Origin of the sequence: Streptomyces malaysiense, from assembly GCF_000980885.2 — a bacterium.
Taxonomy (GTDB): Bacteria; Actinomycetota; Actinomycetes; order Streptomycetales; family Streptomycetaceae; genus Streptomyces; species Streptomyces malaysiense.
Genome location: NZ_LBDA02000013.1, coordinates 1 through 40,890 on the forward strand (window position 1 = coordinate 1; position 40,890 = coordinate 40,890).

Below are 40,890 nucleotides of genomic sequence, written 5' to 3' on the forward strand. Positions count from 1 at the left end.
GCACGTCCTGGACGCGCGACTGCGGCCCGTCCTCCCGGGCACGGTCGGCGAACTGTACGTCGCCGGTCACGGCCTGGCCCGCGGCTACACCGGCGAACCGGCCCTGACCGCGGCCCGTTTCGTCGCCGACCCCGCCGGCGGCGGGCGGCGCCTCTACCGGACCGGCGACCTGGTGCGGTGGAACGCCCGGGGCGAACTGGACTACATCGGCCGGGCCGACGACCAGGTCAAGGTGCGCGGCTTCCGGATCGAGCCGGGCGAGGTGGAGGCGGCGCTGGCCGCCCACCCGCAGGTCGGCAGCGCCGCCGTCCTCGCCCGCGAGACCCCCTCAGGAGGCACGCGTCTGGTCGGCTACGTCGTCCCCGCCGATCCGGCCACGGCCCCCGAACCCGTCGCCGTCCGGGAGTTCGTGGCCGAGCGGCTGCCCGACTACATGGTCCCCGCGGGCGTCGTCGTCCTGGACGCGTTCCCGCTGAACACCAGCGGCAAGCTCGACCGCGAGGCCCTGCCCGAGCCGGAGTTCGCCGCGGGTTCCGCCTTCCGCGCGCCGCGCACCGCGCTCGAGGAGACCCTCCGCGCGGCCTTCGCCGACGTCCTCGGCCTCGCGGCCGGCACGATCGGTGTCGACGACTCCTTCTTCGACCTCGGCGGCCACTCGCTGCTCGCCACCAAGCTCGTCGCGAGGATCCGCACCGGATTCGGTGCCGAGCTCGGCGTCCGTGCCGTGTTCGAGGCGCCCACGGTGGCCACCCTGGCGACCCGGCTGGTCGTCGCGGACCGGGCCCGGCCGGCGCTGGAGGCCCAGGACCGGCCGGAGCGGCTGCCGTTGTCGTACGCCCAGCGGCGCCTGTGGTTCCTCGACCAGTTCGCGGGCCCGAGCGCCACCTACAACATCCCCGTCGTACTGCGGCTGACCGGCGCCCTGGACGTGGCCGCGCTGCGGGCCGCGACGCGGGACGTGGTGGCCCGGCACGAGAGCCTGCGCACGACCGTGTCCGCGGACGCCGCGGGCGTCCCCTTCCAGCGGGTGCTCGCGGAGGGGGAGTTCGCGCTGGACATGCCGGTGGCGCGGATCGCGCCCGAGGAGGTGTCCGGGCGCGTCGCGCGGGCCGCCGCCCACGCCTTCGACCTGGCCGGGGAGATCCCCCTGCGGGCCTCGCTGTTCGAGGTCGCCGAGGACGAGCACGTGCTGGTCCTCGTGGTGCACCACATCGCCGGTGACGGTGAGTCGATGGCGCCCCTGTCGAAGGACCTGGTGGCCGCCTACCGGGCCCGCCTCGCGGGCGAGGCGCCGCGGTGGCAGCCGCTCGCCGTGCAATACGTGGACTACGCGCTGTGGCAGGAGAAGCTGCTCGGTGACGAGAACGACCCCACCAGCCGTGCCTTCGAACAGTACGGCTACTGGAAGGCCGAGCTGGCGGGCGTTCCGCAGCCGCTGCAGCTGCCGACGGACCGGCCGCGGCCGCCCGTGGCGAGCCACCGCGGCGACCGCGTGGCCTTCGCCGTGGAGCCGGAACTCCTCAGCCGAGTCGAGGAACTGGCCGTCCGCGAGGGCGCGACCGTGTCCATGGTGCTGCAGTCCGCCCTGGCGGTGCTGCTCCGGCAGCTCGGCGCCGGCGACGACATCACCATCGGCTCGCCGATCGCCGGCCGCACGGACGAGGCCCTCGCCGGTCTCGTCGGGTTCTTCGCCAACACCTGGGTGCTGCGCGCCGACCTGTCCGGCGGCCCGTCGTTCACCGACGTGCTCTCCCGGGTGCGGGAGAAGGCGCTGACGGCGTACGACAACCAGGACGTGCCGTTCGAGCGGCTGGTGGAACTGCTCAACCCCGAGCGCTCCACCGCCTACCACCCCCTCTTCCAGGTGATGCTGGCCTGGCAGAACATCAGCCGGCCCGACTTCGAACTCGACGGCCTGCGGCTCGGCTACGAGCCGGTGGACGCCGACTCCGCCAAGTTCGACCTGTTCTTCGGCCTGACCGAGTACGACACCGGAGCCGGGCGCGGCGTCCACGGCAGCCTGGAGTACGCGGCGGACCTCTTCGACCGCAGCACGGCGACCACCCTCGCCGAGCGTTTCGTGCGCGTGCTGCGGCAGGTCACCGCCGCTCCCGGGGACCGGGTGGACGGAGTCGATCTCCTCTCGGACAGCGAACGCGAACAGGTGGTCGTCCGGTGGAACGACACCTCGGCCCCGCTGCCCGCTCAGACGATCCCCGGACTGTTCGAGGAGCAGGCCGCCCGTACCCCGGACGCCGTCGCCGTGGCCGGCGGCGGGGTCTCCTGGACGTACCGCGAGCTGGACGAGCGCGCCAACCGGCTCGCGCGGGAACTCATCCGGGCGGGCCAGGGCCCGGAGTCCATCGTCGGCCTCGCCCTGCCCCGCGACGCGGAACTCGTGGTCGGCATGCTGGGCATCCTCAAGTCGGGCGCCGCCTACCTGCCGATCGACCCGCGCTATCCCAGCACGCGCCTGGACTTCGTCCTCGCCGACGCCCGCCCCGACGTGATCGTCACGGACACCCGGACCGCGGACGTCCTGCCCGCGAACGACGCCGTCTGCCTGCACCTCGACCGGCTCGACCTCGCCTCCGGGGACGGCTCCGCGCTCCACCCGGGCGAACGCCCCGCCTCCTGGGGGCCGGACAGCCTGGCGTACGTGATGTACACGTCCGGCTCCACCGGGAACCCGAAGGGCGTCGCCATCCACCACGCCAACCTCGTCAACGGCGTGCTGCGCCTCGCCGACGTCGTCGACGTGCGGGCGGGCTCGCGCATGCTGGGCGCCACCTCGGTCAACTTCGACGTCTCGGCCTTCGAGGTGTTCACCGCGCTCAGCCGCGGCGCATGCGTCGAGGTCGTCCGGGACGTCCTGGAGCTGGCCGAGCGTGACGGCTGGCAGGGCGGTTCGCTGCAGGCCGTGCCCTCGGTGTTCTCGGAGATCCTCGACACCGTCGCCGGGAAGATGGACGTGGACACGGTGGTCCTGGGCGGTGACAGCCTGCCCGCCGCGCTCCTGGACAAGGTGCGCAGCGCCATCCCCCGGGCCCGGCTCGTGCAGGCCTACGGGCAGACCGAGGACTTCTACGCCACCACCTTCGAGATTCCCGACGGCTGGAGCGGCACCGGCAACGTGCCCATCGGTGCCCCGCTCGGCAATATGCGCACCTACGTCCTCGGCCCGGGACTCGTGCCCGTACCGGTCGGGGTGACGGGCGAGCTGTACGTCGCCGGAGCGGTGGGCCGCGGCTACCACAACCGGCCCGGCATCACCGCCGAACGCTTCGTCGCGGACCCCTTCGGGCCCGTGGGGGAGCGCATGTACCGCACCGGTGACCTGGTGCGGTGGACCCCGGACGGACAGCTGGAGTACCTGGGCCGCGGCGACACCCAGATGAAGATCCGCGGATTCCGGATCGAGCCCGGTGAGATCGAGGCCGCGCTCGTCGCGCACCCCGAGGTGCGCCGGGCCGTGGTCCAGATGCGGCAACTGCGCGCCGAGGGGGGCGGCCGGCAGCTGGTGGGCTACGTCGTCCCGGCGGGCGAGCGGTCCGGGAACGGGCCGGACGTCGAGGAACTGCGCCGATTCGTCGCCGGCCGGCTCCCGGAGTTCATGGTGCCGTCGGCCTTCGTGGTCCTGGACCGCTTCCCCCTGGATCCCAACGGCAAGCTCGACCGGCGGGCGCTGCCCGCGCCCGTCCTCGGCGACACGGACTTCCGCGCGCCCGCAACCGCGCGCGAGCGGGCGCTGTGCGAGATCTTCGCCGCGGTGCTCGGTGCGGACCGGGTCGGTGTCGACGACGACTTCTTCACCGTCGGCGGCGACAGCATCCGCTCCATCCAGGTCGTCGCGCAGGCCCGCGCCCGGGGCATCGAGGTCAGCCCCCGCGACGTGTTCGAGCACCGTACGGTCGCCCGGCTCGCCGAGGTGGCCCGCGATCTGGGAGCGCGGAGCGAGGCCGCGGTCCTGACCGAGCTGGAGGGCGGCGGCACCGGCTGGTCCCCGTTGCCGCCGGCCGGCCGCTACATGCTCGAACTCGGCGGCGGCTACGACAGGTTCCAGCAGTCGATGGTGCTCACCCTGCCCCAGGAGGCCGACGACGCCACTCTGGCGGCGACCGTGCAGGCCGTCCTCGACACCCATGACGTGCTGCGCGCCCGCCTGGTCACCGGCGGGGGAGCCGGGGAAGAGGAAGCCGGGCTCGTGGTCGACGCGCCGGGCTCGGCCGTCGCGGCCGAACTGATCCGCCGGGTGCCCTGCACGGGGCAGTGGCGGACGGAGTCCTGGCGCGCGCAGTTGGCCGCGGAGCTGGACGCCGCCACGGGCCGGCTCGACCCGGCGGCCGGCCGGATGGCACAACTCGTCTGGTTCGACCCGGAGGACGGCGACGCGGGCCGGCTCCTCGTGGTCCTGCACCACCTGGTCGTCGACGGCGTGTCCTGGCGCATCCTGCTGCCCGACCTGGCCGCGGCCTGGGAGCAGGCGCACGCCGGCCGCGCCCCGGTCCTCGCCCCGGTGGGGACGTCCGCGCGCCGGTGGACGCACGCCCTCGCCGAGGAGGCGGCCCGTCCCGGACGCACCGCCGAACTCCCGCTCTGGCGCGCCATGCTGGACGGCCCCGATCCGCTGCTCGGCGAACGGCGCATCGACCCGACGGTGGACACCATGGCCACCGTGGAACGGCTCCAGGTCTCCGTGCCGGCCGACGTCACCGAGACGGTGCTGACCGCGTTGCCTGCCGCCTTCCACGGCGGCCCGAACGACGGCCTGCTCACGGCGCTCGCCCTGGCGCTGGCGACGTGGCGGTCGCGGCGCGGTGTCACCGAGACGTCGGCCCTGCTGCGCATGGAGGGCCATGGACGCGAGGAGGACGTGGTGCCGGGCGCGGACCTCTCGCGTACCGTCGGCTGGTTCACCAGCATGTTCCCGATGCGCCTGGACGTCGCGGGCTGCGACCTCGCCGAGGCGCTGGCCGGGGGTGACGCCGCGGGCCGGGCCGTCAAGGCGGTCAAGGAGCAGCTGCGGGCGATCCCGGACAAGGGCATGGGCTTCGGCCTGCTGCGCCACCTCAACGAGCGGACGGCCCGCGAACTGTCCGCCTTCCCGGAAGGGCAGATCGGCTTCAACTACCTGGGCCGGTTCTCCGCCACGGACATGCCCGAGGAGCTGCGGGGCCTCGGCTGGACCCAGGCACCCGAGGGCGGCGTGATGGCCGATCTCGACGCCGACATGCCCGCGATGTCGGTCCTGGACGTCACCGCCGTCGCCTCCGAGACCGACGAAGGCCCCCTGCTGGGTGCGGTCTTCAGCTTCCCGGCCACGATCCTGCGCGCGGCCGACGTCCGGGAGCTCGCCGACCTGTGGGTCGAGGCGCTCACGGCGCTCGCCCACCATGTGCGCAGCGACCCCCGGGCGGGTGGCCTCACGCCGTCCGACCTGCCGCTGGTCCAGGTCGGCCAGATGGAACTCGACGTGTGGCGCAAGGCCTATCCGGGCCTGTCCGACGTGTGGCCGCTGACGCCGCTGCAGTCCGGGCTGCTCTTCCACGCGCAGCTCGCCGACGCCGCCTTCGACGCCTACAACATGCAGCTGGCCTTCGAGCTCACCGGCCCGGTCGACCCCGGCCGGCTGCGCGCGGCCGGACAGGCGCTCCTGGACCGGTACCCCAACCTCAGGGCCGCCTTCGTCCCCGACACCGGTGGCGGACACGTCCAGCTCGTCGTCGACGGCGTCGAACTGCCATGGCGGGAAGCCGACTTCCGTCCCCTCGCGGACCGGGCGGCGCGCGAGGACGCGTACGACGAACTCCTCGCCCAGGACCTGCGCACCAACTTCGACCCGGCACGTCCGCCGCTGCTGCGCATGACCCTCGTGCGGACGGCCGACACGGTCAGCCACCTCGTCCTGACCGCCCACCACACGCTGTTCGACGGCTGGTCGCTGCCCGTCCTGCTGCAGGACCTGCTGCGGCTGTACGCCGGTCACGGCGACGCGACGGCGCTGCCCCAGGTCCGTGGCTTCCGGGACTTCCTGGTCTGGCTCGCCGCGCAGGAGCCGGCCGCCGCGGCCCAGGCATGGGCGAGCGAACTGGAGGGAGTCGAGGAGCCCACCCTGCTCGCCGAGTCCCGTCAGCGGCGCGACCAGGACGGCATCGGCATGCTCGACGTCCCCCTGCCGGCCGGCGACGCCGAGACGCTGGCACGCCGGGCGGCCGAACTCGGCGTCACCGTCAACACCCTGGTACAGGGCAGCTGGGCGCTGGTCCTCGCGGGCCTGACGGGCCGTCAGGACGTGGTCTTCGGCGCCACCGTCTCGGGGCGGCCGGCGACCCTGCCCGGAGCCGACTCCATGGTCGGCCTGTTCATCAACACCCTTCCGGTGCGCGTCACCTGCGCCCCCGAGCAGAGCCTCGCCGAGGTGTTCACCGGGCTGCAGAGCCGGCAGGCCGCGCTCCTCGACCACCACCACTACGGGCTGACCGCCCTGCACCGCGACACCGGCCTGAGCGTCCTGTTCGACACCATGATCGCGTTCGAGTCGTACCCGGTGGACCAGGCGGGCCTCGGCGCCGCGGGGGCGAGCAGTGAGCTGGCGGTCACCGGCATCCGCCCGTTCTCGGGCACCCACTACCCGGTGACGGTCATCGCGGTGACCGAGCCCCATCTGCGCCTGACCCTCCACTACCAGCGGGGCCTCTTCGAGGAGTCCGAGGCCGAGGGCATCGCCGAACGCTTCGCGCGGGTCCTCTGCCAGGCGGCCGCCGACCCCGGCACCCGGACCGGTCGCCTGGAGCTTCTCGCCCCCGCGGAGCGGCAGCTGCTGCTCGACCGGTGGAACGGGGCGGCGCCCGGACCCGCCCCGGCCACGATCCCGGAGGCCTTCGCCCGGCAGGTGGCCGCGACCCCGGACGCGGTCGCGCTGGTCTGCGACGGTACGGCACTGACGTACCGGGAACTCGACGCGATGGCGGACCGGGTGGCGCACGCCCTCGTGCGCAGGGGCGTGCGGCCCGAGACGGTGGTGGCCGTCGCCCTGCCCCGCACCCCGCGCCTGGTGGCCGCGCTGCTCGGCGTGCTCAAGGCGGGCGGCGCCTACCTGCCCATCGATCCGGCCTATCCCAGCGGCAGGCTGGCCTACGTCCTGTCCCACGCACGGCCCCGGTGGGTCCTGACGGACGCCGCGACCGAGGCGGTGCTCCCGGCCGGCGACGTCCCGCGCCTGCACGTCGGCACCCTCCTCGACGAGGAGAGCGACGGGACACCCGCCGCCGCGGTGCTGCGCCCGGACAACGCGGCCTACGTGATGTACACCTCCGGCTCGACCGGTACCCCGAAGGGTGTCGCGATCACCCACGGCAACGTGACCAACGGCGTCGCACAGCTCGCCGGATCGCTGAAGGTCGGCCCCGGCCTGCGCATGCTGGCCGGGACCTCCGTCAATTTCGACGTCTCCGTGTTCGAGATGTTCACCGCGCTGACCACCGGCGCCGGCGTCGAACTGGTCCGTGACGCCCTGGTGCTCGCCGAGGGCGCGGGCCGCGGCGCGGACATCGTCAGCACCGTTCCCTCCGTCTTCGCGGAACTGCTGGAACTGGGGGCCGACATCGACGCCCGCACCCTCGTCTTCGCCGGCGAGGCGCTCCCGGACACCCTCGTGGAACGGATCGCGCGGCGAATGCCGGACGCCCGTGTCGTCAACGCGTACGGGCAGAGCGAGTCGTTCTACGCGACGCTCTGGTCCGCCGGTTCGGGACCCGGGACGGGGGCGAGCGCCCCCGTCGGAGCCCCGCTCGGAGGCGTGCGCACCTACGTCCTCAACGCGGGCCTCGAACCCGTTCCGGTGGGCGTCGTCGGCGAGTTGTACGTGGCGGGAGCGTGCCTGGGACGCGGCTACCACGGCCGCGGCGCGCTCACCGGCGAACGGTTCGTCGCCGATCCCCACGGCGCGCCGGGCACCCGGATGTACCGCACCGGCGACCTGGCCCGCTGGAACGCCGACGGGCAACTGGAGTACGCGGGGCGCAGCGACCACCAGGTCAAGATCCGGGGTATGCGCATCGAGCCCGGAGAGGTGGAGGCGGCCCTGACGGCCTGCGCCCCGGTCGCCCAGGCCGTGGTCGTCGCACGCGAGAACCACGGCACGGGGCGGTACCTGGCCGCCTACGTCACCGCGCACGGTCCGCGCGAGGAGGTCACCGCGGACCGGCTCCGCGAGGAGCTGGCCGGGCGCCTGCCCGACTACATGGTGCCGAGCGCGTTCGTGGTCCTGGAGCGCATGCCGCTCACCCCCAACGGCAAGCTCGACCGCGCGGCGCTTCCGGAACCGGCTCTCGGAACGGGCGCCTACCGGGCCCCGCGCACCCCGCAGGAGGAAGTGCTGTGCGGCCTGTTCGCCGAGACGCTCGGTGTCCGGCGGGTCGGGGTCGACGACTCCTTCTTCGACCTCGGTGGTCACTCGCTGCTCGTCACGAGGCTGACCAACAGGATCCTGATGCTGCTGGGCGTGCGCCTGCCGCTGCGCGCGGTCTTCGAGACCCCGACGGCGGCGGGGCTGGCGCGGCGGCTGGCTTCCGGTGCCGACGCCGGCCAGTCCGCCGATCCGTACGCGGTGGTGCTGCCGCTCAAGGCGGGCGGCGAGCGGCCGCCGGTGTGGTGGTTCCACCCCGGCGGCGGTCTGAGCTGGTGCTACATGGGCTTCGCCCCGCACCTGCCGGCCGACCGGCCGAGCTACGGCATCCAGGCCCGGGGACTGGACGGGACCGACCCGCTGCCCCGGTCGATCGAGGAGATGGTCGCGGACTACGTGGCGCAGCTGCTCGCCGTCCAGCCCGAGGGGCCCTTCCACCTCGCCGGCTGGTCCTTCGGTGGCACCCTGGCCCACGCGGTCGCCGGTGAACTGGAGCGGCGCGGACACCAGGTCGCCCTGCTGGCGCTGCTGGACTGTGCGCCGAGCACGTTCTTCGCGGCCGGCAAGGACGCCCCCGAGGCCGAGGTGCGCGGCATGTTCGAGGCCTACGTCGCGATGGCCGACCACGAGGCGCTCGTGGACCGCATGACCGGCATCCAGATCGAGCACCTCGCGCTGATGCGCCGGTTCACCTCGCCGGTCTTCAGCGGCAAGGCGCTGTTCTTCAGCGCCACGGTGGACTCGCCCGAGGCCATCGCGGAGCACTGGAAGCCGTACGTCCTCGGCGGGATCGAGGAGCACGAGATCGAGTGCAGCCACCACGCGATGCACCTTCCGGAGCCCGCCGCGGCGATCGCGGCGGTCATCGGACGGGCGCTGGACGAGGACTGAGCCCCGTCACGGGCCGAGGCCCCCTAGAAACCGCCACGGCGGTTTCTAGGGGGCCTCGGCCGCCGCGGCGCGCGGCCTCACGACCCGCTGGGCGCGGGAGCGTGCGGAACCTCCCACACCACGGAGACGACGCAGTCCGACGAAGGCTCCGCTTCGACGTAGCGCACCAGGTACTCCACGCGGCCGTCACGAGGCCGCACGCACCGGCCCCGGGAGACGGAGCCCCGCTGTGCCCTGAGCCGGGCCGGCCTGCGGGCCCGGCCGGGGTGGTCCGCGTCCTCGACGGCGAGCCCGAGCCCGACGGGGAAGGGGCTCACGGCGTACACGACCAGCCGCGTGTGCCGTACCACGGCGAAGTAGGTCCGCCGACCCGTGGGAGACGTCGCCACCAGGGCGTGGTGCCGGGCACAGTACGGACACGGCCCGTCGTCGACGACGAGGTCACCGGGCGCGGCGGCCGACGACGTCCCCAGGAGCGAGAGCAGCCCCGCGCGTATCGCGCGGGGCTCGTCCTCCTCCTGGCCGGACAACACCAAGGAGCGCAGTGTGACGGGAGCCGAGTCCTCGTCACACCGCGCTCCGGCGGCGTCGAGCGGTGGCGCGGGCAGGCGGGGGCGCCGGGCTCCCCAGCCGCCGTCGGGATGGGTCGCGGGCCGGCTGTGCGGCGTCGGGTCCGGGAAGAGCACGGCTTGCTGCGCCTTTCGCCCGGCCGCGGACCACCCTCAGGGCCGGGCCTCGCCGATCTGTTCCATCAGAGCGTAGAACTTCTGCATGTCGGAGTCGAAGCGGGGCGAGGCCATGAAGTCACCGGTGTCGTTGATGCTGTTCAGCCCGCCGATGTAGCCCGTACCGGTGTCGTAGTCGTAGTCCAGGAGCCAGGGACCGCCACTGGAACCCGGCGTCATGTCGGGGCACTCCACCTGCCACATGTTCAGGGGCGGGACCGTGGGCTCCACCAGATCCTGGCAGAACTCCTGGTGGTCGCCGTCGTAGGGCGGACCCGAGTAGCCGATGAGGGAGACCTGCTCCCCGGTGCGCATGTCCGGCACGATCTGGTAGCCGCCGGCGGCCTCCAGAGGGGTCTGGCCGCTCGCGTTGTCGTTGACGGCGATCATGCCGTAGTCGTGCTCGTAGTCGGGCTTGTCGCCGCTGCTCCAGAAGGGGGAGGTGGCTGTGTTCCACGCGGTGAACCCGCCGTAGGGCGCGGTGCCGTCGTGGAAGGCAGGATAGAAGACCTGGTTCTTGGTCCAGGTGCCGCCGGGACCGTCGTGCAGGCAGTGCGCCGCCGTCAGGACCAGGACCTCGGACTCGCTGTTCACGACGGTGCCGGTGCAGGCGTCGGGCTTCCCGTCGGCGTGTTCGAAGACGAGTTTGCCCACCGCGGTGGAACGCGGCCCCTCGGCCGCGGCCTGCCGGGCCCGGGGCAGCGCACCCGCCTCGGTGCCGGCCTCGTTCGCCAGGGCCCTGGCGATGCGTCCGGGTGTCCAGTGGGTGAGCAGGGCGCTCCGGCGCGCCTGTTCGGACCGGGCGCCGGCGCCGGGCACGTCCACGATCGCGCGATGCACGTTCGCCGCGCGCGGGGCGGCGTCGGCCGGCCCGGTGGAGCCGACCGCGGTGACGGCGGCGAGGCACAGGGCGAGCAGCCCGGCTCGCAGATGCCGCAGCCGGCGCAGGGGGCCGCGGGCCGATGGTCGAGAGGGCATGACGAAGAACTCCGTTCGATGGCTGGTCGGCCGGATCAGCCGGCCCGCGCGAGCCGGTCCGTGAACTCGCGTTGGCGTTCGGCCTCGGCCGGGGTGGTGGCGATGCGGCTCGTGGTGTGACGCAGGACGGGCGGGGCCATGACCGAGGTCACGACGGCGACGAGCACGATCACGGTGTACGAGGCGGTGTTCAGGACGCCGAGGCTCAGCCCCACCGAGGCCAGCACGATCTCCACCAGTCCGCGTGCGTTGAGTCCGGCCCCGATGGCGACGGACTCCGTGTGGCCGAGGCGTCCCGCACGGGCCCCCAGATAGCCCCCGGCGAACTTGGCTCCGACGGCCACGGCCAGCGTGACCACCGCGGCGAGCAGCACCGGGGGGCGGGCCAGCGTGGTCAGATCCACCTGGAGCCCGGACGCCGCGAGGAAGAGCGGAGCCAGCGTCGCCATGACGAAGGTCCGTAGGGAGTCGAGGGACCGGCGGCCGGCCCCGCCGAGGGAACCCACCACGATGCCGCACAGGAAGGCTCCGAGCACGGGCTCCATGCCCAGCGCGTGGGTCCCCGCGGCCGACAGCAGGATCAGCACGACGACGGCGGAGAGTCCGAGGCCGGGCTGTGCGTGTTCCAGCGGGCGCAGCACCCGGGCGGCCAGCGGACGCAGGACGAGGACGGTGGCGGCCAGTACGAGCAGGAGGCAGCCGGCGGACTCGGCGAGCACACCCGCGCGCAGGCCGTGCGTCGCCATCGCCGAGACGACCGAGAGCAGCAGCCATCCGACGATGTCGCTGACGGCGGCCGAGCCGACGATCATCTGGCCCACGTCGCGGTGCAGGAGACCCATGTCGAGCAGCGTCTTGGCGATCACCGGAAGGGCGCTCACCGCCACGGCCACGCCGATGAACAGGGCGAAGGTCACCTCACCACCCGCACCGCCCGCCATCGAGACCGGCAGCAGCAGGCCCAGGGCGAACCCGAGAGCCAGCGGCAGCAGCACGCTCCCGACGCTGACCAGGCCGACGGTACGGCGCTCGCGCCGCAGCAGCCCCAGATCGATGTGGGCACCGGTGATGGCCACCAGCAGCAGCACCCCCAGCTGGGAGACCGCGTTCAGCAGATGCGTCTGTTCCGGATCGCGCGGCAGCAGCCATGCGGACAGCCCCGGAGCCACATTGCCGAACAGGGAGGGCCCGAGGACCACCCCGCAGGCCAGCTCGCCCACCACGGGTGGCATGTTCAGGCGCGCGGCCACCCTGCCCAGCAGGGTGGCCGCGGTGATGAGCAGACTCAACTGCAGCAGGAAGAGCAGCATCTGGTGGTCCGACAGGCCGGGCACGGGAGCGGTGGAGAGCGTCACGGCGTCTGACTCCAAGAGGTGGGTGGCCGGGGCGGACCTGGCGACTCATCGCCCGGACAGGACGGACAGCAGTACATTGGCGACGCCGGAGGGATTGCCCTCGGACAGCAGGTGGCCGCCGGGCAGCAGCTCGAACGCACAGTGGCCCGTCGTGTGCCGGGCCCACCCGGAGAGCCCGGACAGTGAGCGGTCGTCCGTGCCGGCCACCACCGTCAGGTCCCCCGGCACCGTCGTCGCGCCGGCGGTCTCGACGAAGGAGCGGGACAGCAGCAGATCGGCCCGGATCATCGGGTAGGCCCCCACGAGCAGCTCCGGATCGCCCAGCACCTCGTCGGGGATCACGCCTCCCATGGCGGTCAGGGTCGCGACCGCCGCCCGCGGCGTCGCGACGTCCTCGTCGGCCACGACGCGCCGGCCGGCCGGCGGCACGTTGGAGGCGACGACCAGGCGGGGCCCTCGCCCTTCGCCCAGCGCCGCCACCAGGGCCAGCCCGACGTAGGCGCCGAGGCTCTCGCCGTAGACGACGTCGACCCGGCCGCCGAGCTGCGCGAGCGCGTCCGCCACGACGGCCCGCGCGTCCGTCGCGAAGTCCTGCGCGTACCGGCGCCCGTGCCCGGGAAGTTCCAGAGCCCTGACGTCGATCCCGGCCGGCAGGGCGCGGCGCAGCCTCCGGAAGTAGCCCGCTCCGCAGCACGACGGCGGGACGAGGGCGATCACGGGTCTGCCCGGCTCGGTCCCCATCGGGTCCGCACCACCGGTCCCGGCCCGGTGCGAGGCCGTCAGCGGGCCGCCACCGTACGGATCGGCGTCCCGCGGAGCGTCTCGGTGACGATCCTGTTGTGGCCGTGGTCGTCGGCCCCCCGGGCGAGGACGGCGCCCCACCTGTCCAGCGAGATGCTGCCCCCGTACTCCTCGATGTGGTCCGTGTCCGGGTACACCCGCACCTTGGTGGGGACGTAGCGCGTGGCGAAGCCCATGCGGTAGTCCTTGCCCGTGCTGACGTTGGGGAGGGAGGCGTGCATGAGCGTCGACCAGAAGATGACGCACTGGCCGCGCTTCATGACCAGGGAGTACGCGTCCTCCTCGTTCGGCTTCCAGCCGGGGTCGACCTGGAGCTGGCGGTAGTCGTAGCCGAAGAATCCGCGTGGGACGCCGTCCTTGATCTCCGCGTTGATTCGCCCCTCGTCGAACTCCATCTGCTTGGTCTCGTCGTAGTTCATCTTGTTCTGCGTGCCCGGGATGATCTGCAGGCAGCCGTTCTCGCGGGTGGAGTCCGTGAACGCCGTCCACACGGTGATGGTGCCGGCGCCGAAGTCGTTCTCCGACTCGCCGGGCCACAGCAGCTGGGGCTTGCCGCTGGCATTGGCGAAGGTGTCCGCCTGGTGCCAGTCGGTGCCCTCGTCGCCGGGATACTTGGGGAAGAACTCCGAGCGCCAGCAGAGCAGATCGGGACCGAGGATCGACGCCACGCGGTCCACGATCTTCTGATTGCAGACGTGCTCCGCGAGCAGATCGATGTCGAGGTGCCGGTCGTAGTTGAAGATGTTCGGCGCGCCGACGCTCGCGTCGACCTCCGGATACGCGGCGTGGCCGCGGTCCAGCGTCTCCCGGTGGACCTGCTTCCACAGCTGGTCCATCTCCTCGGGGGTGTAGACGGTGATCGGACCGATGTAGCCGTTCTTGTGGAAGAACGCGAGTTCGTCGTCGGACAGGGACAGGGTCCGCTGCTCGATGCTGGTTGCCATGCTGTGCCTTCCTTGCTTCGGCTATGCGTGCGACTGGACCGGTTGCGCCTTGGCCACGGCCGTGGAGAGGGGCTCGTCGTAGGCGACCTTCATATCGAGGTTCACCGCGAACGAATCGGCGAGGAACCTGTTGAGCCGGGCGAATGCGAGTGAATGTCCGCCGATGTCAAGGAAGTTGTCCGACGCGGAGATCTCGGGATCTTCCAGCTCTGTGCGGAGCCAATCGATCGTGGCGCGTTCCAGTTCGGCCGCGTCGAGGGGCCGGGTCGTGTCGTGATTCGTGGAAGACGGCATGGGACCATCCTTCTGCGATTTCTGATGGGTAGCGCCTATTGCCTGGCGTCGAACCGACGTCGAACATACCTGTGGGCAGGGAGATTTGAACAAGGTGTGTCCTGTTGCCGGGACACCGGACGGCCCGGCGACAGCCGCGATCTACCCCTTGCCGACTTTCCCTCCTATAGTTCGGTGCAGCACCCGACCCCCTTTCAGGAGAAGGGGCGGGGTATTCCGATTGCTTCCGCGGCGGCCGCCGGAAATATGGCGTGCAGGGGTGCTGCGATGAAGTGAGAGCCGCCCGCTCCGGCAAGCGATCCGAGACGGAGTACTGGGCAGTCGGAATACCTCGGAACGCTGGAGCCTTTCGCTCCCGGAGTATCAAGTCGTTGCCAACAGTGCGGATTTTGTGAGGGAGATTCATATGACCGAGGTACTCCCAGAGGCGATCTGGCTGCCCAGCGAACGGGCCGGCGGCTGCCCCTACAACCCGCCCGAGCAGCTGGCCGAGATCCGGGAGAAGACGCCCCTGAGCCGGATCCACTACTCGGGCGACGTGGACGGCTGGCTGGTCACCAGCCACGCGCTGACCCGGCAGATCCTCGCCGACCCCCGCTTCAGCAGCGGCAGCAACCACCACCGCGCGCCCATCCCCGGCGCCCCGTCGATGGAGAACCCGCCGCCCGCGCCGCGCGGCTTCCTCGCCCTGATGGACCCCCCGGACCACACCCGCTACCGGCGCCAGCTCACCGGTCAGTTCACCGTCCGCCGGATGCGGCAGCTGACCGACCGCATCGAGGAGATCACCACCGAGTGCCTCGACGCCATGGAGCAGCGGGAGGGGACCGTCGACCTGGTCGACGCGTTCACCCGCCGCATCCCCGGGGTCGTCATCGCCGAGCTGCTCGGCCTCAGCTACGACGACCGGCAGGCGTTCACCGACCTCGTCGACCACATGCACTCCCTGGGGCGCGAGAAGGCGTCCATCGAGGAGCAGACCAAGGCGTTCCTGGCGGTACGCGGGTTCATGAGCGAGCTGATGCTCGCCAAGCGTGAGAACCCCACCGACGACCTGTTCAGCGGGCTCGCCACCAGCGAGTTCAGCGACGACGAGATCATCAACCTCGGCCTCACCCTGCTCGGCGCGGGCCTGGACACGGTCGCGGGCACCCTCGCCCTCGGCGTCCTCGCGCTGCTGAACAACCCCGAGCAGTACGCACTGCTCGGCAAGGCCGAGGACGACGAGACGGTCGCGCGCGCCGTGGAGGAACTGCTCCGCTTCACCACGGTGCTTCCGTTCCTGCAGCGCAGCGCGCTCGAGGACGTGGAGATCGACGGCCACGTCGTCAAGGCCGGGGAGATGGTCACCCTGTCCACGGCCGCCGCCAACCGCGACGCCGACAAGTTCGGCGCGCCCGACGAACTCGACATCACCCGCTCCGCGCGCGGACACGTGTCCTTCGGCCACGGCATCCACCAGTGCGTCGCGCAGCAGCTCGCCCGGGTCGAGCTCCAGGTGGCCTTCCCCGCCCTGGCCCGCCGCTTCCCGACGCTGCGCCTGGCCGTCGCGCCCGAGGACGTGCCGGTGCGCGACGAGGTCGCCTTCTACGGGCTGTGGAGCCTGCCGGTCACCTGGGACCGGGGATAACACTCCGCCGCCCGCCACGGCGGACCGCGCGGGAGCGAACATCCCCCGTCAGTTCCCGGCGGTCCCACGAGCGGCCCCGCGGATCGTCACCCGACGATCCGCGGGGCCGCTCGCATGCCCCCGAGGACCCGGGCGCGCCCGCCCGCGGTCGACACCGACGAAGGGACACGGAACATGGCCACTGCCCGCACCCGGCGGGAGCGCACCGCCGAGCAGATCACCGCGGACGACCGCGCGCACGTCTTCCACCCCTGGGCGGCCCAGGACCTCATCGCCCCGCTCGCGGTGGCCGGCGCCCAGGGCTCGTACTTCTGGGACCACGACGCCAACCGCTACCTCGACTTCAGCAGCGGCCTCGTCTTCACCAACCTCGGCTACCAGCACCCGGCCGTCGTCGCGGCCGTCCAGGAACAGGCCGCCCGGCTGGCGACCTTCGCGCCGGGGTTCGCCGTCGAGGCACGGTCGCAGGCAGCGCGGCTGATCGCCGAGCGCACACCGGGCGAGCTGAACCGGATCCTGTTCACCAACGGCGGCGCCGAGGCGGTGGAGAACGCCGTCCGGCTCGCCCGGCTGCACACCGGGCGGCACAAGGTGCTCTCCGCCTACCGCTCCTACCACGGCGCGACCGGTACCGCGATCAATCTGACCGGTGACCCGCGGCGCTGGCCGAGCGACCAGGGAACGGCGGGCGCCGTCCGCTTCTGGGCACCGTTCCCCTACCGCTCGCCGTTCCACAGCGACAGCGCCGAGCAGGAGTGCGAGCGGGCCCTCCAGCACCTGGACGACACCCTCGCCTTCGAAGGGCCGTCCACCATCGCGGCGCTGATCCTGGAGACGATCCCGGGCACCGCCGGCATCATGGTGCCGCCGGCCGGCTATCTCGCGGGAGTCCGCGAACTGTGCGACCGCCACGGCATCGTGTTCATCCTCGACGAAGTCATGACCGGCTTCGGCCGCACCGGCGCCTGGTTCGCCGCCGACCACTTCGGTGTCGTACCCGATCTCCTGACCTTCGCCAAGGGCGTCAACTCCGGGTACGTGCCCCTCGGTGGCGTCGCGATCAGCGAGGAGATCGCGGCCACCTTCGGCCGCCGCCCCTATCCCGGGGGCCTGACCTACTCCGGGCACCCCCTCGCCTGCGCAGCCGCCGTCGCGACCATCGAGGTGATGTCCGCGCAGGACGTGGTGGGGCGTGCCCGGCGCATCGGCGCCGAGGTGATCGGCCCGGGACTGCGCGCGCTGGCCGAGCGGCACCCCAGCGTCGGCGAGGTGCGCGGTCTCGGCGCCTTCTGGGCGGTCGAACTGGTGCGTGACCGGGCGAGCCGCGATCCCCTCGTCCCCTACAACGCCACCGGTACGGCCGCGGCCCCCATGGCGCGGTTCACGTCCGCCTGCCGCGAGCGCGGCCTGTGGCCCTTCGTGCACATGAACCGCACGCACGTCGTCCCGCCCTGCACGGTCACCGAGGCCGAGGTGAAGGAAGGGCTGGCGGTCCTCGACGAGGCCCTGGCCGTCACCGACGCGTACGTGGTGTGACCGTCCCCGTCGTCACCGCACCGCACGAGAGCCACCCTGCCCCGGTCCGGCGGCGCAGGGTGGCTCTCGTACGGTGCGGTGGCAGCGGTCAGCGTCCTCGCGCGTGAAACGCGGCGCGGGCCCAGACGAAGCCGACCACGGTGATGCCGACGAGCCAGCCGAGCGCGATGTAGGCGCTGTCGCCGATGGCACTGCCCATCAGCAGGCCGCGCAGCGTGTCGATGACCGGTGTGAAGGGCTGGTACTCGGCGAACCAGCGCACCCCGTCCGGCATCGAGTCGGTGGGCACGAAGGCACTGCTGACCAGCGGCAGGATCTGCAGCGGCATGGCGGCGGTGTTGGCACTGCCGGGGTTCTTCGCGGCCGAGCCGAAGGCGATCATCAGCCAGGTCAGCGCGAAGCTGAGCAGCGCGAGGACACCGATGGCCGCGGCCCACTCGACCGGGGTGGCGGTGGGGCGGAATCCCATGGCGAGCGCCACCGCGAGTACGAGCGTCACCGTGGCCATGGTGCGCAGGAACCCGCCCAGCACGTGCCCGGTGAGCACCGCTCCGCGGGAGATGGCCATCGTGCGGAAGCGCTTGATGATGCCCTCGGTCAGGTCGACGCTGACCGTCACCGCCGTGCTGCCGCCGCCGTAACAGACCGTCAGCAGAACCATCGAGGGCGCGATGTAGTTCAGGTACCCGGTGCGGCCGGCCGCGGCGCCCCCGACCCCGGCCCCCAGGGCCCCGCCGAAGATGTAGACGAACATCAGCAGCAGCACGACCGGGGTCACCAGGCTGGAGATCAGCATGGCGGGGAACCGGATACCGTGCCGCAGGCTGCGGCGCAGCATCGTCATCGAGTCGCTCACGGAGTAGCTGAGGGTGCTCATCGGGCAGTCTCCTTCTGGCGGCGCGGAGCGGTGGTCAGGGCGAGGAACACATCGTCGAGGTCGGGGGTGTGGACGGTCAGTTCGGCCACGTCGACCGCGTTCTCCTCCAGGCGGGCGAGGAGGGCCCGCAGCGCCCCGACACTGCCGTCGTTGGGCACTTGCAGGGCGAGTGCGCCGCTGTCGCGCCGCGCCTCGCCGAGCACGTCCTGAGCCCGCTCCAGCTGCTGCTGCCCGGCGAACTCCAGGCGCACGTAGCTGCCCGGGACGCGCCGCTTGAGTTCGGTGGCCGTTCCCTGCGCCACCAGCCGGCCCTGGTCGAGCACCGCGATGAGGTCCGCCAGCTGGTCGGCCTCCTCCAGGTACTGCGTCGTCAGGAAGATGGTGACGCCCTCCGAGACCAGGTTCCGGATCACGTCCCACATGGCGTGCCGGCTGCGCGGGTCGAGCCCGGTCGTCGGCTCGTCGAGGAAGATGACGGCCGGCCGCCGTACCAGGGTCATCGCCAGGTCGAGCCGGCGCCGCATGCCGCCCGAGTAGGCGAGGGCGCGCTGGGAGCCCGCCTCCGCGAGGTCGAACTGCTCCAGGAGTTCGTCGGCCCTGCGCCGTGCCTCCCGGCGGCCCAGATGGTGCAGGTCGGCCATCATGATGAGGTTCTCCCTGCCCGTGAGCAGGTTGTCCACCGACGAGAACTGGCCGGTGACACTGATGGCGCCGCGCACCCCGTCCGGGTCGCGCACCACGTCCTTGCCCGCCACCCGGATCTCACCGGCGTCCGCCTTGATGAGGGTGGTCAGGATCTCCACCGTGGTGGTCTTGCCCGCCCCGTTGGGACCCAGCAGCGAGAAGATCGAACCCGCCGCCACCTCCAGGTCGATGCCGTCGAGAACCACCTTGTCGCCGTACGACTTGCTCAGGCCCGTGACGGTGATGGCCGATGGGGGAGTGGTCACGTCCCCTCCTTCCGTGACTTCTTGCACGATGTGTGGTGTGGGTCAGGCTCGGTGGATCTTGATCTCGCCCATGACGGTGCGGGTGCGCAGCTGCACGGTGGCGGTCTGCCGCTCCGGGGCGGCGCTGTCCTGCAGGCCGTTGTAGACGCCGCCCAGGAGGCTGCGCGCGTCGAGGTGCGCCGCGACGCCCTCGGGGATGCCCACGCCGATCGAGCCTCGGGTGGTCTCCAGGTCGACCTCCCCGCCCGCGACCTCACCGAGGTAGATGTCACCGTTGGTGTTCTTCGCCTCCACGTCGCCGGACACCCGGCCGACGGAGACCTCGCCGTTGGTGGCCGTGACGCGCAGATCACCGGCGACGTCACCGAGAGCCGTGGTGCCGCTGAGATTCTTGATGCGGGCGGCGCCGCCGATGACGTCGACCTTGAGGTTGCCCTGGGTCGTGGTGATCTCCGCCCCGCCGGTCACCCGGCCCACGTTGACGTCGCCGAGGGCGGCGTCGACGCGCAGCGAGCCCGCCTCCTCCAGCCACACGTTTCCACAGGCGGAGCTGAAGCGGAACTCACCCAGGCGTCCCCGGGCCGTGAGGTAACCGAGAGCGGCCTCGCCCGACAGGTCGGAACCGGCGGGCAGTTCGATGGCGACGACGATGGTCGAGTCCTTCTCGTCCTCGGCCGAGCGGCTCCGTGAGAACAGGCCGCGCCGCGGCTTCGGCGTCCTGATCGCCAGCTTGCCGTTCCGGTAGTGGACCGTGGTCTGTTCGGCGGCTCGCGCGCTCGCCTCGCTCTCGTTTCCCGGACGGACGGTCACGACGGTGTCGGTGCGGTCGCTGCCGGTGATGTCGATCTCGGCGGCGACGAGGTCGAGGTCGACGGAGATGGGGCTGGGAGTCTCGAAAGCAGGCATGGCAAGGCCCTTCTGCGTGGGGGTGGGAAAGGTGGTGGTCTGGTGGCGGGCGTCGAAGTGCCGCGGGCTCAGCGGATCCAGCCCTGGTGGCGCTGGTCCACCCGCGGGCCGCGGCCCAGGGGGGCGCGGCGTGCCGACTGCACGGCGGCGGCGGCCGCCCGCACGAGCCAGGCGTTGGCCGAGACGCCCTCCCGGCCCGCTGCCTCGTCGACGTGCTGCTTGAGCTGTTCCGGCATCCGGACCGTGATGCGGGCGAGCGGGCCCTCGTCGGCCAGGGGCGGCAGGGGCGCGCTGTCCTGCGGTGCCGGCGCCTGATGTGCCGTCGGCTCCGCCGTCGTCGTGACCGTGAAGCCCGGGTTGCTGCCCTGCAGCCGGACATCGACGGAACCAGAGGGCAGGTCCGCGCTGATTTCCTCCGCGGCTTGCGAGACCACCTCCAACAGGGTGAGCCGGATGGCCGACTCCAGGGGGATCGCAAAGCGCTCGAGGAAGGCCTCGGCCTCCTTGCCGCCGGCGGTGCCGGCCGCGGCAAGCGCTCTGCTGAGATTCGTGACGTGCGGCGCGAGGTCCATGACGTCACCGTAGCGTCATCGGTGACGTCACCGCAAGCGATGTGACGTCACATCCTGACGGTAGTGACGTCAGGAGCGACGTCAGGGGCGACGTCACCCGTGTCCTGGCGGCAGGACACGTACGGCACGGCCCTCTTTACGGCAAACCTTTTTCGGGGATTCAATTTCTCCATCGTCCGATCCATGGTCCAGGGGGCGGCAACCAACTGCTTTCCTGGAATTTTGGTAATAGAGTCGTCCGCGTGTCGGGGCGTCACTGATTCTTTACGATTCGGGTTTCTGGTCGAGGACGGATACTGATGGCTGTGCGCGAACGAGAAAACGCTGTCAAGGAGCTTCAGCGACGTCAAGGGGTCGTGATCGAGCAGGCTGAACAGTCTACGTACAGGCAGCATGCCAAAGGGAAACTCAGCGCCCGCCGCAGGGTGGAGCTACTGCTGGATCCGGGGTCCTTCGTCGAACTGGACGCGCTGAGCAGATCCGCCGAGGGCACCGACGGCGGGGGCGGCGAACACTACGGCGACGGGGTCGTCACGGGGTACGGCACGATCGACCGGCGCCCCGTGTGCGTCTTCAGCCAGGACGCCACGTTCATGGGCGGCTCCCTGGGCGAAGTGCACGCCCGGCGCATCCTCAAGGTCATGGACCTGGCGCTCAGGACCGGCCGCCCGATCATCGGCATCAACGACGGCGCGGGCGCCAGGATCCAGGAAGGCGTGGTGTCACAGGCGCTGTACGCCGAGATATTCCACCGGAATGTGAAGGCGTCGGGCGTCATACCGCAGATATCCCTCATCATGGGATACTGTGCGGGCGGGGCCGCCTATTCCCCTGCGCTGACCGATTTCGTGGTCATGGTCGATCAGACTTCCCACATGTTCATCACCGGTCCGGATGTGGTAAAGGCGGTGACCGGCGAGGAAATAGGTGTGGAGGAATTGGGGGGCGCGCGTACGCACAGTTCCGTCTCCGGAAACGCCCACTACCTCGCGGCCGACGAGCAGGACGCCATCGATTACGTCAAGGACCTGCTCTCGTTCCTCCCCGACAACAACGCCACCTTCCCTCCCGAATACCCCTCCGAGACGCTGACCGACGACGCCGTCGACTCGGAGGCCGAACGGCGGCCGAAGCTCGACCGCATCGTCCCGACGTCACCCACGCAGCCGTATGACATGCGTGACGTCATCGAGCAGGTCGTCGATGACATCGGACTCGTGGAGATCCAGGAGGGGTACGCCCCGAACATCGTCGTCGGCTTCAGCCGGATCGAGGGCGCTTCCGTCGGTGTCGTCGCGAGCCAGCCGCTGCACCTCGCCGGCTGCCTGGACATCAACGCCTCGGAGAAGGCGGCCCGCTTCGTCCGCACCTGCAACTCGTTCAACGTGCCGGTGCTCACCTTCGTCGACGTCCCCGGATTCCTGCCGGGGACCGAACAGGAGTGGACGGGCATCATCCGCCGCGGCGCGAAACTCATCTACGCGTACGCCGAGGCCACCGTCCCCCTGGTCACGGTCATCACGCGCAAGGCCTACGGCGCCGGCTACGACGTCCTGGGCTCCAAGCACCTCGGCGCGGACGTCAACCTGGCCTGGCCGGCCGCCGAGATCGCCGTGATGGGCGCGGCGGGCGCCACCGACATCGTCCACCGCAAGAAGCTCGCCGCTGTGCTGGCCGCCGGCGGCGACGTCGACGCGGCGCGCGAGGAACTGCGCCGCGACTACGAGGACCGGCTGTGCAACCCCTACGTCGCCGCCGACCGCGGCTACATCGACGCCGTCATCCAGCCCTCGTCGACCCGCAGCCACGTGGCACGCGCCCTGCGCATGCTGCGCAGCAAGCGCGATCTGACCCGTACCGAGCGCGGGAACATGCCCTTGTGAACCGGCCCGCGCCCGTCACCGCGATCCTCCGCCGCCGCTCGGACCCGGCTCCCTGGCCCCTGCTCCCTGCTCCCTGCTCCCTGGTCCGGGCCCGGCCCCGGCTCGGCCCCGGCCGTCCGGCCCCGGAGGCGCGGCCGTGCCCACGGCTCCGCCTCCCCCGACCGCCGGGCGCCGAGAACCGGAACGTCCAGCCCGACCGCCCGCATCCGGTCCGCGCCGCCCGGCGCGCGGAGCGCGGCACGCCCCCCGGGGGACCCCGTCGCCCCCGCCCCGGCCGGACGCGCGCGACACGACGCGTCGTCCAGCGGCCCGGCCCGGACCGGCCCGACCGACCGACCCGATGAGGAACAGGTATGAGAGAGATAGTCAGCGCCGCGCTGTCCGACAGCGCGCGGGAGAAGGACTTCGCCGCGCTGCCCGTGCCGGACTCCTATCGCGGCGCGGTCGTCCTGAAGAACGAGACGACCATGTTCACCGGCATGGCGACGTCCGAGAAGGACCCCGGCAAGTCGGTCCACATCCAGGAGGTGCCGACCCCCGAACCCGGACCCGGTGAGGCACTCGTCGCGGTCATGGCCAGCTCGATCAACTACAACACCGTGTGGAGCGCCCTGTTCGAACCGCTCCCCACCTTCAAGTTCCTCGAACGGTACGCCCGTTCGGTCGCCGGGGCGCAGCGGCACGACCAGCCCTTCCACGTGCTCGGCTCCGACCTGTCCGGAGTGGTCCTGCGCACCGGGCCGGGCGTGAGCGGCTGGAAGCCCGGGGACCGGGTCGTCGCCCACTGCCTGTCGGTGGAGCTGGAGTCCGCCGACGGCCACGACGACACGATGCTGGACCCCGCCCAGCGCATCTGGGGCTTCGAGACGAACTACGGCGGGCTCGCGGAGCTCGCTCTCGTCAAGACGAACCAGCTGATGCCCAAGCCGGCCCATCTGACGTGGGAGGAGGCGGCCGCCTCCGGACTGGTCAACTCGACCGCCTACCGGCAGCTCGTGTCCCGTAACGGAGCCGGCATGAAGCAGGGCGACGTCGTGCTGATCTGGGGCGCGGGCGGCGGCCTCGGCTCCTACGCGACCCAACTGGCCCTCAACGGCGGCGCGGTCCCGGTGTGCGTCGTCTCCAGCGAGGAGAAGGCGCGGCTCGCCAGGGCCATGGGCGCCGAGCTGATCATCAACCGGGCCGAGGCGGGATACCGCTTCTGGAAGGACGAGAACACCCAGGATCCCGGCGAATGGCGGCGTTTCGGTGCCCACATCAGGGAACTCACCGGCGGCGAGGACCCGGACATCGTCCTGGAGCATCCCGGCAGGGAGACATTCGGCGCGAGCGTCTATGTGGCGCGCCGCGGCGGCACGGTGGTCACCTGCGCGTCCACGTCCGGGTACCAGCACCAGTTCGACAATCGCTATCTCTGGATGAACCTCAAGCGTATTGTGGGAACCCACTTCGCGAACTACCGCGAGGCCTGGGAAGCGAACCGCCTCATCGTACGCGGCATGGTGCACCCCACGCTCTCCGCCGTGTTCCCCCTCCCGGAAACCGGAGAGGCCGCACGCTCCGTCCACCGCAACGAACACTGCGGAAAGGTCGGCGTGCTGTGCCTGGCGCCCGAAGAGGGCCATGGAGTCCAGGACGAGGAACTCAGGGACCGGCACCTGGAACAGATCAATCTCTTCCGCGGCCCGCTGTCCCGCTGACAAGACGACCGAGCGATCGCCGCTGAAGCATCACCGAGAGGAATTCCGTATGTTCGTGCCACCCCAGTACCGTGAGCCGGACGGCTCGTGGATGGTGGATCTCATGCGCCGCAACCCGCTGGCCCTGTGCGTCACCAACGGTGACGCGGCGGACGGGCCGTACGCGACGCATCTGCCGGTGATCCGCGACCCCGGGATGACCGGGGAGTGGGCCGAGGACCTGTCAGGCGGCACCCTGCTGGGGCACATGAACCTGCAGAACCCGCACTGGGCCGCGCTGCGGGACGGACAGTCCGTCCTCCTGGTGTTCACCGGCCCCCACGCCTACGTCTCACCGACCGTCTACGAGAAGTCACCCGCCGCGCCGACCTGGGACTTCACCGCGGTCCACGTGCACGGCACGGTCGAGAAGCTGACGTCCGCGCAGGACACCCTGGACGTCGTCAAGTCGACGGTGCGGGCTTTCGAGAGCGATCTGGGCACCGGCTGGGACATGACGGAGTCCGAGGCGTACTTCGACCAGCTGCTGCCGGGAGTCGGCGCGTTCCGGGTCGAGGTGACCGGCGCCGAGGGCATGTTCAAGCTCAGCCAGGAGCAGCAGCCGCACGTCCGTGACCGGGTCCACGACGCCTTCGCGGAGCGCCCCTGCGGACGGCACCGCGAGACGGCGGAGCTGATGGCCCGGCTCCCGTGACCGACGGCCGACCGGAGGCGGCCCGGCCGATGCCGGGTACGACGAAGCCGTCCCCCCCTCGCGCGTACGGGGGGACGGCCGGCGGAGCGGTGACTCAGGCGCTCAGCGCCGCGATGTCCTCGTCGTGTTCGAGGATCTGACCGGCGGCACTGTCCAGCGTGACGAGAACCCATTTGTCGAAATCGACGCCGGAGTGCTCCGCCGCCTGGCGCCACCGCTCGATGCGGTTGCCGGGGAGCGCGAGTTGCCGCGCCGGGTCCGCCCGAGCCGTGCTCAGGGATTCGACGTTGTCGCTGGCCTTGATGGCGTTGCGCAGCTGCTTGGTCGTCCAGCCCTTGCGTTCCGCGTCGTCGAGCCACTTCTCCTGGCTGTCGAAGGGAAGCGAGGCCACCTCGGCGTGATGCTGGAACGTCAGCGCGGCTCTGCGTCTTTGGATCTGGAACCTCCGGGACACCCACGCGTAGTTGCGCAGGGTCTGGTACTTCAGGCCGGCCGTACGAATGCCCATCTGATAGCGATCGGAGTAGTGGTCCTTCCCGTACACGAGCCAGTCGCCCAACCACCAGGACGACGAGTCGAGCACCCCCGCCAGCTGGCTGCCCGCCCGCTGCCAGGCGTCGAAGGTCAGGTTCGGTGACATCTGCAGGCCCACGCGTGTGGTGAGAACCTCACCGCGTCGCCCGTCCGAGCCGGCCCGTCTCCGCTGCTGGACCGGCACCTCGGAGTGGGTGGTCCTAGCACCCGTCGGAGAAAAGGAACTGCTCGCTGAATTCATCACTTGCCTCCGCGCAAGGAAGAGATCGCCAGGACGAATAGGAGACGGGGGTGGGGAACGAGGACGTCGACTGCCTACTCCGCCAATGCTCCGCTTTGAAGTGTGCTCAACGAGTGGAACCCGAACGCTGATTCGGTGGCAAGGGGACCGTGGAGATGGTCTACAACTTGCCCAGGTCGATGACTGAGAGTAGCGCGGCTGACGCATGGCGCTCACTCTCGCGCCAAGAGGGTGCAAATATACCCGTAAGGGCTGTCCAGCGGTGAGGATTCGGCCACCGATCCCCAGCACCGCCCGTCGACGCGCGGCCCGGGACCGGAGCCCGACGTGCGCCGGGGAGGTCTTCGTCGTTTCAGACGATGTCGCCTTCTGGGTGCCCGCGACGTATCGCCTCAGGACGGGGACACGTGAAGTGATCACGAAAGTCCCGCAGTTCGTCCTCGGTATTCCTGATCGACTTTCACCACGATTCGTATGCACCGCGCGGAGACTTCGGACGAGGCCGCGGAGAAGACCTGACAGCGCGCGGTGTCCATTCACGCGGAAAGGAACGCCGGGAATTCCCCGCCGGAGACGACGTCGGCGACGACATCGCCGATGACACCGGCGATACAGGCGGCACGGGACACGTCCGGCGGGCGCCGCTCGCCGGCACCGCTCGCCGGCGCCGTGCCCGCGCGGTCGACCGCGACGACCCGGTACGCGCCGCCCACCCTCCGCGCCGGCACACCCCGTTCACCCGTGTGACCGGTCAGTCCGTCCGGGCCGAAACCGCCTCGGCGCGTTCGGAGCAGGTACCCGCCCGCACGAGGCCGGCGAGGAGACACGCGGGCACGGCCGGCCGGCGCCGCCGGGCGGTCCCGACGCGCCTGGAGCCGACCGCTCACATCTGGCCATGCTCGATGCCGCAACGGGTCACGGACGGGTGGCCGAAGGCCGCCGCTCGCCGCCGATCTCCTTCGGACAGCGGGACACGAAGCGGATCCATTCGCTCGGAAGTCGCAGGTCAGCGAAGTGCACGAGCGCGGTGTCCAGTTCGATGGCGTGGGAGGCCGGTGACGGTCCGGGGGGCGGATAGGCTGCCCGCTTCCCCCTGGCCCCCGGCCTCTCGCGGAGGTGCTAAGCCATGTCCCGGTCCTTCGTCCACCTGCACAATCACACCGAGTACTCGATGCTCGACGGTGCCCAGAAGCTCAAGCCGATGTTCGCCGAGGTCGCGCAGCAGGGCATGCCCGCGGTCGCGATGAGCGACCACGGCAACATGTTCGGAGCCTACGAGTTCCAGCAGGTGGCCAAGGGGTTCGAGAACGTCAAGCCGATCATCGGCATCGAGGCGTACGTCGCTCCGTCGTCCCGGCGCGACAGGAAGCGGGAGTTCTGGGGACCGGGCGGGCAGCGCGCCGTGTCGGACGACGGCGAGGGCTCGAAGGACGTGTCCGGCGGTGGCCGCTTCACCCATATGACGATGTGGGCGACGGGCGCCCAGGGCCTGCGGAACCTCTTCCGCCTCTCGACGGAGGCCAGTTACACCGGCCAGTTCCCGGCGGGCAAGCCGCGGATGGACATGGAACTGATCAGCGAGCACGCCGAGGGCGTCATCGCGACGACCGGGTGCCCCTCCGGCGCGGTCCAGACCCGGCTGCGGCTGAACCAGTACGACGAGGCCCGCGGGGTCGCCGCCGCCTACCAGGACATCTTCGGCAAGGAGAACTACTTCCTGGAGCTGATGGACCACGGGCTGCCCATCGAGCGGCAGGTGCGGGAGGGGCTGCTGCGGCTGGCGAAGGAGCTCGGCATCCCGCTCCTGGCCACGAACGACGCGCACTACGTCCACGAGGGCCAGGCCGACGCGCACGACAACCTGCTGTGCATCGGTGTCGGCAAGAACAAGGCGGACGAGAAGCGGCTCCGGTTCCACGGCAGCGGCTACTACCTGAAGACCGCGCAGCAGATGCGGGCCCTGTTCGCCGAACTGCCGCAGGCGTGCGACAACACGCTGCTGATCGCCGAGCGGACCGGTCCGTACGACGAGGTCTTCGACTACGTCGACGAGATGCCGCGGTTCCCGGACGTGCCGGCGGGGGAGACGCAGGAGTCGTGGCTGCGCAAGGAGGTCCTCAAAGGGCTCGCCATGCGCTACGGCGACCCCGTCCCGGCCGAAGTGCTGGAGCGCTTCGAGACCGAGATGTCGGTCATCGGCCCGATGGGGTTCTCCTCGTACTTCCTCGTCGTCGCCGACATCTGCAGGTACGCCCGCGACAACGGCGTGCCCGTCGGGCCGGGCCGCGGTTCGGCCACCGGCTCGATCGTCGCGTACGCGACGCGGATCACCGAGCTGTGTCCGCTGGAGCACGGCCTGCTGTTCGAGCGGTTCCTCAACCCCGAACGCATCAACCCGCCGGACGTCGACCTCGACTTCGACGACCGCAGGCGCGACAAGATGGTGCGCTACGTCACCGAGAAGTACGGCGACGCGTACACCGCCATGGTGAACACGTTCGGCAAGATCAAGGCCAAGAACGCGATCAAGGACTCCTCCCGGATCCTCGGCTACCCCTTCTCCCACGGTGAGCGGATCACCAAGGCGCTGCCCCCGGACATCATGGGCAAGTCGATCCCGCTCGACGGCATCTTCGACCCCGAGCACCCGCGCTACGGCGAGGCCGGCGAGATCCGGCAGATCTACGAGAACGAACCGGACGTGCGGAAGGTCGTCGACACCGCCAAGGGCGTCGAGGGCCTGACCCGGGGCACCGGCGTCCACGCGGCCGCGGTCATCCTGTCCAAGACCAGGCTGACCGACCGCATCCCGCTGCACATGCGGGCCTCCGACGGCGTGAAGATCACCGGGTTCGACTACCCGTCGTGCGAGGACATGGGCCTGATCAAGATGGACTTCCTGGGCCTGAGGAACCTGGGCGTCATCGACCACGCGCTGCACAACATCCGGGAGAACCGCGGCGTCAGGCTCGCCACCGTCGACCCGCTGAACGGCGACACGGACACCACCGTCATCCCCCTGGACGACCGGAAGACCTTCGAACTGCTGGGCCGGGGCGACACCTTCGGCGTGTTCCAGCTCGACGGCGGCGGCATGCGCGCGCTGCTGAAGCTGATGGAACCGACCCGGTTCGAGGACATCGCGGCCGCCCTGGCCCTGTACCGGCCCGGCCCGATGGCCGCCAACGCCCACACCAACTACGCGCTGCGGCAGAACGGCAAGCAGGAGCCGGCCCCCATCCACCCGGAGCTGAAAGAGGTCCTCGAACCGATCCTGGGGAGCACCCACCACCTGCTCATCTTCCAGGAGCAGATCATGGCCATCGCCCGGACGCTCGCGGGATACACCCTCGGCGGCGCCGACATGCTGCGCCGCGCGATGGGCAAGAAGAAGCCCGAGGTCCTGGCCGCGGAGTGGAAGAACTTCCACGCGGGTATGACGGGCAACGGCTACTCCCAGGAGGCGACCAAGGCGATCTGGGACGTCATGCTCCCGTTCTCCGGTTACGCCTTCAACAAGTCCCACACCGCCGGATACGGACTCGTCTCCTACTGGACCGCCTACCTGAAGGCCAACTACCCGGCCGAGTACATGGCCGCGCTGCTCACCTCCGTCGGCGACGACAAGGACAAGGCCGGCGTCTACCTGGCGGACGCCCGCAAGCTCGGCGTCACCGTCCTGCCGCCCGACGTGAACGAATCCGCGGCCGAGTTCGCGGCCGTCGGCGACGACGTCCGGTTCGGCCTGCTCTCGGTGCGCAACGTCGGCGAGAACGTGATCGAGTCGATCACCACCGCACGGAGGGCCCGGGGGAGGTTCACCTCGTTCCAGGACTTCCTCGACAAGGTCGACCTGCCCGCGCTGAACAAGCGGGCCGTCGACTCGCTCATCAAGGCCGGCGCGTTCGACTCGCTCGGGCACACCCGCAAGGGACTGGCAGCCGTGCACGAGACGGCGGTCGACGCGGTCGTGCCGTTGAAGAAGGCGGCCGCGTACGGGCAGGACGACCTGTTCGCCGGCCTGGGCGGTGCCGGGGGAGGTGCGGACGACCCCGGGTTCGGATTCGACCTGAAGATCGGTGAGGACGAGTGGCCGCGGGGGCGGCTCCTGTCCACCGAGCGCGAGATGCTCGGCCTCTACGTCTCCGCGCACCCGCTGGACGGCACCGAGAACATCCTCGCCGCCCACCGCGACACCACGATCGTCGACCTGCTGTCCTCCGGCCGCACGGAGGGCGTCGTGCGCCTGGCGGGCCTGATCACCGGCGTCCAGCTGAAGATGACCAAACAGGGCAACAACTGGGCGATCGTCGACCTCGCCGACCGGGACGGCACGATCGAGGTCCTCTTCTTCCCCGCCGCCTACCAACTCGTGGCGGGGGCCCTGGCCGAGGACGGCGTGGTGTCCGTCCAGGGCCGCGTCAACGACCGGGACGGCACGGTCAGCCTCTTCGGACAGGAACTGCGCGTACTCGACGTCGCCTCGGCGGAACGCACCGGCGCGGCCCCGGTAGCGCTCACCTTGCCCTATTACCGCGTCAACGAGCCCGCGATCAGCGAACTCGGGCGGATCGTGAGGGCCCACCCCGGCGAGAACCCGGTCCACCTCTCGGTCCGCGGAACGCGGAAGACGACGGTCTACCGCTTGCGGGCCACCGTGAACGCCACCACGATCGCCTCCGACATCAAGGGTTCGTTCGGCCCGGACGCATGGCGGGGAGTCGCATGACCGACCCGAGCGCCGGCGACGAGGCGATCCACCTGCGAGTCGGCGCCACACCCCCCTGCACCCGGTGCGAAGGACCGACCGTACTGCAGGTCCGGTTCCCGTACTCCTGGACCAGCGGCAACGGAAACATCCTCAAGGGTTTGCGAGAGAGCACCCTGTGCCCGGTCTGCGACCAGGAAAGGACGGAAGCCGAAGCCCTGTCAGGGCTCCTGACGTCCCGCCACGAACCCGACACCGCCGGCCTCGCGCCCTTCGTGGGCATGGTCGCCGCGTGGGTCGAATCACTACGACAGGAGCGTGTCGATCTCGACCTCCTGGCCACCGAGCACGAGCGGTGGCAGCGAGGCGACCTGTGACGACAGCCGTACCGACATGCCTTCCCGGCCCGGGGTGCCGACGGTGTGGTGTGTCGCCGGGTGGCTCACCGCCACGAGGTCCGCACATCGCGGCTGCGCGGACACGACGGCGCCCCCGCGTGGCGGTCCGCTCGCGGGGGCGCCGTCTGGGGGTGTGAATGTAGCGTGGACAGCCCCCATGTGTGCGGTGTGGGAGGGACGCGTGCCCGTTGACCCGCTCTGGAACAGCACGACAGCACTGCGGTTGGCAGCGCAGCGGCGCCCCGGCGCGCTCATCCGGATCGGACGCCGGCACCGCGCCCGGACGCCGGCCGCGCTCGCAGACCGGATCGGCTGCTTGCCCGCGACCGTCTCCCGTCCGGAACGCCGAACCCAAGTCGCCGACCTGGCCCTGCTGCACCGTGCCGCCCAGGAAGTCGGCGTCCCCCGACACATCCTCATGACATCCCTCGCGCCACGCTCCACTGCCGCCACGGCGGCCACTAGAGTGACGGCCAGTCAGCGTGACGCCGAGGATCACCCCATGCGCCGACGTACGCTGCTCACCGCCACGGCGGCCGCAGGCCCCGTCGCCCTGCTGATGGGCCTGGACGATGCCCTGGCCGACACCCCCGCCCCACCCGGCGCCGGGCCACTGGACCACCGCCTGACCGGCGCCCGCTCCCTGTACGACCAAGGCGCGCACGCACGGCTCCTGGCCGTACTGCCCGGCCTGCTCGCCGACGCCCACCACGCAGCCAGCTCCCGCCGCGGCCTCGACCAGGCCCGGCTCTCCACCGTCTACAGCCTCGCCTCCGTCGTCCTCGTCAAGCTCGGCTCCTACGGCCGAGCGCGGCTCACCGCGGACCGTGCCCGTGCCTGGGCCGAGATCTCCGGCTCTCCACTCGCAGCGGCGGCAGCGGCACGGGAACTGGCCATCGCACCGCGCCACCAGGACCAGCACAGCGCCGCTCAGCGCCTGATGTCCTCGGCGGCCGACGGCCTCGAAGCGACCAGGCTACGCAGCGACGCCACGGCAGCCGCCTACGCGCAGATGCTCTGCACCCTGGCCTACACCGCAGCCCGGGCCGGACAGCGCACCGAAGCCCTGGCGATGACCGAGGACGCCCGCCACGCCACCCGCCGCCTGGCCCAGGCCGCTCCACCCGGCCGGCTGTTCGCCATCAGCCCGGCCCGTCGACCTGTACACGGTGGGCGTGCACTGGGCGCTCGGCGACGCCGGGAAGAACCTACGCCCCGGGCAGTTCCCGACCGCCGAACGCAGGGCCCGCCTCGGCACCGACATGGCGCGCGCCTGGTGGGCCTGGCAGCGGCCCGAACGGACCGCCCGGGCAATGCTGGATGCCTACCGGGCCAGCCCGGGCGAGGTCCGCGACCGGCCCGCGATCCGCCGTATCGTCGACGAACTCGCCGGACGGCACCTGCGCACCAGCGGCGTACGCGAACTGCACGCCGCAGTGACACGGACCGCCTGAAGGCCGTACGGCGGCGCGGGTGCGCCGCCCGGGACCAGCATGCGGCGGTTCGGGGACGAGGGCGTTGTCAGGCTCTTCGGGAGAGGGCTTGGGCATGCGCACGGCCTGCCGCAAACCCGATGCCTCCGGGACATGGCAACAACCCCACGGACAGGAGGAGCAGGGTTCCGCTGCCGGGTCTGCGGGGCCGGTGCAAGGCTCGCATACCCTGCGGTGCGGCCGATAGGCCCGGTCCCTTCCGGCGCTTCAGGGCTCGTGCGGGGTGCGCTCTTCGCGCAGGGTGTCTTGTCTACCAGCGGTACCAGCGGTACCAGCGGCCCTTGCGGCCGCCGCTGTCCGCGGAGCGGACGACGAAGCCCAGCAGCCACACGACGAGCACGATCACCGCGATCCACCACAGCGCCTTCAGGGCGAAGCCCGCGCCGAAGACGATCAGGGCCAGAAGAAGAACAAGAATCAGGGGAACCATCGTTATCGGCCTCCTGGCCACCGGATGCCCTTACTTCACTCTTACAAGCACACAAAGTATGAGTTACTTCTATGGAGTGAGGGGCATGTGCGCGCCGTGTGCCCTGGACGGTTCCCCCTCTCCCCCGCCTCACGCACCGCACACGCGGCGCGCACCGGTCGGTCATCGGCCGCGGTCGCGGTGGGCGGCGACCCGGACCCGGGTTCCGCAGCGGGTCGAGCAGTAGCGCTGCGGGGCGCGGCGCCCGGTGTCGATGAAGTAGCGGTCGCAGTCGGGTGCCGCGCAGCGGCCCCATGCGCAGTGGCCGCGTTCACTGAGCCAGAGGGCCAGGGCGAGCGCGGCGGTGGACAGCAGCCATCGGGCCGGCTGTCCGTGGTGGGGGGGCGCGGTGTGGAGCGACCAGCGGCGTTCGGGCAGGCGGACCAGTCGGGGCCGGGCGGGGTACCGGTCGAGCAGGGTGTTGATCGCCTCGGCGGCGCTGCCCTCGTCCTCGGTGTCCAGGATGCCGGCGATGACCGCCGCGGCTTGGCGCACTTCTTCGGCGGTGGTCTCGGTCAGCCGCAGGGGCGGGCCGCCGTGTGCCTCCACCACGGCTTCGAGTCCCTGCGGTGTGGCTCCGCCGCCGTCCTGGACGGTGTTGACCAGGTCGGTCAGGAAGTACAGGCCGCGCGGGTTGTCGTCGGCGAGCCGGTGGTCCATGGGTCTCTCCCGCTTCAGGAGGCGGTGTCGCCTCGCCATGGTAACGTCTAAATTAGATTTAGACGTTACTGGTTGATCGTGCAGGTGGAAGAGGGGGCCCGCTGTGGCCGAGTCGCACACGTCCGTGCTGGTCGTCGGAGGCGGGCCCGTAGGGCTGGTGCTGTCCTGCCTGTTGTCCGGTCAGGGGGTGGACCACGTGCTGGTCGAGTCCCGCCCGGCCGCCTCGCGTCATCCCAAGGCCCGAGGTGTCTCGGCCCGGTCCATGGAGATCTTCCGGCGCATGGGGCTGGAGAAGGCGGTCCGCGCCGCGGGGCTGCCGGCCGAGCAGGTCTCCTTCTACCGGGGCCGCGACCTGGTCGACCCCGACTACGTCCGCACCGGTCCCCTCCGGGAGCCCGGCCCCGAGCACACGCCGTCACCGGGACTCGTCTGTTCCCAGGACGTCCTGGAGCCCCTGCTGCTGCGGCGCGCCGAGGAGTTGGCCGGCCCCCGCGTCCGGTTCGGTACCCGGCTGGTCTCCTTCTGCGACGACGGTCTCGGCGTACGGGCCGTCCTCGAGGAGCGGGCCGGCGGCCGCCGGTACCGGCTGCGGGCCGACTGGCTCGTCGGCTGCGACGGTGCCTCCAGTGCCGTGCGCGCGGGGGCCGGGATCGTGATGGAGGGTCCGACCGGTCTGGGGCGGTACCTGAGCATCCGTTTCGAGGCGCCCCTGGGAGAGGTGGTGGCGGACCGCGCCAGCGCCTCGTACTTCCTCACGGTCCCCGGGCGGGGCGGCTTCATGGCCGTCGACAACGACCGTCACTGGATCTACCAGTACCCGCTCGGCGCGGGCCCGGGTACGGCAGCAGATCCGGGTACGGCGGCGGACGTGACGGACCACCGGTTCCTGGCCGGGCTCGTCCGTACGGCGGCCGGTGTCCCGGACCTGGACGTGACGGTCCGCGACACGATGACCTGGCGCATGGACGCGCAGCTCGCCGGCTCCTACCGCCGCTCACGGGTCCTGCTGGCGGGCGATGCCGCCCACGTCGTCCCGCCGACGGGCGGACACGGCATGAACACCGGCATCGGCGACGCCGACAACCTCGCCTGGAAACTCGCCGCCGTCACCGCCGGACACGCCGGCGAAGCCCTCCTGGACACCTACGAGACCGAACGGCGCCCGCTCGCCCGCCAGGTCATCGACATCTCCACGGCCAACGCGGCCGACCGGACCGGCTACCGCATCGACGACGAACTCCTCCTGACCGCCGCCTACCGCTCCGCCGCCGTCGTCCCCGGCCCGGAACACGCCGATCGCCCCGGCGTGCTGGACCCGGCCGGCTGCCGTCCCGGGTGCCGGCCGGGGGAGCGCGTGCCCCACGTCCGGCTCACCGCCGCGGGTGCCGCGGACGTGACGTCCACCCTCGACCTCGTCGGCCCCGGCTTCACCCTGCTCACGGCCGACGACGACCCGTTGTGGCAGCCGCAGGCCGAGGCCGTACGGCGGGCGGGGATTCCGCTCGCGCTCCGCGGCGTCCGTACTGCCTCGCGGCGGGAGGCGGTGCCCGGGCAGTGGGCACGCCTGGCCGGCGCCGCCGGCCGCGCGGATGCCGCACTCCTGGTGCGCCCCGACGGGCACATCGCCTGGCGCGGCGTCCGTCCGACGGACCTGGCAACCCTTCCGGCCCTGGTGCGGCGTGTACTCGCGGCGCCGTGACTCCCGTTGAGACGGTTCGGTCGTCCGGGCGCCGGAAAACGAACGGACCGGATGGCCGGAGCGACGGTCTGCGCGATCGTGACGTCGGGCAGTCGTACGAAGGCCGCGCTCGGCACCACCGGCAGCAGGAAGCCTCGGCCGTTCACCGGACCAGGGCCTCGGCGAGTTCCTGCGGGCGGGCGGCGAACGGGCTGTGGCCGCCCACCAGCGTGCGGACGGTGAACGGCTCGCCCGGCAGGGCCCGGTCGGCCTCCGCGATCATCAGGTCCTGTACGGACGTCGGCAGTGCCCGGTCCTGCGCGCAGCGCATTGTGCATACGCGGGATACGACCCCACCGCGACGCGGTCAGGACGACGGGGGCCGCCGGGACGGCCGGCGGCAGATCGGGGCTGAGCGCGGAGCGCCAGCGGTCGAAGCGGTCGGCGGGCGTGTCGTGGTAGTAGGTCTGCCGCAGCTCCTCGGCATAGGCGGGGTCCGACGAGAGCGGGTCGATCCGCACGGCCCCCAACGCCCCGGGTTCACCGAGGCCGAGGCCCTGCCTCCGCGCGGTGGCGTTCTCGGGCGCGCTCAGGTACACGACGTCCTCGAACCGCACCGCGCGGTAGTCGATCACCTCGTCCGCGCCCAGCCGGCGCACCAGGTCGTGCTTGGCCGCACCGGCCACAAGCCAACCGGCGGGCGGCGGTCAGCCAGTGGCCCACGGCGCCTCGGGGAGCTTGGCGCTGCCGTCGTGCCCGGTGAACTCCAGGGTGGTCGGCGTTCCCAGGCCCGGCATCCGCATCGTCACCCGTCGCAGGCCGCCGTTGTCGTCCACCCAGTAGGTCAGCGGCGACCGCCCGCCGTCGGGACCGGTGCCGGGTGTGGTGCCCTTGGCGCGTGGCCCGGCGATCCGGTCGTAGTCGCGGCCGGCGATGCGGTCGCGGCCCAGCCAGCGGGCCCCGGACTGGGCGAGCAGCATCTGGTTGTCGGGCCGGTCGGCGCCCAGCTCGATCAGCAACTGGAGCCCGGCGTCCAGGGGGTCGGTCGTGTAGGAGCGCGGGGACCAGCCCGAGCGCGGGATGTGCTCGGCCTGCTGCCACGACGGGCTGCCGTCCAGCGCGGGTGCCAGGCCAAGGCCGTCGCTGTCCCAGACGATCAGGCCGTGGTCGAGCGGCGCGGCGGAGGATGCGGACGATCCGGCTGACCCGGTGGTCTGGTAGCTCCCCACGCCGTGGTGGGTCCGGTAGTCCACCACGCCGCTGACCCGCAGCACCACGCCGCCGCCCTCGGCGGCCGTCAGGGTCACCGACACCGGGCTGGCCTGGTACAGGTTCAGCCGCGACAGCGCCAGCCTTGACGCCTCGTCCATCGTGACCGGCCGCTCGGCGCTGCTGCCGGCCAGGCTCCGGTAGGCGGCCACGCCGACCACCGCGGCGCCGCACACCGCGATCGCGACCAGTGTTCTGAGCCAGCGAGTCCGACGCGGCGCACGGCCGTCGGTCTTCGTCTTCCGAGCCATGCGGTCGCCTTCTCTCATCGGTCTCTCTCGTCGATCGGTCGCAGTCGGGTGGGCCGCGGACCACCGGTCCGCAAACCCACCCGATCCGGATCTGTGCGACGGCCGGCACGCCGGGCACCGGCCGTCGCAGAGGAGGGGTTACTGGTGCTGGCCCCTGCGCCTGCGGACCATCACGAGCAGCCCCGTGCCACCCGCGACGAGCACCGCGCAGCCGGCCAGGACCAGCGGAAGCTCCTGGCTCACACCAGTGGAGGCCAGTTGCGAGCCGGACGGAGAGCCCGCCGGAGGCTGTGCACCCGGTGCGCCCGCTGCGGGCGGCGTCGGCAGCGGCGGTGCCGGCGACGCACTCGGTGCCGGCGTGGAGCTGGAGCTCGGGGCGGGCAGAGGTTGGTTGACCGCCGTGACCGAGACTCCGGTGCCGAGGTTGTCGGAGGTCAGCACCAGCGGCCCGAACACCGGCACGGCCGGTTCGGCGTAGCCGGCCGGCGGGCTGGTCTCCTGCCAGTAGTACGTTCCCACCGTGCCGCTGCCCTGGCAGATGCCGTCGGCCCCGGTCGTGCAGGGGTCGCCGACCTTGGTGTCCGGCTTCGACCCGTCGGTCTGCAGGCCGTCGGTGCCGTTCGTCTCCTTCCACAGCTGGAACTTGGCCCCGGCCAGCGGGTTGCCGTGCTGGCCGTGCTTGAGCACGCGCAGCACACCCTCCTGCTGCCGGAAGCCGAAGTCGTAGGTGTGGTTGTTCTCGCCGGGACCGCCGGTGGTCAGCGCCTTCACCGGATATGCAGTACCGGGCGGCACGGTCCCCTTGGAGTCGACGAAGTGGTTGGTCCCGACGTTCGCGTCGGTCGGCACCCACTCGTAGAGCGGACCGCCCTTGGCGTAGTCGGCCGGGTTGTCGAGCTTGATGATGTAGTCGGTCTTCGGCTTGAGCCCGCCGGTGACGTCGGAGTCGTCGAAGTAGTACTCACCCCGCGCCGTCGTCTTCGTCGTGCCGACCAACTTGCCTGATTCGTCGTACAGATGGATCGTCACCCCGGCCGCCGGTCGCTGGCCCGGGTCCTGGATGCCGGTGCGCTGCGGGTCGTACCAGACCCGGTTGCCGATCTGCAGCGGCGCCTGATCGCAGAGCACCTCCAGGTCGCCCATCGAGGCGCCCTTGCCGAACGGTGCGTTGGTGTTCGCCGGGGTGAGGCGCAGGCCGAACTGCGGGTCCTGAGTGCCGTCCTTGCGCTCGAGGAACGACGTGCCGTAGCCGAATGCCTGGTGGTTGGAGTCGAAGGAGGAGACCGCGATGGTGCTCTCGGCCTTGGAGAGCGCCATCCCGGCGAACGCCGTGTTGCGGTGGCCACCCCAGGTGGTGTCGAAGAAACGGGTGCCCCGAGGGGAGAGCCCGCAGCCGTCGTTGGTGTCCATCACGTACCTGCCGTTCGACAGGCATGCCTTGTTGAGGTCGCCGCCGGACATGACGTTGGCGACGGAGCCCGGCGCGGGGGCGCCAGGACCGCGGTCGGCGAAGCGGTCGCGGAAGGCGAGCAGCATCGAGCCGTCGGTCTCGAAGAGGATCTTCCCCAACTCCGGTTCGGGGTTGGCGATCGTGCTCGTACCGCAGGCATTGCCGTTCTGCGTGGTCGGGTACGTGCTGGTCCACGGGAACCAGCCCGCGCCGGGGCACGGCCCCCCGCCGACCGTCGACTGCCGCGGGTAGTCCAGCGGCTGGTCCAGCACCGGCTTGCTGAATGCCCCGGTGGTGAGGTCGAACGGCAGGACCACGGCGCGCATGTCCGTGAGCTTGCCGGTGGACTGGCCGGAGCACACCCCGCCGACGTAGCCGGTGGCGTCCTGCATGCCCAGGCCGAACGGGCGCCAGTCCCCTGCCGCCGGGCAGCCCGGGTCCGGGATGGCGTAGGACGCCTTCGGCGCCGAGGCCGTCGCCGCGGAGGCGTCGTAGCGGTAGAGCTTGCGGTCGTTCAGGTTGACGACGAAGAGGTCCTTGCCGTCGTCGGTGATCGCGATGCCGCCCAGGCTCTCCTTGCCGGGCACGTCGAGGAAGGCGTCGTCCGTCCCCGGCCCGTGCACGGTGCCGCCCGCGTTCGGCACGGTGGTGAAGAGCCTCGTCTTGTTCTGCGCGGGGTCGGTGACGTAGACCGCCCCCGGTCCGCCCGGGCCGTAGTCGGTGCCGCGCTTGGCCAGCGCGGAGGAGAAGACCCGCTTGTCGGCCCTGTTCCAGGCGATGCCGTACAGCGTGCCAGTGTCGGCGTTGGTGGCGAGGGTCGTCGCGGTGTTGTTGCCGCTGGAGCCCTCCTGGCCGCGCGCGCTGTACGGGAAGGAGACCAGCGTGCGCTTGCCCCCGCCCTCGTTACTGGTCGGCTGGCAGGTCGCCACCAACGGCGCGTTCTTCTGGCAGTAGTCACCCGGGTTCCACAGCCCGGTGGTGTAGGAGACGTTCTTCCCGCCCGAGAGGTCGACGAACTCCTCGTTGCTGCTCAGCCGGGTCGGTGCACCGTCCAGCCCCTGCCGCGAGGCGAAGGCCGGGAACAGCACGCCCGGCTTCGGATTCACCACCTGTACCCGGTACTTGCCGCCGGTCGCCTTGCTCTCGGCCGGCGCCAGTGTCACCGTGCCGTCGGCCGCGGTGATCCCGTCGATGCTGGTTCCGGCGTCATCGGTGAGGGTCACCGTGACGCCCGCGATGCCCGGTTCCAGCGCGGGCGTCCACGTGCCGCTGGTGTCCACGGCCCGGATCACCCGGACCGTCACCGATCCGTCCCCCGCCTGCGGATAGGCCGCCGGGGCCACCACCAGCGAGCAACTGCCGATACCTAAGACGAGCGCCGCAACGCCCCCCAGGGCACGGAGACCGAGCACCCCTGATCTCCGCCGCCCCGGCCCGCGCGCGGTGCCGTTCCGTTGTTCACTTGTCTGTGTCATCCCCTGCTCTCATCGTTCAGAAGGGTCTGCTGCCCAACTCCGAGAGAAACGCGTCAAGTTGGTGGGCCGCCTCCAGTGAGCTTAAAGGGAACCCAAGCAAGATCGTTTTGGAATTATGAATTCCGATTCCAGTGATCCCTTGCCCAACGATCTCCGCCGGGTGTGCCCAGTAGACGGCCGATCCAGGTTTTGCAGGGGGTCAGTCGGCGGCGGGGTGAGTCGGCCTTCGAAGGCGATCTGGAAGGCGTTCAGGGGTGCCTTCCAGCGCATGGCCCATCGCTTGCGGCTGCCGGTCGGTCCACGCTCATCAGCGCCATGTAGACGCACTTCATGGCCGCGGCCTCGTCGGGACGGTGGCCACGGGCGCGAACGGCCTTGCGGATACGGGCGTTGACGGACTCGATCGCGTTCGTCGAGCAGACGACCTTGCGGATCTCGACGTCGAAGGAGAGGAAGGGCACGAACTCGGCCCAGGCGTTCTCGCAGAGCCGGATGACCGCCGGGTACTTCTTCAGGGCTTGATCAAGTTCCGAAGGTGTCCGGATCGTTGGTGACGCCCAGGATGGGGAGTGCTCGGTAGGGCTCGTCGCGGATCGCCATCGCGCACTTCGGCGACCATGCGCACCGCACGACGGCGCAGCTCAAGCGGGTAACGGGAGGGTCTTGCCATGACTCAATCCTTACATGGAGCCCTTTCAGCGTTGCCTCTCCAGAGTGAGGACGGCTTTGGCGATGACGGCCATGAGGTTGGGGCTGCAACGCGCTCCGCGGAAGATCCGCCAGGACTTCAGGCGGGCGCCTCCGCGTTCGACGGGTGCCCGGGCCGCGTACAGGGCCCGGTTGACGGTCCGCTCGGTGGGGGTGAGTTCGCCGTTGGACGGGCGGCGCTTGGCGGTGGTGACCCAGTCTCCGGCTCCGATGTAGGCCATGTCGGCGAGGATCGGGACGCCCTGGCGCTCACAGATTCGGATGATCTTGTGGGTGCGGGCGGCCGTCAGGTCGTGGGTCCGGCCCGGCAGCGCCGGCGACAGCCACAGGATCTCCCCGGCCGGATCTGTGACGACCTGCACGTTCACTCCGTGCCGTCTGTGCTTGGAGGAGTGTGCGCCGTGAGGCGCTCG

27 protein-coding genes and 2 pseudogenes are annotated in these 40,890 nt (G+C 71.3%); 10 read left to right on the forward strand and 19 right to left on the reverse strand.

Annotation, left to right across the window (positions count from 1 at the left end):
* Positions 1 to 9,298 (forward strand): non-ribosomal peptide synthetase (locus tag VT52_RS07475; protein ID WP_071387419.1); only part of this gene is annotated, 9,298 nt, incomplete at its 5' end.
* Between the two features lie 77 nt (positions 9,299 to 9,375).
* Here the strand turns inward: VT52_RS07475 and VT52_RS07480 are convergent.
* The 6 genes from VT52_RS07480 to VT52_RS07505 form a co-directional block, all read right to left on the reverse strand.
* A complete protein-coding gene (locus VT52_RS07480; RefSeq protein ID WP_143070847.1) occupies positions 9,376 to 9,834 on the reverse strand; it encodes a hypothetical protein in 459 nt (152 codons plus the stop codon).
* 186 nt (positions 9,835 to 10,020) lie between these two features.
* On the reverse strand, positions 10,021 to 11,001 hold the full coding sequence (locus VT52_RS07485) for a trypsin-like serine peptidase (protein ID WP_046427568.1): 981 nt from the start codon (positions 10,999 to 11,001) through the stop codon (positions 10,021 to 10,023).
* A gap of 35 nt (positions 11,002 to 11,036) precedes the next feature.
* Complete coding sequence (locus VT52_RS07490; RefSeq protein WP_046427570.1) at positions 11,037 to 12,356, reverse strand: cation:proton antiporter; 1,320 nt, start codon at positions 12,354 to 12,356, stop codon at positions 11,037 to 11,039.
* Between the two features lie 45 nt (positions 12,357 to 12,401).
* Entirely contained in the window at positions 12,402 to 13,097 is a 696-nt protein-coding gene (locus VT52_RS07495; RefSeq protein WP_046427572.1) for a thioesterase II family protein, read from the reverse strand.
* 38 nt (positions 13,098 to 13,135) lie between these two features.
* Positions 13,136 to 14,101, reverse strand: coding sequence for a chlorinating enzyme (locus VT52_RS07500; protein ID WP_046427574.1), 966 nt, complete (start codon positions 14,099 to 14,101; stop codon positions 13,136 to 13,138).
* Between the two features lie 21 nt (positions 14,102 to 14,122).
* Positions 14,123 to 14,395 (reverse strand): phosphopantetheine-binding protein, encoded by a 273-nt coding sequence (locus VT52_RS07505; protein WP_046427576.1) that lies wholly within the window; start codon positions 14,393 to 14,395, stop codon positions 14,123 to 14,125.
* 406 nt (positions 14,396 to 14,801) lie between these two features.
* Here VT52_RS07505 and VT52_RS07510 point away from each other — a divergent pair, with 406 nt between their 5' ends.
* Together VT52_RS07510 and VT52_RS07515 are read left to right on the forward strand one after the other, a co-directional pair.
* The gene (locus tag VT52_RS07510) at positions 14,802 to 16,025 is read left to right on the forward strand and encodes a cytochrome P450 (RefSeq protein ID WP_046427578.1); all 1,224 of its coding nucleotides are present in this window, start codon (positions 14,802 to 14,804) and stop codon (positions 16,023 to 16,025) included.
* Positions 16,026 to 16,199: 174 nt separating this feature from the next.
* A complete protein-coding gene (locus VT52_RS07515) occupies positions 16,200 to 17,561 on the forward strand; it encodes an aspartate aminotransferase family protein (RefSeq protein ID WP_046427581.1) in 1,362 nt (453 codons plus the stop codon).
* A gap of 88 nt (positions 17,562 to 17,649) precedes the next feature.
* Here the strand turns inward: VT52_RS07515 and VT52_RS07520 are convergent, their stop codons facing one another.
* From VT52_RS07520 to VT52_RS07535, 4 genes are all read right to left on the reverse strand, one after another.
* Entirely contained in the window at positions 17,650 to 18,438 is a 789-nt protein-coding gene (locus tag VT52_RS07520; protein ID WP_046427583.1) for an ABC transporter permease, read from the reverse strand.
* Positions 18,435 to 19,388: an ATP-binding cassette domain-containing protein gene (locus VT52_RS07525; RefSeq protein ID WP_046427585.1), complete on the reverse strand. Its 954-nt coding sequence runs from the start codon at positions 19,386 to 19,388 to the stop codon at positions 18,435 to 18,437. Before VT52_RS07525 ends, VT52_RS07520 begins: the two co-directional genes overlap by 4 nt.
* Positions 19,389 to 19,430: 42 nt before the next feature.
* Entirely contained in the window at positions 19,431 to 20,294 is an 864-nt protein-coding gene (locus VT52_RS07530; RefSeq protein ID WP_046427587.1) for a DUF4097 family beta strand repeat-containing protein, read from the reverse strand.
* Positions 20,295 to 20,362: 68 nt separating this feature from the next.
* Positions 20,363 to 20,866, reverse strand: coding sequence for a hypothetical protein (locus tag VT52_RS07535; protein ID WP_046427589.1), 504 nt, complete (start codon positions 20,864 to 20,866; stop codon positions 20,363 to 20,365).
* 299 nt (positions 20,867 to 21,165) lie between these two features.
* Between VT52_RS07535 and VT52_RS07540 the strand changes: the two genes are divergently transcribed.
* From VT52_RS07540 to VT52_RS07550, 3 genes are all read left to right on the forward strand, one after another.
* On the forward strand, positions 21,166 to 22,749 hold the full coding sequence (locus VT52_RS07540; protein WP_046427590.1) for an acyl-CoA carboxylase subunit beta: 1,584 nt from the start codon (positions 21,166 to 21,168) through the stop codon (positions 22,747 to 22,749).
* A 353-nt stretch (positions 22,750 to 23,102) separates the two neighbouring features.
* Entirely contained in the window at positions 23,103 to 24,449 is a 1,347-nt protein-coding gene (gene ccrA / locus VT52_RS07545; RefSeq protein ID WP_046427593.1) for a crotonyl-CoA carboxylase/reductase, read from the forward strand.
* 49 nt (positions 24,450 to 24,498) lie between these two features.
* Positions 24,499 to 25,143 carry an FMN-binding negative transcriptional regulator gene (locus VT52_RS07550; RefSeq protein ID WP_046427595.1) on the forward strand — a complete coding sequence of 215 codons (645 nt, stop codon included), beginning with the start codon at positions 24,499 to 24,501 and terminating at the stop codon, positions 25,141 to 25,143.
* A gap of 94 nt (positions 25,144 to 25,237) precedes the next feature.
* On the opposite strand, the gene VT52_RS07555 is transcribed toward VT52_RS07550, so the two are convergent.
* Both VT52_RS07555 and VT52_RS37500 read right to left on the reverse strand, forming a co-directional pair.
* Positions 25,238 to 26,125 carry an LmbU family transcriptional regulator gene (locus VT52_RS07555; protein ID WP_338059183.1) on the reverse strand — a complete coding sequence of 296 codons (888 nt, stop codon included), beginning with the start codon at positions 26,123 to 26,125 and terminating at the stop codon, positions 25,238 to 25,240.
* A 329-nt stretch (positions 26,126 to 26,454) separates the two neighbouring features.
* On the reverse strand, positions 26,455 to 26,646 hold the full coding sequence (locus VT52_RS37500) for a hypothetical protein (RefSeq protein ID WP_143070848.1): 192 nt from the start codon (positions 26,644 to 26,646) through the stop codon (positions 26,455 to 26,457).
* Between the two features lie 398 nt (positions 26,647 to 27,044).
* Here VT52_RS37500 and dnaE point away from each other — a divergent pair, with 398 nt between their 5' ends.
* The 3 genes from dnaE to VT52_RS39540 all read left to right on the forward strand — a co-directional run bounded on the left by dnaE (position 27,045) and on the right by VT52_RS39540 (position 32,478).
* Complete coding sequence (gene dnaE / locus VT52_RS07560; RefSeq protein ID WP_046427597.1) at positions 27,045 to 30,647, forward strand: DNA polymerase III subunit alpha; 3,603 nt, start codon at positions 27,045 to 27,047, stop codon at positions 30,645 to 30,647.
* A complete protein-coding gene (locus tag VT52_RS07565) occupies positions 30,644 to 31,003 on the forward strand; it encodes a DUF6300 family protein (RefSeq protein WP_046427599.1) in 360 nt (119 codons plus the stop codon). Before dnaE ends, VT52_RS07565 begins: the two co-directional genes overlap by 4 nt.
* Before the next feature lie 1,196 nt (positions 31,004 to 32,199).
* Positions 32,200 to 32,478, forward strand: a complete 279-nt coding sequence (locus VT52_RS39540) for a hypothetical protein (protein WP_338059184.1) — start codon at positions 32,200 to 32,202, stop codon at positions 32,476 to 32,478.
* Positions 32,479 to 32,767: 289 nt separating this feature from the next.
* On the opposite strand, the gene VT52_RS07575 is transcribed toward VT52_RS39540, so the two are convergent.
* Together VT52_RS07575 and VT52_RS07580 are read right to left on the reverse strand one after the other, a co-directional pair.
* Entirely contained in the window at positions 32,768 to 32,947 is a 180-nt protein-coding gene (locus VT52_RS07575) for a DUF5670 family protein (protein WP_046427601.1), read from the reverse strand.
* Between the two features lie 162 nt (positions 32,948 to 33,109).
* Positions 33,110 to 33,646 carry a CGNR zinc finger domain-containing protein gene (locus VT52_RS07580; protein WP_053055718.1) on the reverse strand — a complete coding sequence of 179 codons (537 nt, stop codon included), beginning with the start codon at positions 33,644 to 33,646 and terminating at the stop codon, positions 33,110 to 33,112.
* Positions 33,647 to 33,749: 103 nt separating this feature from the next.
* Here VT52_RS07580 and VT52_RS07585 point away from each other — a divergent pair, with 103 nt between their 5' ends.
* The gene (locus tag VT52_RS07585) at positions 33,750 to 35,345 is read left to right on the forward strand and encodes an FAD-dependent monooxygenase (protein WP_046427603.1); all 1,596 of its coding nucleotides are present in this window, start codon (positions 33,750 to 33,752) and stop codon (positions 35,343 to 35,345) included.
* A gap of 142 nt (positions 35,346 to 35,487) precedes the next feature.
* On the opposite strand, the pseudogene VT52_RS07590 reads toward VT52_RS07585, so the two are convergent.
* The 5 genes and pseudogenes from VT52_RS07590 to VT52_RS07605 form a co-directional block, all read right to left on the reverse strand.
* Positions 35,488 to 35,938, reverse strand: a pseudogene (locus VT52_RS07590) (alpha/beta fold hydrolase); the annotation flags it as partial.
* 93 nt (positions 35,939 to 36,031) lie between these two features.
* A complete protein-coding gene (locus tag VT52_RS07595) occupies positions 36,032 to 36,844 on the reverse strand; it encodes a hypothetical protein (protein WP_046427604.1) in 813 nt (270 codons plus the stop codon).
* 138 nt (positions 36,845 to 36,982) lie between these two features.
* Entirely contained in the window at positions 36,983 to 39,598 is a 2,616-nt protein-coding gene (locus VT52_RS07600; protein ID WP_240509680.1) for an SdrD B-like domain-containing protein, read from the reverse strand.
* 390 nt (positions 39,599 to 39,988) lie between these two features.
* Positions 39,989 to 40,281, reverse strand: a pseudogene (locus VT52_RS35375) (transposase); the annotation flags it as partial.
* Between the two features lie 183 nt (positions 40,282 to 40,464).
* On the reverse strand, positions 40,465 to 40,890 hold a 426-nt coding region (locus VT52_RS07605), incomplete at its 5' end, for a transposase family protein (protein ID WP_143070849.1).

What these genes read in the sequence shown, in the direction of transcription:
- VT52_RS07510 (WP_046427578.1), top strand. Translation starts at nt 14,802, where the DNA reads ATGACCGAGGTACTCCCAGAGGCGATCTGGCTGCCCAGCGAACGGGCC.
- VT52_RS07565 (WP_046427599.1), top strand. Translation starts at nt 30,644, where the DNA reads ATGACCGACCCGAGCGCCGGCGACGAGGCGATCCACCTGCGAGTCGGC.
- VT52_RS07530 (WP_046427587.1), bottom strand. Translation starts at nt 20,294, where the DNA reads ATGCCTGCTTTCGAGACTCCCAGCCCCATCTCCGTCGACCTCGACCTC.
- VT52_RS07575 (WP_046427601.1), bottom strand. Translation starts at nt 32,947, where the DNA reads ATGGTTCCCCTGATTCTTGTTCTTCTTCTGGCCCTGATCGTCTTCGGC.
- VT52_RS07485 (WP_046427568.1), bottom strand. Translation starts at nt 11,001, where the DNA reads ATGCCCTCTCGACCATCGGCCCGCGGCCCCCTGCGCCGGCTGCGGCAT.
- ccrA (WP_046427593.1), top strand. Translation starts at nt 23,103, where the DNA reads ATGAGAGAGATAGTCAGCGCCGCGCTGTCCGACAGCGCGCGGGAGAAG.
- VT52_RS07550 (WP_046427595.1), top strand. Translation starts at nt 24,499, where the DNA reads ATGTTCGTGCCACCCCAGTACCGTGAGCCGGACGGCTCGTGGATGGTG.
- VT52_RS07580 (WP_053055718.1), bottom strand. Translation starts at nt 33,646, where the DNA reads ATGGACCACCGGCTCGCCGACGACAACCCGCGCGGCCTGTACTTCCTG.
- VT52_RS07535 (WP_046427589.1), bottom strand. Translation starts at nt 20,866, where the DNA reads ATGGACCTCGCGCCGCACGTCACGAATCTCAGCAGAGCGCTTGCCGCG.
- VT52_RS07495 (WP_046427572.1), bottom strand. Translation starts at nt 13,097, where the DNA reads ATGGGGACCGAGCCGGGCAGACCCGTGATCGCCCTCGTCCCGCCGTCG.
- VT52_RS07555 (WP_338059183.1), bottom strand. Translation starts at nt 26,125, where the DNA reads ATGCGTCAGCCGCGCTACTCTCAGTCATCGACCTGGGCAAGTTGTAGA.
- VT52_RS07540 (WP_046427590.1), top strand. Translation starts at nt 21,166, where the DNA reads ATGGCTGTGCGCGAACGAGAAAACGCTGTCAAGGAGCTTCAGCGACGT.
- VT52_RS07515 (WP_046427581.1), top strand. Translation starts at nt 16,200, where the DNA reads ATGGCCACTGCCCGCACCCGGCGGGAGCGCACCGCCGAGCAGATCACC.
- dnaE (WP_046427597.1), top strand. Translation starts at nt 27,045, where the DNA reads ATGTCCCGGTCCTTCGTCCACCTGCACAATCACACCGAGTACTCGATG.
- VT52_RS07520 (WP_046427583.1), bottom strand. Translation starts at nt 18,438, where the DNA reads ATGAGCACCCTCAGCTACTCCGTGAGCGACTCGATGACGATGCTGCGC.
- VT52_RS07595 (WP_046427604.1), bottom strand. Translation starts at nt 36,844, where the DNA reads ATGGCTCGGAAGACGAAGACCGACGGCCGTGCGCCGCGTCGGACTCGC.
- VT52_RS07505 (WP_046427576.1), bottom strand. Translation starts at nt 14,395, where the DNA reads ATGCCGTCTTCCACGAATCACGACACGACCCGGCCCCTCGACGCGGCC.
- VT52_RS07500 (WP_046427574.1), bottom strand. Translation starts at nt 14,101, where the DNA reads ATGGCAACCAGCATCGAGCAGCGGACCCTGTCCCTGTCCGACGACGAA.